The organism is Bacillus sp. JZ105, from assembly GCF_053903125.1.
Map to the genome: position 1 here is coordinate 1,038,086 of NZ_CP096387.1, position 57,671 is coordinate 1,095,756.

Here is a 57,671-nt window from a genome sequence, read left to right on the forward strand (position 1 = left end):
TTTTTGGCGGCTTGTTCGGACATTTTCACTTGTGCAGCATTAATGAGGCGGTATTGTTTTTCTAGTTTTCCACCATTTTGAATGACAGCTTGTTTCTTAGAGCTGTTTGTGGTGGCAGAGGCTTTAAAACCAACAATATAGCTTTTTTCACTATCTGTTTTGGAGACTGTCTCGGCATTTGCCATGGAGCCTCCAAACCCCGCTGAAAACAGAAGAGGGACAGCCAATAAAACACTTGTCATCACATTTTTCTTTTTCACGCACATTCCACATCCCTTTTTTCTTATTTCAGAATAATCATCCGTAGTCTATAAGAATGATCCGTTTGATTATTCTGTATATTCAGTTTAAGGGAAGTAGGCAAATAAGAGTAGACCCGAATTTTTGTGAAAGTCCTAGCGAAAATTGGGGAATTAAGTCACTTGGAACTGGTGGCAAAATATGTTTATTCTATCATTTCAGCGATGATCTATTAAAAAGGGAGCGTGCTTTTTTTCTCATGATCCATTTCCGGTTAAATATTCGATACCCGAAAAGCCATAAAATAGGTAGAATCGTCTAGCATCTATTTCGAATTTCGATATAAAAAAATATTATTTTATCATTGTTTTTGTCATAAAAAAGAACCTGTTAAGATAACAGGCTCTTTAAGAAGGGGCGGATTGAGTTAAATGGCTGACCACGTTGTAATCAAGGACCTTCCATTTATCATTTGACCATTCCACATAATTTAAGCAAGCATTGACAAGTCTCGTGTTCTGTAGACTCATATGTTCATCAGCCAAAGTGGTGAGTAAAGCATGGATAGCAGCGCCGTGAGCCACGATTAGGACATGTTGATCTGGATAGGCGGCTCTGACTTTCTCAATACCTTCTAGCATTCGGTTTTGAATCGTTTCAAGTGGTTCCATATTTGGATATTGTTTATCTGGAAACAGCTTCTGACGCTCCTCAAACGACATGCCTTCAGCGTCACCGTAATCTCGTTCAATGAAATCTTCCATGATGACAAGCGGGGCATGGACATGATTTAAAATCAAGTGTGCCGTTTCTTTTGCCCTTGTTAGTGGACTGGAAATGACAACATCCCAATGGACATCCTTTAAGTAAAGTCCAGTTTGTTCAGCCTGCCATTTACCTGTGTCATTTAAAGGGATGTCTGTTCGTCCTTGAATTCGTTTCGCCGCATTCCAATCTGTTTCCCCGTGTCTGACTAGGCAAATTGTTGTCAATCAAATCCCGCCTTTTCTATCTTTTCTTCTATTATACTAAAGCAGAAGAAAAAAGGCTGTATTAGCGATTTGTCAAGCTTGTTAAGGATTCGACGGAGCTAGCAACTTGAGACACCGTTTGTTTGACTTCCTTCAATTCGTTAAGGAAGGTCTGAAGGTCATTTTCAATTTTTCCGTTTTGGTTTTTGCTTAAGTTCATGCTGCTGACGATATCATCAAAGAGTGAATTGATTTGTGTCATTTTTTCTTTACTGTCTGTCACAAGTAAATTCACGTCTGCAATATGCTGAGAGACAATGGCGATTTGTGAATTGGTATTGTTGACAAGTTCAGATACAGTTGAAACCGTTTTCTTGGTGTCCTCTGATAATTTGCGTACTTCGTTTGCAACGACAGCAAAACCTTTTCCGTGTTCACCTGCTCGTGCAGATTCGATTGAGGCATTTAAAGATAACAAGTTCGTCTGCTCTGCAATACCTGTGACAATCCCAAAGATTTGTTCAATTTGTTTGGCGATTTCTTCAAGGCGCTTAATTTCTGTTTCAATCTTTGTCATGCTACCATCAATTTGGTTCATTTGTGTTTGCTGAATTTCTAATTCTTTTTTACCGCCGATAGATTTTTCTTCGACCTGTGCTGAAATTTGTGTTCCAGCTTGTGACATGTCCGCCATCTCATCCGACTTTGAGACAAGCTTGTCGACTGCACTTGTTGTGTTTGAAAAGAGCGAAGCAAGCGAATTTGAAGTCTCTGTGATTTTTGTATGAAGCTCCTGCTGCTGCTCTTCTGCTTCATCACGAATTTTAGAATATTCATTTTGGAATGTATCTAGGACAAGCTGCTGCTCTAAATTTAAAATTTTCGTCGTCGCTTTGACCGCTGTCTGATATTCTTTGAAATCTTGGATATGGTTAGCGAATAAATCCATAATGGATAGCAGAAGGTCTTGGAATGCTGCCATGTACCATTTAGGCTGGAGTCCAATCCGTAAATGAACTTGCGCGATTTTAATGCGTTTTGCCACATAGGCTTCGTCAATCACACCTGCAAACATTTCGCTAATATGAATGCGGAGTGTTTTTTTCAAACGATCGACAGAACTATTGTCTTGAATGATATGCATCAAGGAAGACTCGACTTCTAAATTTTTATAAAACTTATCAACAATATGCGCAATATCATCCTGAACAATTGGATTGAGCTGCTTTAATATCAATAGGTCATGCTGCGTCAGGTCGATCATTTTAATTTGTTTGGCGATGTCCGTATTGGTCGAGAAGTTGATTCGTTTTATCCCATCATCCTGCTGTGTGAAAAAAGCAGTGTTTTTTCTTTTCGGTTCTTTTTTAAATAACAATGTGTTTGTCCCCCCATAATCATCAAAAATATCAGACTTTATGTTTTTTATCGGATAATATTGGATTTTTTAAAGGGGGGACGAGTGAAATTTTACTGTTCTTTATATGACCTTTTTAGTGGTTTTTTAGCAGGGCCTTCTACTACTTCTCCAGTAATGGAAAAACGTGAACCGTGACACGGGCAATCCCAAGTGCGGTCACTATTATTCCAAGCCACTTCACAGCCTAGGTGAGTACACGTTGTATCGACAAGAAAGACATTCCCATCCTCTGATTTATAGGCGCCGCACTTTTTATGTTCATAGGAGATAATGCCGCCTTCGCCTGGTTTTAAATCATCGATTGTTTGATCAGTTCGTTTGAATTTACCACTGATCAGCTTGGCAGCGACATTGGCATTTTCTTTAACGAAATCTTTAACGAAAGAGTCAGTAACAGGTCTTGATGGCGAAAAGATTGATTCGAAAGGATTCGATTTTCCTTCAATTAAATCCCCGATAAGAGTGGCTGCGACATGGCTTGTGGTCATGCCCCATTTTCTAAAGCCGGTTGCTACAAAGATATTCTGGTGGTGTTTGGTCAGGCGGCCAATGTAAGGGATTTGATCCATTGTGACCATATCGTGTGTCGACCAGCGATACAGCACTTCTTCTATTCCAAGGGTGGCATCTCCAAACGTTTCTAGTCCTTCATAGTGAGCGGATTCATCTCCGCCTTGTCCTGTTTTATGGCCTTCTCCTCCGATGAGGACTACTTCTTCACCGTGCCATTCTGCCGTTCTTAAAGAGTGAGCAGGCTGGTCAATTCCTAGGTACATTCCGTCTGGGAGGGGTTTGGTTGTTCTAGCTGCTACGACATAGGATTGCTCTGGATGAATTCGGGTGAAATAAAGTCCTTTTCCATCATAAAAAGGAAAGTGTGAGCATGAAATGACATAGCGCCCTGTCAGATGATGACCGCTTTTTGTGACGACAGCAGGCCGGTTCCCTTCTTTTACATCAACAGCGGTTGTTTGTTCAAAGATACGTACACCTCGCTCTAGGAGCTTCTCGATTAGCGCATTGAGATAATGAAGGGGATGAAACTGTGCCTGATTGGTCATCGCAAGGGCTGCTTTAATGTCAGCATCAAAAGGAAGCTTTGTTTTCCATTCCCGGTCAATACCAAGCTGTTTGTAGGCATCTAATTCCTTCTTTAACTTTTTTACACCGCTTTCTTCCTTTGTATAAAGGTAAGCATCTTTTATCTCTAGCTGACAATCAATGTCGTGCTCTTTGATACGAGCTTGAATGAGGTCTTTTGCTTTCTCATTTGCTTCTACATACAAACGTGCTTTTGGCATCCCAATTTGTTGAATCAGCTCATAATAGTACACATCATGCTGTGAGGTGATTTTAGCCGTCGTGTGTCCGGTCGTGCCTTGCAGCAATTGTTCGGCATCAATGATGATCACATCTAGTCCCCGCTCTGTCATTTCAAACGCCGCAGCGATACCGGTAATACCGCCGCCGACAATGATCACATCTGCTGTGAGATCTTCACTGACAGCAGGAAAAGAATGTTTCTGACTGCCGGCCAGCCATAACGATTTTGCCTGTTCCATTCCTTTATGTTCTTGTTCCATGTTGTCGCCTCCACTTGATTGGTTGTGTATAATTTTTCCACAATGCTGAAAATCATACATCTGAAAGGAAACAGGGGCGTCATACATAAAAAAACAGCCAGCACATAAAAATAAACAAGATAAAAGGAAGGAGTGGACTAACGTGTCAACAAAGCAGCCGAAGAAAACATTGCCGCCTCAACATCAAAATGAACGTCCGGGTCTTGAATATAAAATGAACCCTAGACCTGTCTTTGATCGTGAGGTGCAGGATAAAAAGTTAGCAGGAAAAACAGCCATTGTGACAGGTGGAGACAGCGGGATTGGAAGAGCAGTTTCTGTTTTATTTGCGAAAGAAGGTGCCAATGTTGCCATTGTTTACTTAAGTGAACATCGTGATGCCGAGGAGACGAAGGACTATATTGAGAAAGCGGGAGGCCGTGTCATCTTAATAGCAGGTGATTTAGGGGATGAGGCTTTTTCGAATGAGGTCGTCAAAAAAACAAAAGATGCCTTCGGTTCCATTGATATTTTGGTGAATAACGCCGGGGAACAGCATCCGCAAAAAAGCATTGAGCAAATTACCTCGCATCAGCTTCTTCGGACGTTTCAAACGAATATTTTTGCCATGTTTTATTTAACAAAGGCTGTTCTTCCTCATTTAAAAAAAGGAAGCAGTATCATTAATACAGCCTCTGTCACCGCCTATAAAGGGCATGAAACATTGATCGATTATTCATCCACAAAAGGGGCGGTCGTAACCTTTACGAGATCATTATCCTTATCGCTCATTAAACAAGGGATTAGAGTGAATGGAGTAGCTCCCGGTCCTATTTGGACACCGCTGATTCCCTCAACCTTTACGGAAAAAGAAGTCTCTGAATTTGGCGGAGATGTCCCAATGGAACGTCCTGGTGAGCCAGTAGAGCTTGCGCCAAGTTATTTATTTTTAGCGAGCGAAGACTCATCTTATATGAATGGACAAATGCTGCATGTGAATGGCGGGACCATTTTAAATGGATAAACAAAAAACTTGCGGTAAAGAGACGAGTTGCTGTCTCTCTGCCGCAAGTAAAATCATCATGATTGATGTAAGCAGTGTTCTGCATATTGAGCTGACAAGTCATTGAATCGCTTTTCATCACGCTGATCCAGTGCCTTATCAATCTCTTCTCTTAGGAAGGTTAAGCGCTGTTTATAAAGCGCCTCATCTAAAACCATTTGAATATAGATGTCTAAAATGGTGACGCCGTTTTCTTCGGTTTTTTGGGTGTTGCGGGACTTCATGAGCTCAGCATACGTTTTTTTCTCTTTCATAAAGAATCCCCCCGATGCCTTTTTTATAGTATATGGATTGGCGGAGAAAAAATCAACAAGAATTTATAATTTTTAGACAATTTATTTTTGAGCAGAATCGACACCTCTTGTCCAATCGACAGGATGTGATATATCTTTAAAAATGGCTTTTCGATAGATCGAATGGACTAAAAAATATGATAAAAAGATGATTTTTAATAAATTTTGAAAAAATCCTGTCGTTTCTTATATGTTGGTGATAGATTAATAGTATCTTAAATAACCAAATATTAACACAGGAGGAAATGAAGTGTCAGGAATTAGTGAAACACCTTTAGATTCATACGTCATTAATCAAACAACAATGGCGGTCCTTCCAGTTGAAGAAGGAAAAAGAGTATATTCAAAAGTCATAGAAAGAGAGACAAGCTTTTACGTTGAATTAAAGCCCCTACAAATTATTGAACGCAGCTGCAGATTCTTCGGCTCAAGCTATGCAGGCAGAAAGGCGGGAACATACGAAGTAACAGGAATTTCTCACAAACCTCCAATTGTGATTGACTCATCCAATCATCTGTATTTCTTCCCAACTTATTCATCCAACCGTCCTCAGTGCGGCTGGATCTCCCACAAATACATTCATACCTTCCAAGAATCATCCCTCGGAGACACGGTGGTCACCTTTACAAATGAGCAAACCGTCAAACTTGATGTCTCATATAAATCATTTGAGAGTCAGGTGCACCGGACAGCATATCTCCGAACGAAATTTCAAGATCGTCTTGATGGTGGTCTTCCGAAGAAACAAGAATTTATGCTGTATCCAAAGGAACAGCAGCTCAATCTCGTATACGATTTTATATTAAGGGAGCTTCGTAACAAATATTAGTCAAAAGCCAGCGGCAGAGCAGCCGCTGGACATCTTATCAAGCATGAATGCAATGTAAAAAGACGCTGCTGCATCATAAAGATGAATTCATTGAAACCAAATACGTATGTCTCGTCGTCTATTGGTTGTATTGGGAAATGACAGGGAAATGTGGATCCTTTGACGTATTTTCATCCATTTACTCATAAATCACAGAAGTGACACGAGCTTGTCTGTTACAATAAAAGAAATCTTATGTGGTAAAGGATGCTTATATTTGACCGATATGAACGAATGGGATGAAGAAATGGAGGCTCTGTATGAAAAAACAATCACATTTGGTGCTGCTATTTATCCTAACTTTGACTTTACTAGCAGCCTGTCAGCAAGCAGGTCAGCCGCCTTCAAAGCAAGACACAAAAGAAGCTGCTTATGAACAATGGGTGCAGTCTTATATGGATGAGTTAAATAAAGCATATGAAAATATGACAGATCAGTTTATCTCAGATGGACATGGAAAGATCCAAACAAATAAAAAATTGACAGAAGCGACGAAAGCATTTGATCGTGTGATTCAAAAAGGGCTGGATCATCAAGAAGTTCCAGCCGCTTATCAAAAGGCCGATCAACAATTAAAGACAGGACTTGCTTCCTTTGAAAAAGGGATCAGTAAGGTGGAAAAGCTCTTGAAGCATCCCGATCAAGAAAAGCTGTTTATTTCCGCTACCCATCATTTTCAGGATGGCTTGCAGCAAACAGCCGCATTTATTGAAGAAGTAGGTCAAATTCAGCAATCATCCTAAAAAAGCTTGGAAGTAAACCTTCCAGGCTTTTTTAGATGTGAAGGATTTTCTTTAAACGGCGAATGCCTTCTTGAATCATGCTTTCGTCCGTACAGGCGAATCCTAGCAGTAATCCCTTTCGATTGCTTTCAACACAATAAGGACTTAATGGATAAATGCCAACGCCAGCTGCCTTTGCTGCCTCAATGTTTCCTTTTTCATCAAAGTCATGCGCTCCTTCTAAAAAGACATGAAGGCCCGTATCGGTTCCATAGATACGGAAGTGTTTGTCAAAGTGATGTGTCAAAAGAGCATCCATCATAGCTGCCTGTCTTTTTTTATACAGCTGTCTCATTCGTCTGACATACCGCGTGAATTCTCCTTCTTTGAAAAAAGAAGCGAGTGTGATTTGTTCCATAATGGGCAGCTGCCTTTGAATGAGTGATTGCAGTGCGGCAATTTCTTTCATGACTGCTTTGGAACCGATAATGGCAGCAAGGCGGATGCCAGGTGCCAGCACTTTTGAGAAGCTTAAGATGTAAATCACATGCTCGGGTGCTTCTGAAAATAGAGAAGGGAGCGGCCCGCCATGGTAACGATAATCTCCATCAAAATCGTCTTCTAATATATAAGACTGATGGCTGACAGCAAACGTCAGCAGCTGCTGCCTTCTGTTTACACTCATACATACACCAGTTGGACGCTGATGGGAGGGCGTCACAGCAATCAGTTTTGTTCGCTGGGGCAATGTATTCACCACCATTCCTTCTTCATCAACTGGTGCGGGGTGAATGTTCATTTCGCGATGCATAAACGACAGCCTTGCCCCAGGGAAACCTGGATCTTCAACAGCCACTGTATCACCTTTTTTAAGCAATACCTGTGAAATCAAATCAATGGCTTGCTGCGTGCCACCTGTTAACACCATTTGATCTTCTTCTACATCAATCCCGCGTTCAACAGATAAATATTGGCGTATTTCTGAACGCACCTCCCATAATCCATGCGGTGAAGAATAGCCCCAATCTTTCATATTTAGTCGCTGTAATGCTTTCATGAGCGAGCGCTTCCATATGTTTTGAAAGTGTGCATCGATGGCTGGCTCCTGATGACGAAAATCAATATCAAGCTTCTCATGAAATTGATTGGCTGACAGCCAATCATCCATTTGTTTTTCGGCCTCTTCAAAGTGAGGTCTTGTCGGAGGTGAGAAAGGCGGTTCACTTTGATGGGGAGGGGAAGCTGTATAGTGATCGCTTGAAATGACCTTGGTACCGCCTCTTCTAGATGTGCTCACGTAACCTCTTGCCAGCAGCTCATCATAGGCAAGCTGTACGGTTGATCTTGAAACATTAAGCTCCTGTGCTAACACTCTTGTCGGTGTTAACTGATCGTCAGGAAGCAGTTTTTGTGTATGAATTTTTTGAATGATCTCCGTCACGATTTGCTGCCAGAGCGGAGTAGCGCTTGAACGGTCTAAATGAATATACATCGTGCACCTTCTCTCGTTTTCACATCATAAGTTGATGATGACACGGAATTATGGACTGGTCAATAGTGTTATTTTTGGATGTAGGAAGTAATCCAAATGGTGTGTACACTGTTCTCATATGCAATGACATAGAGGAGAGAGTCAAATGATCCCAGCATCCAAAGAAGAAACGGCACACCTATCCATCATCCCGTTTATTTTCGTTTTACTTGGTCTTTTTATGATTACGATTGCTGTGAATCTGCAAGTGCCCCTTTATACGGCGTATGCAGAACAAGCAGGGTACGGAAAAGCGGCAACAGCACTTGTATTTGCCGCGTATGTCTTCGGACTTATTCCAGTTTTGCTTTTTCTTGGCGGCATTTCTGACCGGGCTGGACGCAAACCGATTTTATTGGCTGCGCTTAGCTTTTCGTTATGTGCCACCTTGTTGATGATTGTGCACCCTTCCATACAAATGCTTTTTGCTTCAAGGCTCTTGCAAGGTATCAGTCTTGGTCTTAGTGTTGGAACATGCACCGCCTATTTGATTGCTTTATATCCAGAGAAATCAGGCTGGATTCCAACTTTTATTGCATTATGCAGTTCGGTTGGATTTGGGGGAGGTGCTCTCTTTACGGCACTTCTTTCTTTTCAGGGTGTGTCCCTCACGCCGCTTAGCTATTGGATTGTGCTGGCCTTTTTGATTTTAACCATTGTGGGTGTCTTTTTTTTCGTGCCGCCTGTCCAAGGAGATTCAGGTAAACCGATGATGAACATGCCAAGATTTCCAAAAGGAACAATGCCGGCGAATGCAGCCATTGCTATCGCATGGTCGGTGTGCGGCCTTGTCATTTCGATTTTGCCAGCACAGCTTAAACTAAATGGTTATGAATTGTGGGTAGGGCCGGCGCTCTTTTTGATTAATATGGCAGGTGTCCTGATGCAGCCCTTTGTGCGCAAGATGAATAGCAGCACAGCGCTCCTTTTGGGGTTGATCTCTCTTCCATGCGGATATGGCCTCTTGCTATACGGTGCAAGCAGCGGGTCTATTTCCCTTGTGCTTGCCGGAACGATGCTGGCGGGTACTGCCTGCTATGGATTTACTTATTTAGGTGGACTTCAGCTCATTGTTGAACGAGGGAAAAAGGAGGCGGCTAGAGCCGTTGCAGGATATTACTTGTTTGCCTATTTAGGACTTGGTATTCCGAGTGTCTTTGTTGGCCTCTTCGCTGATATTTATGGTACTCAGATCGTGTTAACCCTGTTTTTCTTGATCGTTTTGGCTGCCTGCCTCATTCTCTTAATTTCAGGTGCCGGGCAGAAACAAAAGTAAGATGTCCATCTTTCTCTTTCTCTTCCAATTCGTTTAAAATATAGAGAGGAGAGGGGAAGATGAACATGAGAAAAGTGCAGCTTGACGGTGCAGCATGCAGGTCACAAGAAGAGCTTCATGACCAGTTAAAAACAGTTTTACACCTTCCTGACTATTACGGGAAGAACCTTGATGCCCTTTGGGACTGTTTGACAGGCGGGGTGATTCTTCCAGTAGAACTGACATGGGTGAATTTTCAAATGAGCCAAGACGCTCTTGGTGATTATGCTGAGAACTTGCGTCAGTTATTTCAAGAAGCAGAAGAGGAATTGAAGGGACAATTTCAATTGAATATTCAATCATGATGAAAAGCAGCCGCTGCCGCAGGCTGTCTTTTTTTGAGTTTTCGTCTTTTTCATACCGCTATTGAATATTTCACTAGATGTGATAATATAGAAACTGTCGCTTAATTGATAATGATAATCATTTGAGGCGGATAGAGCTTGATAGAAAGTGAGAAACCTGTATGAAGTTGTATCAATTAAGTTTGTTATTTGTATGTTTGGCATGTATATCTCTGTTTGTCGGTGTACAGGACCTGTCCATTTTACAGCTGTTTCATTTAACAGATGAACAAGTGCACACGTTAGTTTCAAGCCGTCTCCCGCGTCTCGTGAGTATTGTGCTTGCTGGTATGAGCCTTAGTTTATGCGGCTTTATTATGCAAAGCATGACGCGGAATAAATTTGTTTCACCAACCACTGCAGGAACGATGGATTGGGCGAAGCTTGGTATTTTAGTAGCAATGCTTGTTTTTACACAAGCGAATCCGCTTATGAAAATGGGGATTGCGTTTCTATTTACTTTGGCTGGGAATCTTCTTTTCTTAAAAATCCTGCGGCATATTAAGGTGAACGATACGATCTATGTACCATTAGTCGGCTTAATGTTTGGGGGGATTGTCAGTTCAATATCTACGTTTATAGCCTATAAATATGATTTGATCCAAAACGTATCCGCATGGCTTCAAGGGGATTTTTCTCTTATTGTTCAAGGGCGTTATGAACTGCTCTATGTGAGCGTTCCACTATTGATCATTGCGTATTTATATGCTGACCGCTTTACAGTGGCAGGCATGGGCGAGAGCTTTGCCGTTAACTTAGGTTTAACGTATAAACGTGTGATGGCGGTTGGTTTGGTGATCGTTTCAATGATTACGTCTGTCACCATTTTAACTGTCGGAATGCTGCCATTCCTTGGATTAATCATTCCGAATATTGTATCGATCTACCGCGGTGATCACTTGAAAAAAAGTCTCCCGCATACAGCTTTATTAGGAGCTATTTTTGTTCTGATTTGTGATGTGCTCGGAAGGGTGATCATTTATCCATATGAAATATCAGTTGGACTCATGGTAGGCATCATCGGAAGTGCGATCTTCCTGTATATGTTATTAAGGAGGAAACGCTATGCATAAGAAACGTATATTATGCCTGATTGCAGCCATTGCAGCCGTGTTGATCGTAATTTTTATTAACTTTCAAATGGGGTACTGGCCGTACACAGTCCCAAGTCGTTTAAAGAAAGTCCTTGCAATGACATTAACGGGAGGCGCGATTGCCTTTTCATCTGTTGTCTTCCAAACTTTGACCAACAATCGAATCTTAACGCCGAGTATATTGGGTTTAGACGCACTGTACTTGTTTTTACAAACAGCGATTATTTATGTGTTTGGGTCGACTCATTTAATGATCGTCAATAAGAATCTTAATTTTTTTCTTTGCGTTGGGCTGATGATCCTATTTTCTGTGCTGCTGTATACAGTCATGTTCAAACGCAAAAATAAACACATTTTCTTGCTTCTGCTTGTTGGAATTGTGTTTGGGACATTGTTCAAAAGTCTTTCTTCGTTTATGGAAATGCTGATCGATCCGAATGAATATCAGGTCGTACAGGATAAATCCTTTGCAAGCTTTAATCACATGAATACGGACATCTTACTGATTGCTTCTGTTTTATTTGCGGCGCTGTGTGTGTACATTTGGACATTCCGCTCCAAATTAGATGTCATGTCTCTTGGTAAGGAACATGCGGTGAATCTAGGCATTGACTACGACAGTATCACAAAAAAGATGCTGATCGTGATAGCTGTCCTTGTGTCTATCGCAACGGCACTTGTCGGACCGATTACGTTCCTCGGCTTACTCGTCGTAAACGTCGCACGAGAGCTTTTTCGGACATACCGGCATACATACTTGCTATTAGGCTCTTTTTTTATCAGCGTGATTGCCCTTGTAGGCGGGGAATTTCTTGTAGAAAAGGTATTTACTTTTCAAACGCCGCTTAGTGTGTTGATTGATTTAGTCGGCGGACTGTATTTTATTTATTTACTGTTAAAGGAGAGTCGTTCATGGTCTTGATGAAGGGCGTCAGTAAGACGTATAACGGAAAAACAGTGCTTCACGACACAACGATCAGTGTGAAAAAAGGACAGCTGACCTCTCTCATTGGTCCGAATGGTGCAGGGAAAAGCACGCTTTTATCCATCATGAGCCGGCTGATTCAGCCAGACTCAGGTGCAGCTTATTTAGAAGACAAGCCATATAGCGCATACCCTCCGCAGGAACTTGCGAAGAAGATGAGTATTTTAAAGCAGGCCAATCATATGAATGTGCGGCTGACCGTTCGGGAGCTTGTCAGCTTTGGCCGTTTCCCTTACTCGCAGGGTCATCTGACAAAAGAGGATGAGAAGATGATCGATGTGTCTCTCCAATACATGAAGCTTGCCGATATCCAGCATCAATATGTAGATGAATTGAGCGGTGGACAAAGACAAAGATCCTTTATTGCAATGGTGCTGGCGCAGGATACAGATTATATTTTCTTAGATGAGCCTTTAAACAATTTGGATATGAATCATTCTGTCGAGATGATGAAGCTCTTTCAGCAGCTCGTCAAAGACCTTGGGAAAACAATTGTTGTGGTTCTTCATGATATTAACTTTGCCTCTGTGTATTCCGATCATATCGTCGCCTTAAAAGATGGACAGATCATTAAAGAAGGTGGAGTGGACGAAGTGATTCAAACAGATGCACTTGAACAAATTTATGACATGCGCATACCGATTGAAGTTATTCGCGGTGAGCGCATTTGCTTATATTTTTCTTAAAAAAATGAAGAGGTGATCACGTATGAAAAAATGGATATGGATGATGACTGTATTAACAGCGATCGTGGTACTCGCTGCCTGCGGAAATCAAGGAAAAACAGAAGGAATTAAAGAAGAAACTGTGACGGTCAAAGACATGCTGAATAAAGATGGCGTAAAGATCAAGAAAAACCCGAAAAAAGTGGTCGTGTTTGATATGGGAAGCCTTGATACGTTAGACAAACTAGGTGTGAATGTAACAGCTTTACCGAAACAAGTGGTGCCTAAATATTTATCTAAATATGAAGGAGACAAATATGAAAATGTCGGCGGATTAAAAGAGCCGAACTTTGAAAAAATTGCAGAAATCAAGCCGGATTTAATCATTATCCAGCACCGTCAAGCAGATGCATTCGATGAATTTTCTGAAATTGCCCCTACGATTTATATGGATGTAGACAATGCCAATTATATGGAATCATTTAAAAAGAATGCCAAAACTTTAGGCAAGATTTTTGATAAAGAAGACAAAGTCAAAGAAGAACTTGCAACCATTGATCAAAAAGTGGATGCTTTAAAGAAAGAAGCAAAAGAGTTAAAGAAAAATGGGCTGGTGATCATGGCGAACGACAGCAAAATGACAGCGTTCGGACCTAAGTCAAGATACGGTCTCATCCACGATGTGTTTGGTATCACACCGGCAGATCAAAAGCTTGAGCCATCTGATAAACACGGTCAAAGCATTTCGTATGAATATATGGTCAAAACGAATCCAGACTATCTATTTGTCGTTGATCGAGGCGCAGCGATCGGAGAAGAAACGTCTGCGAAACAGCTTGTTGAGAATGATTATGTGAAATCAGTCAAAGCGGTCAAAAACAACCATGTGGTGTATTTGAATTCTGACATGTGGTATCTATCCGGCGGCGGGCTTGAATCATTATCTGCCATGATTGGTGAAGTAAAACAAGGTATTAGCCAAAAATAATGAACAAAAGCTGCTCATCTTGAGCGGCTTTTTTTATTGTGGATTCATAAAAATATGTTGCATGCAGGAAACTTTCATCAAAATATGTTATAGTGGAACCTACATTGATAGACTAAGATAGAGTGAGGGTTCGGAAAGGATGAAGGAAAAAAGATCAAAAAGAAGACTAAGGCCTTGGGTAAAAGCCGTGCTGTTTATCATGGCATTTGTCATGGTGATGGCAGTGTCCGTGACTGGATACGCATACTATAAAATTTCAAAAGCGTCGAATAAGGCGCAAGTATCATTAGAAAGAGGAGACACCTCGCAAAAGCGTGTGAAAGCTTTTGATCCAGGAAAGGACAGCTTTTCGGTGCTGCTGCTTGGCATTGACAGCCGTCCAGGTGAAACGGTAGACGAAGCAAGAAGTGATGCGGTCTTACTGGCGGCGGTGAATCGAACAGACAAAACCATTAAGCTTCTCAGTATACCTCGTGATGCTTATGTGGATATACCGGGGAGAGGATATGATAAAATTGCTCACGCCCATGCGTTTGGGAGTGCAGATTTGTCAGTCAAAACGGTCGAAAACTTGTTGAACATTCCTGTAGACTATGTGATTTCAGGGAACTTTAAGGCGTTTCAAGACATTGTGGATGAGCTAAATGGAATTGATGTAACGATTAAAGATGAAGGTATCGCAAAACAAATGGAAAAGGATTCAAAAGGGAAAGTTCATGTGCAGACAGGAACACATACGTTAAATGGTGAAGAAGCTTTAGCCTTTGTGAGAACGAGAAAGGCTGATAGTGATCTCATGCGCGGAAAACGCCAAATGGAGGCACTTCAAGCCATCTTCGAAAAATCTAAATCGATTTCTTCGATCCCATCATATGACAACATCATTGATACGCTTGGTGATAACGTCTCAACCAACCTTTCCATGAAGCAGTTCATCGGTCTTTTTCCATTACTGAGCTCATTGAAATCAGTAGATACAATTCAGCTAAAGGGCCATGATTATCAGCCTGGGAATGTGTATTACTTTGAGTTAGATGGACCGGGATTAGAAGAAGTCAGAACAGAGCTGAGAAAACAGCTTGAATTATCATAAATAAGAAGGAGCCTGCCGCCGCGGCAGGCTTTTTTCTTTGCATGGGTACCACGCCGCATTTTAGCAAGAAGTTAATTTGCTTGATGCAGAAAATATGCAGTCAGCAGTTCCTCTACCCGGTGACGTATACGCGGATTAAAATATTTATGCTTTTCTTCATAGCCATTTATGATAAATAGATACGTTGTAAATCCTTCATCGTGTTCAATTTGCTGTACTTTCATATGTTCTTTACGTAAATGCTGCTTTAGTTCGTAAAGTGCTTTCTGTGCTTCCTTTAACACAGAGGTCACAAGCTGAATGTATGGTTCGTTTAGTTTAAAGGTTTGATGTTGTTTTAAGTGTGTCAGATCACGATTGAGGATGGAGATGACCATTGGAAGAAAGATGGCCTGTTCCATCATCTGAAGCTGTATTCTTGATAGTCTCGTCATGTCCATGCCTGCTTTCTTTATGAATAGAACAAGTGTTCTTATTTATTATATCGAATGAGTTAAACAATCTCAAGGGGGGGCGAGTGGATTCATTTGTATATTTTTATGTTTTCCATGTAAAATGAAATGTAGACAAACCTTGAAGGAGTCAAACAAGTTGACATCATTTCTTTCTCTATTTACTCAAGAAAATATCACATCATTTTTTGAAAGCTACAAGGCCTTTGGACCAATTGTCGCTATATTGCTTCCTTTGATCGAAGCATTTCTTCCGTTTTTACCACTCGTGGCGTTTGCGGTGGCAAATGCAAATGCATTCGGCCTTTGGGAAGGCTTTTTATTAACCTGGATCGGTGCAAGTGCAGGTTCTATTCTTGTCTTTTTACTGATCAGAAAATTTGGACAGATGAGAATGCTGAACTTTATCAGCAGACACCCCTCCATTAAGAAATTAATGCTTTGGGTAGAGAAACGGGGATTTGGTCCGTTATTTATTTTACTCTGCTTTCCTTTTACACCTTCTGCGGCTGTCAATGTTGTCGCAGGCTTATCAAGAATTAGCATGTGGCAATTTTCATTAGCTGCTTTAGCTGGTAAGTGTGTCATGCTCTTTATCATTAGTTTTATTGGTTATGATCTTTCTGCTTTAGTAAAGAATCCGTTAAGAAGTGTTTTTGCGGTTCTAGTTATCGTTTTATTATGGTATGTTGGAAAGAGAGTAGAAAATAGGTTGAATATTCGAATGAGCAAACGTGAGGACAAAGGAGGCTCTTAATGAAAAAGAAGCCATTGCTATGGTTGATGATTATTACATGCATCGTCTTATTGTTCCAAGTAAAGAATTTCATGTTTGTGAAGTATAAAGTAGAAGGGGTTAGTATGGACCCGACATTTACAGATGGAACAGAATTATTAATCAACAAGTTCTCGCCAAAACTCACGAAAATTAGCCGGTTTGATTATGTGTTATTTCACGGACCCAAAAATCAAATTTTGATCAAAAGGGTCATTGGGCTCCCGGGAGAGTCGATCAAGTACGTAGATGATCAGTTATTTGTAGATGGGGAAAAATGGAAAGAACCCTATTTAAAAGAGCAGAAAAAACATAAAATGGGGAATGTCCTGACAGGAGATTTTCAGCTGAAAGCCATCACAGGACAAGATAAAATCAAAAAAAACCATTACTTCGTAATCGGAGATAACCGAATACATAGCTTTGACAGCCGGCATTTTGGAACGATTTCAAAGGATCAAGTAGTTGGTGTCAAAAGAAATCAGGATGAATAAAAAAGAGGCGCTCTGCACATGCAAAGCGTCTCTTTTTTATTTTGCGGCTTTATATTCAGGATGTCTTTTAGCCCAGACATGATGTAAGAATCGAAAAAACGGTGGCAGCATCGCAATAACAAGAATGATTCTAACAACTTGTACAGCTACTACAAAGGTTGAGTCCTCATGGAGTGTGACTGCTGTTGTTGCCATTTCTGCAATACCGCCAGGCGAAAAGGCAAGAATGGCTGTAATGACAGAAATGCCTGTGACCTCTGCAATGGCAATTGAACTGAGAACCGTTGCAGCAATCAGTCCAGCTGAGCTGACGACGGCTACAATTAACGTGTTTTTAAGCCCGACAAACATCTGTTTATTCATTTTTGAACCGATGGTTGCACCGAGAAATACCTGTGATGCGATATTCGCTTGTGCTGGCCAATAAGGAATCAAATCATGACCTATGAGCGCACCTGCACCTACTTGAAGAGCTGCAACTCCTAACATGCTGCCAATCAGCCAAGGGGCAGGGAAATGAAGACGAACCGCGAGGCGTGACATAAGCCAGGCACCTAAAATAAGTGCAGCAGTCCACGAGATATTTGACAAGGTGAAAACGCCAGATGAAAAGGCGCTCCCTTGCACGCCTGCAGCTGCATCCGCTGGATTTTTTGTATTTAAATAGAACACCGTAAATGGGATGGTGAGTACCACCATTAATACACGTGTTGTTTGTACGAGACTGACAACGGCTGTATTTGCTCCAACCTCTTGGGCAATCCCTGGCATAGCAGATAAACCGCCTGGGGCTGTTCCGACAAAGCTGGTCAGCATATCTGTTTTACTCAGCTTCCATAAGGCAAAGCCAGAGAGCATCGCCAGTAGAATAGAAAAAACAAGCATGAAACTCACAGGGAGCCAATGTTCAGCGAAAATATGAAGAACTTTCATGTTCATTTTCTGTCCGAGTTCGATTCCGAGAATAAATTGACCAAGGAGTAGCCATCTGCTGTGAATACGCAAGGTGTTGTTTCCTTTACGCTGAAACAGGGTGGGACGTCGCATGGCAATAAATGCAGCTGTGATTAATGTACCGACCATCCAGCCAATAGACATTCCTGTTAAAGACAAAAGAAATCCACCTAAACCGCTTATCGCGATCAAAATGAGATCGGTTCGAAGGCTGTTTCCTTGTTTCATCACATGTAAACCTTCTTCCTATAAATTTGTTCAGTAAGTGAAATGTTGTTATCTTCACTATAATACAAAAGTCTCTATAAATAAAATACGAATTTTTTTACCTTTTTCATAAGATGATCTTATCAAGAGCAAGATAAAAGGGAAGATATAATTTTTACCAAAAACAAAAACAATATACAACGATTTTCCCCTATTTTAGTTATCAGTTGACTATCATTTTCAATTGCACTACAATGCTTAGTGTGTGAGGTGATGACATGAAAATTCCTTCTTTTAAATATAATGAAAAGGGATTGAATCGTTTTTTCGGTCCTTTAGAGGGAAGAATTATGGAAATCCTTTATCAAGGTGAGGATATGCCGATTAAAGAAGTGCAGCAGAAGCTGTCAGATGAAAAGCCGATTAATTTCAACACAGTGATGACTGTGCTGAACCGCTTAACCGAAAAGGGAATTGTCGAGAAGAAAACAAAAGGGCGTTCATCTATTTATAATCCCATTTTAACAAAAGAAGAATTTCTAAATGAGCAGACAAAATGGATTACGCAAGGGCTGATGGACGATTTTGGTCCACTGGCAGTGAATCATATGGTGGATGCAATTGAAAGTGCTGACCCTGAATTACTCAAAGTGCTTGAAGCAAGGCTGGCATCCAAAAAAGAGGAGCAGCAAAATGAATAAAATGAAATCGAGCCTGCTATTTTTAAGCGGTATATTGATTGGTTTAACAATTTTTTATCAGATGGGGTATTACGTGCTTTCAAGCTTTTTTGGCTGGAACCAAGCATATAATCTCATTCATGTATGCCAGTCTGTTCTCGAATTCTATGGATTCACTCCTTTGAAATATTTTCTAGATGCTTTAGTCCTCTACACATTGGGATTTGCGATTTTCTATATGACGAAGCAAATCAAAACGTACATTCAATTCAAGCAAAATCTGATGCTTGCAGTCGATTACCAGTCGACAGAATCTTTATCTGAAAAATATGCAAACGACATCATTGTGTTTCATTGTCATGAACCGCTTGCTTTTGCCATGGGGATGCTTCATCCAAAGGTCTACTTATCAACATCTCTCACGGACATGCTGGATGAAGAGGAGATTGACGCTGTTGTTCATCATGAGTTGCACCACAAATACAGCTGCGATCCTTTAAAGGCTTTCACATTCTCAATGCTTACAAAAGTGATTTGGTACATTCCAGTGTTAAAGCATATGAGACAAAGCTATTCCGTTTTTCGTGAAGTGATTGCAGATGACTATGCAATTCGGCAGACAGGAACTGAGCTTGGAGTAGGGCAAGCTCTTTTGAAACTCATTAAAAAGAGAACGCAGCTTCAAAAACAAACGAAGTTTGCGGTATCCTTTGGAGATCGGGCATTGAATTTAAGAATACAGAAGATCTTAAATCCAACATACAATATTCCTTTCAATGTACCCATCATTCCCATTGTCACATCAACCATCCTCATGGTGGCTTTAGTAATTATGCTTAACCTAAATTACTAATTTTTTTACTTATTAACATTACATTATGTAGTGTAAAAACAGGAGGAAATCACTATATGAAAACGAATCAAGAAATAGGAACACTTTTCGTACGTGTTATTTTAGGCATTATCTTTTTTCTACACGGACTTCAGGCATATCAAGGAGGTCTGGGAGGAACAGCGGCATTCTTTGGACAACTTGGTATACCCGAATTTATGGCCTATATTGTGAAGACAATTGAGCTGGTCGGTGGTATCGCCTTGATTTTAGGTCTAGGAACACGTATTTTCGCAGCATTATTTGTACCCATTATGGCTGTGGCGATTATGACGGTTGGTTTTTCTAAAGGATTTGTTGGCGGTTATGAATTTGAACTATCGCTGCTTGTCATGGCGCTTTATTTAACACTTAGCGGCAGTAAGATGCTGTCCATTGACGGGATGCTAAAACATCAGCAGCAAAGCAATGAAGCAAAATTTCATTAAACGATCATGAAAAAAACTCTTTCTGCTATTTGTGGCAGAGGAGTTTTTTATTTATCAAATTGTCGTTTTCACGTTTGAAAAAGTGAAAGAGATGAGAGGTTTGCTGAGAATCGTCCTTTATTTTATAGATTGAATGAACAAAAAGACGATTTCATTTTTTGACGGAACATACGATCTCCTATTAAAATAGGACTATCTAAGACACATGGTGCGTTAAAAGATATAAAAACCATACAGCATGCTGCTGTTCATCTTGGGCGATACGTTTCATCAGCTCTTTTGTTCCTTGATCCCGGACATAATCTGATACCGTTAAGTAAAAATCGACCGTTTTTTGTTCATCTTTAAATGCGAAAAGAAGCCCTTCTCTAAATTGATCTGGACAAGGTTCTGTTACGCTTGGTTTGTGGTTTTTACCTGTTAGAGAATAATATAGCTTTGAAAATAGTTGATAGTGTCTGACTTCATCCTGGCGTATTTCTTGAATGATTTTTTTTGCCTCAGGAGTTTTTGCTCTTTGGGCAAGTTTTTCGTAGCATTGGATCGCAGAATATTCACCATTGATCGCTTTTTCAAGATCTGAGATGATTCTTGTGTTTTGGCGCATGTCATATGGCGAGTAGTCATAATAACCGTAATACATGATATTGCCAGCCTCCTTTGAGTTCATAATGATTTATGATATGAGAAGAGTAAGGAAAGGTGCCTATATCTTTTTTAGGAAGGAGAAAATAGCTATTTACTTTTATTTTCGCTAGAATATGAGTACATAAGAAAGGTGTTGTGGAGCGTGGAGATTCAGTTTTTAGCAGGCAGATCGGGGAGTGGAAAAACGACTGCAATCTTAGAGGATATCAAAGAACAGCTTCGGCTTGATCCGTTGGGTCCGCCAATCATTTTTTTAGTCCCGGATCAAATGACATTCTTAATGGAATACGAGCTTGCAAAAACGTCTGAAGCTGGCGGTATGATCAGGGCTAAAGTATTTAGTTTCACGCGTCTTGCTTGGTCTATTTTACAGCAGACTGGCGGAGCAAACCGGCAATTTGTGACAAGCACAGGAATTCAAATGCTTTTAAGAAAAGTGATTGAAGAGGAGAAAGAAAAGTTTAAGGTATTCAAAAAAGCGAGTGATAAGCCGGGGTTTGTCGAGCAAATCGAAAAGACGATGGCTGAGTTCAAGAGATACTGCATGCTGCCGGAGGATATTGAAAAAATTTCATTATCGAGCATGCATTCAGAGTATACAGAAGAAAGACGGGCAGCCGAGAAATTGCATGATCTGCATGTTCTTTATCAGCAGATGGAGCAGCATTTACAAGATGAATATGTGCACTCAGAAGACTATTTGACACTTCTCACGCAGCAAATTCCTTTATCTGAAGAAATAAAAGGAGCACACATTTATATAGATGGTTTTTATCAATTTACACCGCAGCAGCTTCTCGTCATTGAACAGCTTCTGCTGCATGCTGAGAAAATAACGGCTGCTTTCACAGTGGATCGTTCCTATCATGATAAGCAGCCAAATGAACTTGATTTATTTCGTATGACAGGTAAAACGTATTTCCAGCTCTATCAGCTTGCCAAAGAGTGCGGAGCGGCCATTTCTGAGCACATTTTGAAGAGAAATAACCGTCATCTTCATACGCCGGATCTTGCTTATTTAGAACGGCAATATGAGCAGAGACCGGTGCAGCCATATCAGGAAGTAACCCCTCATCTCACAGTGTCTAAAAGTGCGAGTAAACGAGCTGAAATTGAGGGAGTAGCGAGAGAAATTCTTCATTTAGTGAGAGAAGAAGGGCTCAGACTGCGAGATATTTCGATTGTAGCGCGGCATGTAGACGACTATAAAGATACGTTAAAAGAGGTTCTTCGAGATTACGATATTCCTTTTTTTATTGATGGAAATGAATCGATGCAGTATCATCCGCTCATTGAGTTAATTCGTTCGAGCTTGGATGTCATAAAAGGAAACTGGCGTTATGAGGCCGTGTTTCGCTGCGTGAAGACAGAGTTCTTATTTCCGCTCGAACTTGCCAAAAACAAAGCGAGAGAACAGGCAGATCAGCTTGAAAACTACTGTATTGCTTATGGTGTAAAAGGAGAACGCTGGACAAACGGTTCCCGGTTCCATTACAGGCGGTTCCAATCCTTAGATGAGGATTTTGGACAAACAGATCAAGAAATTGAAATGGAACAGATGCTGAATAATGTAAAGGAATGGATCACACCGCCGCTTTTCCAATTGCAAAAAAGGCTGAAAAAAGCGCAAAAAGTAAAAGAGATGGTAGAGGCAGTCTATGTCTTTTTAGAGGAAATACAAGTGCCCGATAAACTTGAAAAGGCTAGGCTGGAAGCTGAAGAAGCAGGTAGATTAGCTGAAGCCATGCAGCATGGACAAGTATGGGATGCTGTTATTCAATTAATGGATGAATTTGTTGAAATGCTCGGTGAGGAGGAGCTCTCATTTCCTTTATTCCAACAGATGATGGATACAGGATTGGCCTCTTTAAAATTCGCTTTAATTCCGCCTTCACTCGACCAAGTATTTATCGGAAGTATGGATTTATCGAGAATGTATCAAGTGAAGTGTATGTTTATCATTGGGGCCAATGATGGCGTTATTCCCGCACGCCCATCTGACGAAAGTGTATTGTCTGAGGATGACAGGGAATGGTTAAAACGAGCAGGAGCAGAGCTGGCAGAGACAGGAAAGGAACGGCTGCTAGATGAGCAATTTTTAATTTACCAGGCGCTGTCGAGTCCATCTCATCATTTGTATCTGTCTTATTCAGTGTCAGATGAAGAGGGGCGCTCTCTATTGCCTTCGACTCTTATCAAGTATTGTCAGGAGCTTATGCCGAATCATGAGCATGCTTTGTATGTGTTAGACCCGGAACAGCTGGATGAAAAGGAGCAATTAAAATTTGTAGCAAATGAGCATGTCTCGTTATCATATACCGTCTCGCAGCTGCAGCAATGGCTCAATCAATATCCCATCAGTGGTGTATGGTGGAGTGTCTATAATTATTTGATGACATCATCTCATCGGGATGTATCAAAAAACATCTTGTCGAGTTTGTTTTTCACAAATCGAGCGAAGCGCTTAAAACCAAACGTCACAAAAGAACTTTACGGTGATCACATTCAAGGCAGTGTTTCAAGAATGGAGAAATTCAATGCGTGTGCATTTTCTCACTTTGCTTCCCACGGGTTAAAACTAAAGGACCGGCAATTTTATAAATTGGAAGCACCCGATATCGGCCAGCTGTTTCACTCGGCCTTAAAGCATATTTCAGATACGCTTGTTGAACAAAAAAAGGATTGGAAAAACCTAACGAAGGATGACTGTGTCAACTATTCAAGACATGCAATCGACCAGCTTGCTCCGCGTCTTCAAAAGGAAATCCTATTAAGCTCTAACCGGCATGCTTATATTAAAGAAAAGCTCCAGAAAATCTTGATTCGAGTCTCTTCTATATTAAGTGAGCATGCAAGAGTGAGTGGATTTTCTCCCGTTGGGCTTGAGTTAGGCTTTGGCGGCCAAGGACCACTTCCGCCGTTTACTTTTCAATTGAAAAATGGCTGCACGATGGAGCTTGTCGGAAGAATTGACCGGGTGGATAAAGCAGAAGGTTCAAAAGGGCTGCTGTTGAGAATCGTAGACTACAAATCGAGTGAGAAAGGTCTTGATCTAGCAGAAGTATACTATGGGCTGGCCTTGCAAATGCTCACATACTTAGACCTGACCATTACGTATTCGAAGGAGTGGCTCGGTGTAGAAGCAACGCCAGCTGGCATTTTATATTTCCATATTCATGATCCGCTCATTCAAGCACCGATTCCGCTTGCAGAGGATGAAATTGAGCAGGAGATATTCAAGAAATTTAAAATGAAAGGTCTATTGCTTGAAGATGTAGAAGCGGTAAAGCTAATGGATCAAACGCTTGAATCAGGAAGATCACAAGTCATTCAAGCCGGCTTGAAAAAGGATGGGTCTTTCCGTTCTGACTCTGCTGTTTTAAGTGAAGATCATTTCCATATACTCACACAGCATGTTCGGCGCACGTTTGAAGAGGCAGGCGAAAGAATTACAAATGGCGAGGTAGCCATTAATCCATATAAATTGAAGGATCAAACACCATGCCGCTTTTGTTCATTTAAGTCTATTTGCCAATTTGATGAATCGATTGAAGATAATGAATTTAGAGTGCTTTCATCTGAAAAGGATGATGTTGTGATAGACCGGATCAAAAAAGAAGGGGATCAGTATGCAAATACCAAAACCGAATAACAGTACTTGGACGGATGACCAGTGGGAAGCCATCGTTTCAGAAGGACAAGATATCCTTGTTGCGGCGGCGGCAGGGTCAGGTAAAACAGCCGTTTTGGTTGAACGGCTGATTCGAAAAATGACCCGTCCTGAAGATCCAGTTGATGTGGATCGTCTGCTCGTTGTGACTTTCACAAATGCATCTGCGGCAGAGATGAAGCATCGGATCACAGAAGCACTTGAAAAGGAATTAGCCAAAAACCCCGGGTCCCTTCATATGAGAAGACAGCTGTCGCTTATGAATCGTGCCAATATTTCCACCCTGCACTCCTTTTGCTTGCAGGTTCTGCGCACCTTTTACTATGAGATTGACCTTGATCCAGGCTTTCGTTTGGCTGATCAAACAGAAGGAGAATTATTAGGAGATGAAGTGTTAGATGAACTGTTTGAGGATGAATATAAGGCTGGAAAGCCAGCGTTCTTTGAACTGGTTGATCGTTACACTTCTGACCGTCATGATTTAGATTTGCAATGGCTTGTGAAAAGAATTTATGAGTTTTCCAGATCTCACCCTTCACCTGAGCAATGGATGAGGGCATTCCTTTCTCTTTATGATGTAGATGCTCAAACAAAAGTAGAACAGTTACCGTTTTACCCATATATCAAAGAGGACCTTTCTCTCGTTTTTCGAAGCTGTCTGGAACTGCTCGAACGAGCTCTCGCCTTATCAAAAGAACCGGGCGGGCCGGCACCGAGAGCAGAAAATTTTATAGATGATTTAGAGCAGGTCAATGAATTAATCAGGCACCAAGATGATTTTGAGAAGCTTTACGAGCTTTTGCCAAACATCAATTTTAAAAGGCTCAAAACATGTAAAGGGGACGAATATGACCCTGTGCTGTTAGAAAAAGCCACAGATGCACGCAATCAAGCAAAAAAGCAATTAGAAAAGCTCAAAGATGAATACTTTATGCGCAGTCCCGCCCAGCATTTGAAAAGCTTGGCTGAAATGAAGCCGGTGGTCGAGACACTTGTGGAGCTTGTCATCCAATTTGGACAGCATTTCGAAAAAGCGAAGCAAGAAAAATCAATCGTGGACTTTTCGGATTTAGAGCATTATTGCTTACGCATTTTAGCAGAGCAGGACGCGGAAGGAAATTTGATCGAAACAAAAGCGGCCAAGTACTATCAACAGCAGTTTGAAGAAGTGCTCGTCGATGAATACCAAGATACAAACCTTGTGCAAGAAACGATTTTAAAGCTTGTCTCAAAAGGGGAACATGCTGCAGAGGGCAACCTGTTTATGGTTGGTGATGTAAAGCAGTCCATTTATCGTTTTAGACTGGCTGAGCCTATGCTCTTTTTAAACAAATATAAACAATTTACACCAGACGGCAAAGAAACAGGGAAGAGAATTGATTTAAATAAAAACTTCCGCAGCCGTTCAGATGTGTTAGACAGTACGAACTTTTTGTTCAAACAGCTGATGGGGGAAACAGTTGGAGAAATTGAATATGATGAACAAGCTGAATTAAAGCTTGGAGCGAGTTATCCAGAAAGCGAAGATACAACGACAGAAATGCTTCTTGTACATTTAGATCAACAGGAAGCAGAAACTGACCAAGAGCGAGAAGAGCTAGAGACCGTACAGCTTGAAGCGAGAGTCATTGCTAAAAAAATAAGACAATTGGTGGAGCAGCCATTTCAAGTGTACGATGCGAAACAGCAAATGCCCCGTAACTTACAGTATCGGGACATTGTGATTTTGCTTCGCTCCATGCCGTGGGCCCCGCAAATGATGGAGGAATTGAAGAAGCAGGGTATCCCTGTGTATGCGAATCTTTCGTCCGGTTATTTTGAAGCAACAGAGGTGTCTGTGATTCTTTCTCTGTTAAAAGTCATCGATAATCCATATCAAGATATCCCGCTTGCAGCTGTATTCAGATCACCAATTGTTCATTTAGACGAAAATGAAATGGCACTGATCCGCACTAGTGATAAAAAAGGCACTTATTATGATGCTGTGAAGGCATTTATGAGTGTGACTCATTCAGATCACCCAACATGCAAAAAACTAGAGCGGTTTTTCAGGTTGCTGCGTAAGTGGCGTGATTTCTCTATGAATCATTCAGTAGCAGAATTGATTTGGGAAGTATACCGCGATACGCAGTATCTAGATTACGTCGGCGGGATGCCTGGAGGCAAACAGAGACAGGCGAATCTCCGTGTTCTTTATGATCGAGCGAAGCAGTATGAAAAAGCTGCTTTTAGAGGGCTGTTCCGTTTTCTTCGCTTTATTGAAAGAATGCAGGAGCGTGGAGATGATCTTGGGGCGGCAAAAACGTTCAGTGAAACAGAGGACGTTGTTCGCATGATGACGATCCACAGCAGTAAAGGATTAGAATTTCCAATCGTCTTTACCGCAGGACTCGGCAGAAACTTTAATATGATGGACTTAAACCAGTCCTATTTACTTGATAAAGAGCTAGGCTTTGGAAGCAAATATATTCATCCAGAGCTGAGAATTAGTTATGCAACATTACCGCTTGTTGCGATGAAAAAAAAGATGAGGAAAGAGCTATTATCTGAAGAGCTGAGAGTTCTATATGTAGCGCTCACAAGGGCTAAGGAAAAATTATTTCTGGTCGGCTCTGTCAAAAATCAGGTGAAGGCATTAAACAAATGGCAAAATGCTGCAGCCGGAGAGGACTGGCTTCTCCCTGATTTTGAACGTTATCAATCGAAAACATACTTAGATTTTATTGGTCCTGCTCTCATCCGTCACCAAGCCATGTCATCTATTTTAGAAGAAACAGGTGATGTTGTTCTTTCGCACCCATCAGCATTCACAATCTCGTTTACGCAAGCTTCCGATCTTCTAAAAGAAGATATGTCACTTGAAAAGAAGCAGCAAGACGAGGTGGTACAAGCATTGATGGACGGCTTACCTGTTGAAGGTTATGGTGATGCTGATGAGAAAGTAGCAGAGAGACTTTCATGGAGATACCCGTATCTAGCGGCCTCACAAGTCGGCACAAAGCAGTCTGTTTCAGAGATAAAGAGAATGAAAGAAATACAGGATGAGTACAGTGTTCCTTCTTCTCTTCGAAAAGCTCGTGCCACGTTGTATGACCGGCCGGCTTTCATGAAGAAAAAAACACTCACTGCTGCAGAGCAAGGCACTGCAATGCATACAGTCATGCAGCATATTCCGCTTCCTTCTGACGAGCCCTATGATGAATCACGTATAGAGCAGCTGCTCGGTTCCTTACAGCAGCGAGACTTGCTAACAAATGAGCAAGTTCAGTCAATTGATCAAGAAGGAATTTCCGCTTTTTTCTCTACTTCTATTGGTCAAAAGCTGCTGAAAGCGGACTGGGTGAAACGAGAAGTGTCATTTAGTATGGTGTTACCTGTTAAAGAGGTATACAGCCATATTGATGCAGAGGGGGAGCCTGTCCTTGTTCAAGGGATGATTGACTGTTTATTTGAAACGGACGGAAAACTATATTTATTAGATTATAAAACAGATAGAGTGCAAGGCAGATATACAGGCGGTCTTGAAGCAGCTGTGCCTATTTTGAAAAAGCGCTATGAAACTCAAATAGCGTTATATGCACAAGCAGTAGAACGTTTAACAAACAGAACATTAGAGGGGAAAATTCTTTATTTCTTTGATGGGAATTTAGAAATTTCATTATAAATGTATCGGAATGAGAGGTGAATCACATGAGGATTCTGCATACGGCAGATTGGCATCTAGGAAAAACCCTTGAAGGCCGGAGCCGGCTTGATGAGCAAGCACAGTTTTTAGATGAGCTGTATCAAATCGTAAAAGACGAACACATTGATGTCATTGTCATGGCTGGAGACGCCTTTGATACAGTGAATCCGCCTGCTAGAGCAGAACAGCTTTTTTATGAAAGTCTATCCGCCTTATCTGATAAAGGAAAACGTCAGGTCGTGGTCATCTCAGGCAACCATGATAATCCGGATCGACTATCTGCCGCATCTCCTTTAACAAATGATCAGGGGATTCATTTAATTGGATATCCGACAAATGACATCATCCGCGTCGATGTTCCTTCTTCGAGTGAACGTTTATCCATTGCAGCACTCGCTTATCCGTCTGAAGCGAGACTAAATGAGGTACTGGCTGAAACATTTGAAGAGAAATTGCTTCGTGATCATTACAATTTAAAAATACAGCAAGCGTTTCAACATTTAAGCACTCAATTTCAAGCCGATACGGTCAATATCGCAACGAGCCATATTTATGTGGCAGGAGGAAGTCAAACCGATTCAGAAAGACCGATTGAAGTAGGCGGTGCATATACCGTTGCGGCTGAAAGTCTGCCAGAAGCAGCCTGCTATGTGGCGCTTGGCCATTTGCACCGCCCGCAAACCATCAAACGTGCCAAAACGATTGCCCGCTATTCCGGGTCCCCTCTTGCTTACAGCTTTTCTGAATCAGGATATGCCAAATCAGTCACGATTGTAGAGGCAAAACCTAATGAAAAAGCAAGCTGGAAAGAAGTGTTGTTATCAAGCGGAAAACCACTTGTGAAATGGAAGGCAACTGAAGGATTGAGCCAAGTACACGAGTGGCTGGATGAAAAACGGGATCTTCAGGCATGGATTGATTTAGAGATTCATTTAACAGATCAGCTCTCCATAGAAGAGATTCATCAGCTCCGAAAGCAGCATAGCGGGTTTGTCCATATTAGACCGAAATTTAAAGAACTTCAGCAAATGGAAGAACAAAAGCAAGCCGAAAAGCTCTCAATCGAAGAGCGGTTCGTGAAATTTTATGAGCGCCAGACAGGCGGCGGTCTTCCTGATGAAAAAACAGTCAAGCTGTTTTTGGAGCTCGCCAATGAAATGCAAGAGGAGGAAGCGACTTGAAGCCGATTACGCTAACCATTAAAGGACTTCATAGCTTCAGAGAAGAACAAACAATTGACTTTAGCTCATTATGTGATGCAGGTGTGTTTGGCATTTTTGGACCGACAGGAAGCGGAAAGTCGTCCATATTAGACGCCATGACCCTGGCACTCTATGGCAAAGTGGAACGTGCGTTAAATAATACACATGGTATTTTGAACCAAGCAGAAGAGAAGCTGTCAGTTTCCTTTACGTTCGCTTTACAAAAGGAACACCACATTTCTTATAAAGTCGAACGTGCTTTCAAGCGGGCAGATGAAATGAAAGTCAGAACGACACTATGCCGTCTGATTGAAATTGGTGATACGCAGACAGTTCTTGCAGATAAAGCCAGTGAGGTCAATCGTAAAATAGAAAAATTACTCGGGTTAACCATTGATGATTTTACGCGAGCGGTTGTCTTGCCCCAAGGAAAGTTTGCAGAATTCCTTTCTCTAAAAGGAGCTGATAGACGACAAATGCTTCAGCGTTTGTTTAACTTGGAAAAGTATGGGGATCAGCTCGTCAAACGTTTGCGCGCAAAGGCGCAGAATCAGTATGGACAAAAAAATGAACTGCTTGCTGAGCTGAATGGTTTAGGAGAAGCTGGCCCAGAGGCGCTCGCAAAGGCAAAGGAAGCAGCTGAGCAGGCGAAGGCTATTTTTCATGAGAAAAAACAAGCGCGGGATGAAGCGTTCACTGCTTTTACAAAGGCGCAAACAATTTGGCAATATCAAAAGGAACGAGAAGCTTATGAGACGGAACTAAACCATCTGAATCAACTGGCTCCATCAATGGAAGAGAAAAAGGCCAAGCTTCATATTGCTGAGCAGGCAGAGGCATTAAAACCCTATGCGGATGCATTAACAAAGGCTGAAAATCAGCTTTCTCAAGCATTAAAAGAGAAGCAGGAAGCAGAAAATCAGCTTCTGCATCAACGAACGATCTATGATCAAATGACGCAGAACTATGAGCAAGCAAGGCAAAAGAAAATAGAAACTGAGCCAGAACTTCTCCAAAAGAAAGAGCAGCTGATTCAGCTAAAGGAAGTTGAACGGAAAAAAGAGGCGGCTCTTCAGGAAAAGACGGCAATTGAACAACGAAAAAACGATACAGCGCAGCAATTATTACAAAAGAAAGAAGAAGCAGACAATCTCCAATCTTTGTTAGAACGTGCACTGGCAAAACAAACACAGCTGAAGCGTGAGCTGGAGCAATTACAAGTCTCTGTAAAAGAACGGAAAAGTGTACAGGATGCTTTGCGTTTAAGCGAAAATGTTCAAAGAATACACCAAAGCATACACAAGGAAGAACAAAAGATGGAGGAGCTTAAAAAGCGATCAACACAGACCGCAGCAGCATATGAAAAGCTTCAAAAACAGCAAAAAGACCATCATGAAAAAATAGACCAATCGTTTCAAGCGATTGAACAGCTCTATTTCTATGTATGTGAATTCGAACGGGCTTTTACAGAATGGAGTAAAAGAGAACAAAGTCAGAAGCTCGAAAAATTAAAACAGCGTGATGCTGTTAGGGCGGCAGAATTAAGAAAAGAATTAGCGGCAGAGCTCGTAGATGGTGAGCCATGTCCTGTTTGTGGATCGATTCATCATGACCCAAAGGCACTGGAAAACACTGACCATGAAGAAACAGTGGCACAAATCGATGAAGTGATTCAACGGATGGACACAGAGCTCAAGCAGGCAGAGGAATATACAAGAGACATGTATGCCGCCAAGCAGTTATTGGAAACGCACGCCAATCAATTAGTAAAGCAGTTTGCCTTTTTATCTCAGAAAGCTCCAGGTGCGGAAGTTGCAGCAGCAGTAGAGGCAGTGCAAAAGCCGGAGTCCTTGCAGAATCTCATGCAAGAATGGAAAGGCTTGAAACAAGATATTCAAGAAGTTGAACGTAAACGAGCTCGTTTAATGGATGAAACATATGATCAAGCAGCAGAGATAAGCAAGACGAAAGATCAAATGACATTTGAACAGCAGCGTATCGAAGAATTAGAGGGGCTGGTCAAGGAGCTTCAATCTGAGCTTTCAGAGCAAACGTCTCAATTTGAACAGGCCTTCCCGCACTTTACATTGCACCAAGTACAAGAGATGCAAAAGCAGATCGATGAAAAGGACCAGCAAGCGGAAGGCTATAAAGAGCGTATCGAGAAAAGTGTTTCATTTTTGGAAGAGAAGCAGCAGGCAAAAGAACAGCTGCAAACAGCCATATATGATGTAGAGAAGGAACTTGATAAACTAGCGCATCAGCTAGAAAGTCAGAAGCAGCTCATTCATCAATATGAAACAGATTTAGGGCGATATCCATTGAAAGCTGTCTCTATTTCTGATGAACTGATCGAGGTTGAACACACGCTTGCTCGTCTCAATGAAATGGAACAGCAATCGTACAAGCAATTACAGCACGCGCAGGAGCTCTTTAGTGAAGCACAAAGTCATTTTTCAAGCTGTGAGCGTCAGCTTCAAGAGGCTGAAAGGAGAAAACAAGAAGCAAATGAAGCATGGACTAAAGAATCGGAGTCTTCTCCTTTTGATAAGCCTCAAGAGATTGAATCTGCTTTCATGAATCAACCAGTACGTCAATCAGTCAAACAAGAAATTGACGAATTTGAGGATAAAAGAAAGCAATGTGCCGCAAACTTAAAGCGAATTTCTGAACTGCTGAAAGATGAGTCACTAGATGAAAAGCAATGGACTGACATTCAACTGAGAAAAGAAGCGGCAGAAAAGGCATTGGAAGAAGCAACAGTGATGAGAGGCTCTGCATATGAACATCTGCGTGTAATGGAAGAAAATCACCAGCGATTTGCAAGTATTCATGAACGCTTGGCGGAGCTGCAGCAAGAAATTGATCGGCTCGATAAGCTGCAAACCGTGTTTAAAGGAAATACATTTGTTGAGTTCTTAGCAGAAGAACAGCTGGAAAGTGTCAGTCGTGATGCATCTGCCCGTCTTGGTATTTTGACAAGACAAAGGTATGCGATTGAGGTTGATTCAGAAGGTGGTTTTGTCATGCGTGATGATGCGAATGGGGGTGTCAGACGTCCAGTGTCCAGCTTGTCCGGCGGGGAAACCTTCCTGACGTCGCTTGCGCTTGCACTAGCTCTTTCAGCGCAGATTCAGCTGAGAGGTGAGTTCCCGCTGCAATTCTTTTTCCTTGATGAAGGCTTTGGTACCCTTGATCAAGACTTGCTTGATACAGTGATTACCGCATTAGAGAAATTACAGTCTCAAAACTTAGCTGTTGGAGTCATCAGCCATGTGGAAGAATTGAAAATGCGGCTGCCGAAAAAACTGATTGTCCATCCAGCAGATCCAAGCGGGAAAGGGACAACAGTCTCAATGGAATTAATGTAAATATTGAGGTGATGACACGGTGGCAAAGCAAACAATTGGATTATGTGAGTTGTGCGGAAGACAAGATGTCCTGCTCACAGAACATCACTTAACGCCAAGAGAAGAAGGCGGGGCTTTTTTACCGACTGCCTTCCTATGCATCCCTTGTCATAAACAAGTACATGCCCTCTTTACAAACCAGGAGCTTGCCGCACGTTTGAACACAATTGATGCGCTGAGGCAGGATGAAAATCTTGCTTCGTACATCAAATGGATTCGGAAACAGCCGGCAAGCAAGCTGGTCAAAATAAAAAAATCGAGACAGCGCAGAAAGAAATAAGCATAAAAAAGCGCTCCTCAATTGAAATGGGCGTAGAGGAGCTGCTTTATGCATTGCCTACCATATTCTGATCATTTAAGTCAGGATCCACATAGTTGGTGGCGCTAATGCCATTATTTAATATCAAGAAATCTCCGGTATTCCCCGCTCCAGAGCCTAAAGCAGATTTTGACGAACTTTTAGGCGACAGGTAGAATGAGTCACCGACGTTTACGACGCCTCCAGAAATAGAGTTAATGTAAATGGGTCCGACAATTGCTGGCATAATCGACATCCTTTATTCGAAGTCATATCACCATCATATGCGCAGGTAGGTCCATTTGTGAGTTTTGCGGACTTTCATCATTGCTAAACAGCTCTCTAATATGCTTCACTCGCGCAACGCCATTCATAGTGCAAGTAGAGCCGATTTGATAGACAGAGGACGATGATACCCCTTCTACATGGATTGAAGACACTTTAATCACAGGTTTTTCATGGTAAAATGCTGTTCTCACTGATCGTTCTGGCAGCATCAATGGAATGGGCTCATAATACACTTCAAATTCTTTCGCATCTAAATTTTCTGCTTCATTGCCATAAAACAAACTAATGGTTCGTTGAACAGCTAATACTTTGACTTTCGGGCATAGCTCCTGAGTATCACCGATTTGAACCACACTCGAAATCCCGACAGAATTCACCTTTGAGAACTTCACTTGAGATGTGCGCTTGATCATTATCGGGGCGCCAGAGGAACAAACGGGCCAATAATCAGTGATTCTGGCGGTGTATCGAAAATCGAGGATAATTGTACATGGTCTGTGTCCCCGATGATAAATAGGGAAGAAGACGATACCCCGACTACTTTAATGCTTCCAGTCTCGATGTTGCGGTTGACAACTGTGAAATTCATCCGTTTTCCTCTCCTTTCGTTTCACTTGGAACATGGGCTAAAAAGTGCTCAATCGCCCGCTTTACATCATGCTTCACATACTCAGCAATTTGCTCTGAACGCTGCAGCGGTGTCATATCTTCCCGCTGTGGCAGCTGTCCCGCATAGTATTTGATCCTGCTGTCAATTTGCTTGCGAATGTCCTCAATGATATGGTGTTTGTTGCTTTCATCAAGGGACCCTTCATATCGCTGTTCTAGCTCTTCAAGAAGGTCCGGTGCTTCTTCATTTAAGAATGCATCGACAAGCTGTCGTGTTTGATTGAAAAATTGACCAGCCATTTCTTGCTGCATCATTCCAATTCCCGGGGTTGTTGTTTGGCCCACTTCAAAGTTTTGAACACTGTTTGGATCAGATGGATTGAGGCCGATATTCAGCGTTCCTTCCAGCCGTTCGATTTTCAGTTGATCAAATTGATAATCAATCCGTTCAATATTCGTTGTCGGTTTATCTTTGATCATTTGTATTTCCTGCTGAAGCTCGTTAAGCCTTTTTTCAAGCATCATGATTTGTTGCGAGTGTTTTTGAATGATGCCATATACTTGTGAAGCGTTGCTCTGATAATCATACATTTACATACACCTCCGGGGATTGTAGATGAACTTAAGATGTTGGTGACTGAAGCGGTACAAAAGGTGCTGTGCTTGCGCCTTGAGATTCTTCAATTCCTTGTGTACCTGCTGCGGCAGGTGCTGCTTCTACGTAGCTTCCCGTGTTATACAGGTTGGAAAGGGCCTTGATGGATCCAGCACTCCCAATTTGCAGAACAGAGGAGTTACTCACAGACTCTACACGTAAATAATTAATTTGTATCGCTTGATTAATATAGAAGTTCAACGGATCCTCACTCCTTACAAGTTACCAACAAGCGGTTGATCAATGACATCACTGTCGTACGTATTTGTTACACTTTTGTAGTTGCTGATTTGTAATTGATCACCTGTATTAAAACTGCCTGCGCCAGCAAACGTTTTAACCTGACTATTTGGAGAAATGGTGATGCAGTCTCCAACATGAACGACTCCGCTCGTTCCGACGGCATTTACTTTAAAGGCTCCCACAATGGCCGGCATAGCGGTGCACATCCTTTATAAAATTAGGGCACTTGTTTTGGGCGTTTCACCATAGCTTATGATGGGTCTTTTAATGTGTGATTGTCTTTTTGAAAGCTTTTGATGAGAGGAATTAGATGTATGGCTTACCCTTTTTTTGAGCAATCTTTAGAGGTGGATTTGATGATGCCTTTATTTAAGAGTGTGTCAAGCTCTTGACTGCACCTGATTGTTTCTTCGGCATTCATCCCGAATTTTTTTGCAGTCTCAATTAAATGTAATCTTTTTTGTTCAATTTCATAATTGATCATAACGGACGCCAACTCTCACATTTTTTATCAAATAGAAGGATATGGTTAGTATACCCTATTTTTCTATAAAAAAAGCTGTTTCGTCAATATGAGTAATAAAGTGACAAAATTCGAAAGTGTTCTTACGTACCAAATATCTCTTTTTTGATCTCAGTCTGTAAATAACGTCGTCTTTTGTTGATATACTGCCGGATTAAGTCTCGTTCAGACTGCAAGATGTCTTTTCGCTCTTTCGTATATGGATCATCTCCAATTCGATCCTCAATCGATTCATGCCATTTCTCAATGATTGGGCAGAGCCGGTCTTCTACAAAATGTGTATCGAGTACATGCTGGAAAAGTGTGTAATAGGCTCTTTTAAACGAAGGGATATCTAGTAATCTAGCAGTTAATGTATTAAAGCCGTTTACTGGGATATAATCAAACGGCATTTCTTCTCCATGAATGTCACGGCCCCATGTTGCATCATAATCCCAAGGAAGTACTTGAAACCTCCCTTGTTCATTTACATAAAGAGCGTAGTTATGAACAAAACCATCAAAGTTTTGTGTGCATACCACACCGATGAGCCATCGGAAATATTGTGTCACATCTAGGTATTGTTCAATTTTTTCTGCAAAAGTGTCATCTTTCGCAGTGTTGAGAAAGTAAATAAATTCGCTCAGCTGCTGATCATGTTGAGAAGTCCCTGTTTTTTTCTCGTATCCGAGAAGAAGGTGCTTTTTTGGTTTTTTATCAAAAGAACTTAAAAGGGAGAAGTTCGCGTCATCATCAACTGCATAATAAATGCCGCCTCCTGAAAGCTGCCGTTTTTGAAGAAAGAACTCATCGACGGATTCGATTTTCAAATAAATCCCTTCTTTTCTTCCATTTATGGTGAGAAACACATGAGAAGCGGCTGGGCTATGCACCCCGATCTGCTCAAAGAAATAAAAGGACAGCCTGTTTCGGATAAACGAAGGATCATTGTACTCTGCATTTAAATGAAAGATGGATTCGCCTTGTCTTTGTTTTGGCTTTCGATATTCGATTTGATAGGACTTTTTCTTAAGCTTTCTAATGTGTGATCCGCGGTATGAAGCATAAATATGTGATTTGGTTTGGCCGGTTTTTAGAATAGCTTCAACAGGTTCATCGTTCCAAATGTCTTTCTTTAATTCAATCAAATCCTTTGGATGAATCCACATATCAAGTTGTTTTAAAGGTTCTGTGTTCATACGTTCATCAGCCTCCTATATACTCTTCTTTACGATATGAAAGTGAAGGAATGTCCTGTACCGGCTGGTAGGTATTCATGGAGTTTTAAAGGAAAGAGGCATTCGTCACGAACACTTGTCTACCGAGTCTCGTAACATAAAGCAGAGAAGATAAACAGCTTTGTCTGTTTGTTTTGTCGAAGCATAGACTGGGAGGGGAATTGTTCGTGAGTACATTTGATCATTCACACATTGAACATGCAGTGGCTTCACTTCGAAGTGAGGGACGTGATCATCACTTAGATCGTGAACCAGAATCGAGACGTTCGCACAAGTCAGCTCGTTCTCGTCATTCAAGTCGCGGTCATTGGTTCTTTGGCGGTGGTGGACACCGTAAATCACGCCGCAGTAAAAAAAGCTGCAGAAGCTATCGCTCTAAGAAAAGCTATCGTTCAAAGAAAAGCATGAAGAGCAAAAAGTCATGTAGAAGCAAAAAATCTTACAGAAGCAAAAAGAGCGAACCGAAAAAGTCATGCCGCAGCAAACACAGATCCCATCATAAGAAAAGCTGCCGCAAATCACACCGCAGCAAATGCCGATCTCATCATAAGAAGAGCTGCCGCAAGTCACATCGCAGCAAATACAGATCCCACAATAAGAAGAGCCGCAAGTCGCGCCGCAGCCATCGATCTAAACGTTCTCATCACCATAAACGCAGCCGCTCTTGCCGAAGATGTGGAAAGAAAACGCATCGATCCCAAAATAGAGGAAATGTTGAGCGTAAATGGGATCAAGGGAATATGTGGGAATACCGCCGTTTCCGCTAGGCATTCAATCATCATTTTTGAAACCCTTTTTAAAAGAGAGTATGATAAAAAAGGGTTTTTTTTATTTCATAGAGAAATAAAATGAGACATCATAACTTAGCGAAATGAAGATTGTGAGGGGAAGACATGAAGTTTTTTACAGGTGAGATACATAACAGCATGTTTATTGGGGTAGTCATTGATGATGAATGGGTGATGGACGTCAAAAAGGCAGAAGCCAAATTATTTGAGCTTGAGACACTGCCAAACTCTTTATCTGAGTGTATTAAAATGGGGGACAAGTTTGTTGAACATGTCGGGCAGCTTCTTGATTGGGCTGAGAAAAAAGAAGAAGACCGCGGTTCTTATGTATATCCGCTTTCGGACGTGAAACTCCATGCCCCGATTCCAAAGCCGTCTAAAAACATCATGTGTGTCGGAAAGAATTATCAAGATCATGTGATGGAGATGGGAAGTGCGGCGGATATTCCTAAAGACGTGATGATTTTTACAAAGGCACCTACTTCTGTCATTGGACACGAAGCGGACATTCTTCTTCATGAAGATGTAACAAGTGAATTGGACTATGAAGGAGAGCTTGCCATCGTGATGGGCAAATCAGGGAAAAACATTGCTCCTGAAGAGGTCCAAGATTATATATTCGGTTACACCATTTTAAATGATGTGACGGCAAGAGATTTGCAGAAAAAACATAAACAGTTTTTCATTGGCAAAAGCTTAGATACAACCTGCCCGATAGGACCTTATATCGTTCATAAGTCAATGATCGAGGATCATGGTGCGCTCCATGTGGAAACAAAGGTAAACGGAGAAGTTCGTCAGTCTGCCAGTACGGAATTAATGATCTTCACAGTTGAGGACATTGTCTCCACTCTTTCAAAAGGGATGACATTAGAAGCGGGTGACATCATTGCAACAGGTACACCTTCTGGGGTAGGGAAGGGCTTTGAACCGCCTAAGTTTTTAGCTTCTGGAGATCGAATTGACATCACGATTGAACCGATTGGAACGCTGACAAATCACGTCAAATAAAGCGCGTGATGACACAGGATTGTCGCTTTGTGTTCGACTTATTTCGTGGTACGATGAGAAGGTACTTGTTCTGATAAAGGGGGAAATCACAAATGGGAACACATTTACATATCACAGCATGGGTGCTGGGGATTATTTTATTCTTCGTAGCCTTTGCTCTAGCAGGTAAAAATGACAAAGGCGCTAAAATTGTGCATATGATCGTTCGCTTATTCTACTTGATCATTATTGCAACAGGCGTAGAGCTGTATGTTCGCACAGGAATGAAAATTCCAGGTTACGGGGGCGAGTATATTGGAAAAATGATTCTCGGTATCCTCGTGATCGGTTTCATGGAAATGGTCCTAGTGCGCAAGAAAAAAGGAAAATCGGTGACTGGTGTGTTGATTGGTTTTATCGTATTTGCGATTGTGACCATTCTTCTCGGTTTACGTCTGCCGATCGGTTTCCATATCTTTTAATATAAAAAGGACATTGCTTATACGAAGCAGTGTCCTTTTTATATGGCATCAAATTGTGAAACGATCCGTTGTCCGTCCGAAGTGGTCCATTCAAAACGAATGTGACTGGCGGCTGGCTCATGGTGACATTGAAGTGCAAGTGATTGCGTATCTGTCGAAAACTGAAAGAAAGAAACGCGCTGCAAAGAATGAAAGGAAGAGAAAACACAATCATAGACGGAAAAACCAAGCTGCTCTATCTGGTCAAGGATGTGATCAAAAACGTTGTCCGGTACGAACATGAGAAGATCAAGCCAGCCTTTGGCAAGAGACGCCGTATATTGAATGTTTTCTCCTCCCTGTACTTCTATTAGCTGCCCGTTTTCATGAAGAATCATAGAACCGAGCAATTCCCCTTTTGTCCATTGGTCATTTTCCTTCAAACAGATCATTGTGCTTTGAAGACTTTCTGGCAGCATGATCTCTCCTTCATCATCTTCAATTAGGCAATGCCCGTTTTCAATGAGCAAATACCCATTACACCATCTTCTGCTGCAGCGTTCAAGCTGCCTCATTCGATTCTCCATTTGCAAAAGCTCCTTTCCTCTTTCTTTTCTTACCAAATCAAGCTTGTCCTATACGCCGGGAAAAAAGGACAAATCAACTATCAAGGAGACGATGCATAAACTAAGAAAGGCTGAATGAGAACACTTGAGGAAAAACGGATGGGAGCTGATGATGATGTGTGGAATTACAGGCTGGGCAGACTTTAAAAAGCAGCTCATCCAACAGGATCATGTAATCAATCAAATGACAGATACATTATCTAAAAGAGGGCCAGATGATACAAATACATGGAAAAGTGAGCACGTTCTTTTCGGGCATAAAAGGTTAGCGGTGGTAGATGTAGAAGGCGGAAAGCAGCCGATGACATATACACATCAAAACCATGCTTATACGATTGTATACAATGGAGAGCTTTATAACACAGAGGATATCAGAAAAGAATTGTTAAAAAGGGGGCACCGCTTTCTTGGGCATTCTGATACAGAAGTTCTTCTTCATGCCTATACAGAATGGAAGGAAGAGTGTGTCTCCCATTTTAATGGCATTTTTGCATTTGTGATCTGGGATAGTGAGCGTGAATTGTTATTTGCAGGGAGAGACCGGCTCGGCGTCAAGCCATTTTTCTATACAGAACGTCATCATTCCTTCTTATTTGGTTCAGAGATTAAAGCACTTCTTGCTCACCCTGATATCAAAGCAAAAGTCGATCATGAAGGGCTGTCGGAGATCTTTGGCTTAGGACCGTCAAGAACACCAGGTCAAGGCGTGTTTAAAGGGATAAAAGAGCTGAGACCTGCACATGCCTTGACCTTTTCAAAAGACGGTCTGCGCGTGTGGAGATACTGGAATGTCAAAAGCAAGAAGCATACCGATTCACTTAATGACACCGCACAGCACATTAAGCATCTCTTTACAGATGCTGTGACAAGACAGCTCGTCTCTGATGTGCCTGTATGTACATTTTTATCTGGGGGCGTCGATTCTAGTGCCATTACTGCCATTGCCGCTAAGCATTTTGAGAAAATAGGGAAAGCACCACTTCATACGTATTCCATTGACTACGAAGGAAACGATCAATTCTTTGAAGCGAATCAATTCCAGCCGAATGCTGACGGTCCTTGGATTGATCGAATGACCAAAGCGTTTCAAACGAATCATCACAGCTGTATCATTGGGCAAAGAGAGCTCGCTTCCTTTCTGAAGGAAGCCGTTGAGGTTCGAGACTTACCGGGTATGGCAGATATTGATTCTTCCTTGCTTTGGTTTTGCCGAGAAATTAAAAAGGACTTCGTTGTTGGCTTGTCAGGTGAATGTGCGGATGAAATCTTTGGCGGCTATCCTTGGTTCCATATGGAAAATGAAACAAATGGTTTTCCGTGGATGAGATCGACTGAAGCTAGAACGCAGCTCCTGCAAGACTCGTGGCAAAAAAAGCTGTCACTTAAGGAATACGCGCAAAGCAAATATGAAGAAACGGTGGCAGAAACGCCTCTTTTAGATGGAGAAACCGGCGTCAATAAAGCCCGGAGAGAACTTTTTTACTTAAATATGATCTGGTTTATGACAACACTGCTTGATCGAAAAGATCGCATGAGTATGGGGGCTAGTCTTGAGGTACGGGTGCCATTTGCAGATCATCGCCTTGTCGAATATGTGTGGAATATTCCTTGGGAAATGAAAATGCATGGAAATCGTGAAAAAGGGGTTTTACGAAAAGCATTAGAGGGAATTTTACCGAATGAAGTGCTTTATCGAAAGAAGAGTCCTTACCCGAAAACACATCATCCAGCTTATACTCAGGCTGTGAAAGAGATGCTCACAGACTGTCTCGCGCAAAAAGACTCTGTACTTCACGAATTTTTAGATCCACATCAATTAAAGCAGCTGATTGAAACGGAAGGAGCTTCCTTTCATGTGCCATGGTATGGCCAGCTCATGAAAGGCCCGCAGTTGATTGCCCATCTAGCACAGATTCATCATTGGTTTGAAACGTATCGAATTGATATAGAAGCGTAATAAAGAGTCGGCTTTCTTGCACTTGTTGAAAGGAAGCCGGCTTTTTTGATACATAACATGAGACTTTTTGAGCACATCAAAAGTTGATGTAATCTTTTTAATTTGTATAATTAACTTAAAGTGAATTAATTTGGAGGAAAAAGGATAATGAAAATCATTGTGATTGGAGCGGGACCAGGGGGCCTTGCAGCAGCTATGATGCTTCAAAGCAAAGGACATGACGTTCATGTATACGAAAAGCAGCCCTTTGTCGGCGGGCGTAACGCTAAGTTTCAACTTGGTGATTTCACGTTTGATACAGGTCCTACCTTTCTCAGCATGATTCATATTGCAGAGGAGCTGTTCACCTTTGCTGGTAAAAATCTTTATGACTATATTGATGTGATTGAATTAAAAGAGATGTATAGGTTAATATTTCAAGACAATCAGCTGGATATGATCCGGGATCGCGATGAAATGTACAAACGATTAGAAGCCTTTGCACCTGGTGAGGGCGAAGGGTATCTAAGATTTATGAAGGATACAAAGCGCAAAATGAATCGATTGACACCAATTTTACAAAGTAAAATGGACCGCTTTCATCATTACCTTCGCCTGAAGGTGATCAAAGCACTTCCACAGCTTTCATTAAATAAAAGTTTGTATGATGTGCTGTCAGACTATTTTTCGAATGAATCAGTGAAATATGCTTTTACATTTCAATCAAAGTACTTAGGAATGTCTCCATGGGAATGCCCTGGTGCGTTCTCGATCCTTTCGTTTATGGAACATGACACAGGTGTATTTCATCCGAAGGGCGGTGTCAATCAGCTGTCAGAAGCGATGGCAAAGGCGGCGCTTGAAGCTGGAGCAGAGATTCATCTGTCAGCGGGCGTTGAAAAGCTGCTCACGGAGGGAAGGAAAGTAAAAGGCATTCGTTTAGAATCTGGGGAAGAAATACAAGCAGATGAGGTTGTCGTCAATGGAGACTTTGCACATGTGATGACTAAGCTTGTCGAGCCAGGACTCTTAAAGAAATACAGCGAGAAAAAATTAAAAAAGAAAAAATTCTCATGCTCTACCTTTATGCTTTATTTAGGACTGGATACCATGTATGATGAGCCGCATCATACCATCGTTTTTTCCGATGATTATGCTAGATTTGTTAAAGGCATTACGAAAACATATGAGCTGCCAGATGATCCGTCTATTTATATTCAAAATGCAAGTGTAACCGATGACTCACTTGCTCCAAAAGGAAAATCAGCTCTTTATGTGCTGGCTCCAGTTGCCAATAACCAAAGCGGTATTGATTGGGAAGCGCATCAAGATGAATTTAGAGAGCTTGTGCTGGATACATTGGAGCGGAAAACAGGCTTTCAGAATGTGAGACAGCATATAGAAGTCGAGCGGATGATCACACCGAAGCAATGGGAGGAAGACCTTAACGTATATGAAGGAGCTACATTTAACCTCGGCCACCAGCTGACGCAGATGATGGTCTTAAGGCCGCACAATGAATTTGATGAATTAAAGCACTGCTGGCTTGTTGGAGGAGGAACACATCCAGGAAGCGGACTCCCAACCATTTTAGAATCAGCACGTATCACGACAAATGCCATTCTTAAAAAAGAGAAACATTCACACAAAACAATGCCGCATCAAGAAAAGGGGAGCGCCTCATGAAAAAACATATATTGATTGCAGGTGGCGGTATTGGCGGAATGATCTCAGCGCTTTATTTAAAAAAAGCGGGACATGATGTCACCCTTGTCGAAAAAAATGAACGGCTTGGCGGGAGACTTGCTTTTGTACGTGAGAAAGGATATAAAGTAGATGAAGGTCCGACCATTGTCCTGCTTCCTGACATGTTAAAAGGCATTTTACATGAGGTAGGAATTGACGAATCATTTCTTGATCTTGTGGAGCTTGACCCGTTGTATACAATTCACTATCAAGACGGAACCTCCTATACGAAATACTCTGATGCACTTCGTCAACTAGATGAAATTAGACGTGTATTTCCAAAAGAAGATCAAGGGTTCCAGAGGTTTATGGAAGAAATGACAGACCGGTTTCAAGAAGGGCAGCAAGCCTTTCTTGAAAAATCATTTCACGAAAAACGTACATTTTTTACAAAAGCGAATATGAAGATTTTAATGAAATTAAAGGCGTATCGAACCGTACAAAGCGCTCTGAAAAAATATTTCTCAGAAGAACGCCTGCGAGATGCATACGCACTTCAAACCCTCTATGTTGGGGGAAACCCGTATGAAGCATCGGCTATTTATTCGCTTGTGTCCTATAGTGAGCACGCACATGGAATTTACTATTTAAAAGGCGGCTATGCAAGTTTAGTAGATATATTGGAAGAGCAGCTCATCAACATGGGTGTGCATGTAAGAAAAAATGAAGAAGTCACGCAATTGGTGTTTGAGGGAAAACGGGCAGTCAAAGCAAAAGTTAATGATGAACATGTAGCTGCTGATGCATTTGTGATCAATGGAGATTATCCAGCTGCGTTAAAACAGCTTGGCTTAGAAGAACAAGATCGCCGGAAATACGTGCCGTCCTCTGGTTGTGTGATGGTGTATCTCGGGTTAAACAAGATGTATCATGAAGCACCTGTTCATCAATTTTTTATGGGAGAACACTTTGACCAGCATATGAAAGAAGTCTTTCAAACGAAAACGATACCTCAAGACCCGTCGTTTTATACATTTAATCCATCGATCATTGATCCATCTCTTGCCCCAGAGGGCAGCAGTGTTCTATACATGCTCGTTCCCGTTCCTTCAGGTGATCATATCAACTGGGAAGAGGAGACAGATTTCGCAGAGAACATGGTGGATCGCCTTGAGAAAAGAGGCTTTCCGAGATTGCGAGAGTCGATTGTCTGGAAAAAGGTCAGAACACCAAATGATTCCTTGCGAGAAGGATTGTTTGAAGGCGGCAGCTTTGGACTTGCCCCTAATTTGTTTCAATCAGGTGTCTTCCGCCCGCAAGTGAAGGTCAGTGAGACAGATAATCTTTATGCGGCAGGTGCTTCCACCCATCCGGGCGGCGGGGTGCCGATCGTGATGCAAAGTGCGAAGCTCATGGCTTCTGTACTACTAAAAGATTTGAATGATAGAAAGGAAGTGAAGCTAAGTGGTGGATGTACAAACAGCATTAAAAGTGTGTGAGGAAACCATTCAAACCCATTCCAAAACGTTTTACCGGGCCTTTTCCATGCTGCCTAAAAAGAAAAGACAGGCCGTCTGGGCCGTATATTCCTTTTGCCGTAGAGCAGATGACATTGTAGATGAGTCCTCTTCGCCAAAAGAGGACCTTGCCTCCTTTCGCGAGACGTTTGATCGATTTTTACAAGGTGAGGTAGACCGGAATGATCCGATATGGGTGGCGCTAGAGCATACATTTCAAGAGTTCCGGATGGATGAAGCCCCGTTCCGTGATCTGCTCCAAGGACAGGAGATGGATTTAGCGCAGCAGCGATACGAAACGTTAGATGAACTGCTCATCTATTCCTATCAAGTTGCTAGTACCGTTGGACTCATGCTCCTTCCCATTATTGCACCGCGTAAAAAAGAGCAGCTAAAAGAAGCAGCCATTTCGTTAGGGATTGCTATGCAGCTCACCAACATCCTTCGAGATATCGGCGAAGATCAGGCTGAAAGAGACCGCATTTATTTGCCAAAGCAGGTGATGGATCAATTCGGGTACACAGAGCAAGAATTGCAGGAAGGGATTGTGAATCAAGCTTTTCAGCATGTCTGGGAGTACATTGCCTTTGAGGCAGAGGCATACTACGAGGAGTTTTTTGACCATCTTCATGAATTCCCGCTGTATTCACGAATACCGGTGAAAGCAGCCGCCCACTTTTATAAAGCCATTTTAGATAAAACAAGAGAAAACGAATACCGCGTCTTTACAGAGCGAGCATTTATTTCAAAACAGGAAAAAGCACTTATTTTAGAAGATATTACGTAAAAAAGGACTGCACCCGCAGTCCTTTTTTATGTGGAAGAAAAGCGATACTCCGTCCATACTCTGGAACGCCAGCGCCTATACATGAAAATGCCTCTGACCCATTCATCCACGATAAAAGAAATCCAAACCCCAATGAGACCCATTTCAAACTGAATGCCTAACAAGTAAGCGATCGGAAGCCCGATTCCCCACATTGATATCATCGCCATATACACTGGAAACTTCGCGTCACCAGCCGCCCGCAATGAATTAATAATGACCATATTAAAAGAGCGCCCCGGCTCTAAAATGATCGTCAATAGGAGAAGTGTGGCGGCGATTTGAATGATTTCATGATTGCTAGTGAAAAAGGTAAGCAAATGCGTCGATGATAAAGATAAAGCAGTAGAAGAAAGAAGAGAGATCCCAATGGCCCAGTATAAGCTTTTCATACATCTGCGGTAGGCAGCATCAAATTCTTTCGCTCCAATATGGCGCCCGATTAAAATCTGTGTCCCTTGGCTAATCGCTGCACCAAACAACATAATGAACATCATCAAATTTTGAGTGTAGACCTTTGCGGCTAAAGCCTGCGTCCCCATAAATGTAATAAACAGTGTAATGATCATTTGGGAGCCGTTATAAGAAAGCTGTTCTCCAGCAGAAGGAATGCCAATTTTCAGCAGCTTTTTTAAATGCGTCCGCTGAATGTGAAACATACTCTTCAGCGAAAAGCGCAATCCAATGCGGCGGCGGACAATGAGGATCATTGCCATCAATCCGATCAACCGAGCCAGCGAGGTTGAAAAGGCAACACCCATGACACCTAATACCGGAAAGCCAAATGGCCCAAAAATGACCAAATAATTGCCGGCAACGTTGAGTAAATTCATTCCAATGGTGACATACATCGTGTCTCTTGTATATCCGTAGCTTTTTAAAATTGCACTATATGTCATAATGAGTGCTTGAATAAAAGAAAGCAGGCCGACAATTTGTAAAAAGACCGACGCATCCGGCATGAGTTCACTTGATAAGCCCATCATGTGCAGGATTGGAACAGCTAACACAAACATAAGGAGACTAATGACAAAGCTGATCAAGAAGTTGGTTCCTAGTGAGACATAGGCGACTTGAGTCGCTTCCTGCTTGCGGTCAGCTCCTAAAAGCTGCGCAATCACAATGGTCGTTCCTGTTGTAATGAAGCTGAACATGACAATTAATAAATTCAGGAGCTGGTTGCTTACACCTACTGCGGCCACACTGTTATCGGAGTATTGGCTGAGCATGAGTGTATCAGCGCTCCCCATGAGCATATATAAAGAGATTTCGATAAAAATAGGCCAAGTTAATGCAAATAATGAAGGGTGTGTTTTCTCATCTTTTGCTTGAACCTTTTCATATGACAGGGTTTGAGATTTCATCACATAGCCCCCTTTCGTATAAATCCGATTTATAGTGTACCGTGCATCGACTATAATAAGAAGAGACGAAACCGAAACTTATTGGAGAAATCCGACTTCATAAGGGGATGAATATGGATCGATTTATTACATTTACTGTACCGCCGTTTCCTATTTATATTGCTTCAGGTAAAGGGGTATTTCATCAAGGAGAAAGACATATCTCAAGAACCTTCACTGTATTTGATCTGCTCTATGTCACAAAAGGTGAACTATGGATGACAGAGGGCGAGGAGGCTTTTCATGTAAAAGAAGGTGAATATACGATTCTCTCACCGGGCCTGTCTCATGGTGGACATCTGCCATGTGAAGAGGAAACCCACTATGAGTGGCTGCATTTCTCAATTGACCGATTTGAGCTGACGAACCGGCCGAGAGAACACTGGACTGATATGAAACAAAACCAAGCCACCTTCGAAAAGCCGGCAACCTATGAATTTAGTCTGCCTCGTTTAGGAAAAGTGAAGGGACGAAGTGTGTTAGAAAAACACCTTTCAGCGATGAGAGCACTAAATCATGATGCATCTGAACTTCCGCTGAAAAAACAGCTCCTATTTGAGGAACTGCTCATTCACCTGCAAAAGGAAGCGTTCCATATTCCAAGTGCAAAGGAGACTGTTGCATCAGAAGTGGTTCATTATCTTGAGCAACATTTTATGGAGAAATTACACATGGAGCGTCTTGCAGAGAAACTGCACTATCATCCTGACTACATGACAAGATGTATGCAGACGGTATATGGATTGACGCCAAACCAGTACAGCCATCGTCTCAAAATCGAAAAAGCCAAAAGCATGCTGGCCTCAACGAATGAAAAAATCGCTGCTATTGCAGATCATGTAGGGATTGACGACCCTACTTATTTTTCTAAGCTGTTTCGGCAAAATGAAGGCATGACGCCGATCGAGTACCGTTATTTAGCAAAAAGAACGACAAAGTAAAGGAACGTGAACAGATGAAAAGTGAAAAGGAAGAGCTTGTGAACATATGTCCATTAACCGAAACGGACTTAGAGACGGTGTGGCAGTTAAAATTTAAAGCACCAGACCAGTCCTATCGAAAATGGAATGCCCCTTATTTTTATGAACACGAAATCCCGCTTGCTGCATTTAAGAAACGTTACTTACAGGAAGAATCCATTCCCCAAAAGCTATATGGGATTGAAATAGATGGTGAAATCAAAGGCACCGTATCATATTATTGGGAGAATGAACGTACGAGGTGGCTTGAATGCGGCATTATCATTTATGACTCACGTTTTTGGAGCGGAGGTATTGGGACAAAGGCATTAAATCTATGGATTGATGTGTTATTTTCACAAATTGATATTCCGCGAATTGGTTTAACCACTTGGTCAGGGAATGAACGGATGATGCGGTGCGCAGAGAAATGCGGGTTTACCCTTGAGGGGAGACTGAGAAAGGTCCGTTATTATCAAGGGGTTTATTATGATTCAATGCGCTACGGAATATTGAGAGAAGAATGGAGAAGCCTTCCGCGGAACAATGATAAAATATTTTAGGACAAAAGTATCGTATGTTTGAATAAACTGAAAAAAATCGGTTATTCAACCGAATAATAGAAAAAGTGTTTTTTACATAAGGGGGAATTTAAATATGAGATTAACGGGTCTATTCGTTTCACTTGCTGTTGCCATCTATTTATGGTTTGATGCGCCAAAGCATAACAAAGACAAATGGCTGTGGGCCATTTTAGGCGTGCTATTTAGCACCATCGTACTCGGTATTTATTTGATCAAGACAGAGAGGAAGGGGCTGGGCTGGACGATCTTAATTTTAACCATCTTGTTTGATCTCATGCTGCTCATCTCTATTTTGATCGGTGTTATTCTTTTTTATCAGGTGCCTTCATGAAGAAGGGCTTTTTTCTTTTACCTTTTGAGCCGGTACACCAGCAATGACGATCTGCTCTTCATGAAAGGAACGATTCACCACGGCATTTGCTCCGATTGAAATATGATTTGCAATATAAATGTCTCCAAACAGCTTAGCACCAGGGCCAATCCATACGTGATCTCCAATGGTTGGGACATCCTTTTCGGAATGGTTTTGGCCAATATTCACCCCTTGATGAATATCACAAAATGCCCCAATTTTTGCGTGCTTATTCACAATTAAGAGACCACTATGATTGATTCTAAGGCCGGGGCCAAAGACGCCAATCGGAATATCAAAACCAAGCTGCATGCCTTTCTTTTTATGTAAATAGCGATAAAACCATTTGCGCAGTAGAGCGCCGCTATTAGAATAGTATTCATATTTTCGTAAATACCTTTGATATTTCCATATATCGTCTCCAAACCACTTTGGTCTTCTGCGCGTAATCGCTAATGCTTTCTTATCCTGCGTTAAGTAATGGTGAAGATCGTGCTTTGTAAAAATCATCAAATTCCCCTCCATTCCTTTATGTTTCAGAGAAATTATACCATCCAAACCATTTATATCAAGAAAAAATGGTGTGATTCTTCAATTTTCTACCTTCATTTCATCCAAATTTCTGCATAGAATGAGCGCTTTGAGTTGAGTAGAACAAAAGAACCAGGAAGAATGATTTGTAATTTTTTTCAATATTAAATCGTCTCATGCGTTCCATCTCCTTATGGCAGTAAGGTTTGTAAAAATTAATCGAAAATACTCATTAAAAAGAGAATATTGCATTCATATGCTTTTTGAATCATCTTTTTGAATACAATTGACTTTCCTATCTCACATCCTCTAGGCTAGTAAATGAAAATGATAATCTTTATCAATTGGAGGAGTGTTTTATTATGTCCATCAAAACCGTTTCTAAAAATCAGCAATTTTTAGAGCAGCAAAGTCAAAGAGAATCTAATGCAAGGTCTTACCCGAGACGGTTCCCATTAGCCATGCAAAAAGCCGAGGGTATGATCGTGACAGATGCAGATGGCAGAGAGTTTTACGACTGTCTGGCAGGCGCAGGAACACTTGCACTTGGTCACAATCATCCGGTTGTTATAGAAGCTATTGAACGTATGCTTCATGAAAAAAGACCATTGCATACGTTGGACATAACCTCAGAAATTAAAGAAGAGTTTGTGAATGAAATTTTTTCTCACCTGCCAGAAGAGTTTGCAAAGAGAGCAAAAATTCAATTTTGTGGACCAACTGGCGGTGATGCCATAGAAGCTGCGATTAAATTAGTCAAGACAGCGACAGGTAATCGTTCCATTCTTTCTTTCCACGGTGCTTATCACGGTGCGACACATGGCACGATGTCATTAAGCGGAAATTTGTCTCCAAAGGAAAGAGTGCAAGGGTTAATTCCAGATGTGCATTTCATGCCTTATCCATATGAATATCGCTGCCCATTTGGCATTGGCGGGAAAGATTCACACCGCATTTCCAGCTCTTATATTGAGCGTGTATTAAATGATCCTGAAAGTGGTATTCTTCCGCCAGCAGGTATGATCTTTGAAGCAGTTCAAGGTGAGGGAGGCTCAATTCCAGCATCTATTGAATGGATAAAAGAAATGAGAAGAATCACAAAAGAAAAAGGCATTCCGCTCATTATCGATGAGGTTCAATCAGGCATTGGCCGAACAGGTAAGATGTTTGCCTTTGAACATGCAGGAATTGTGCCAGACGTTATTGTATTATCTAAAGCCATTGGTGGAAGCCTGCCGCTTTCAGTTGTGATTTATGATCAAGATTTGGATCAATGGAATCCAGGTGCACACATTGGCACATTTAGAGGAAATCAAATGGCGATGGCTGCAGGAACTGCTACGCTTAAATTCATAAAAGAAACCAATCTGCTTGATCATGTAGACCAGTTAGGGAATCGCATGCAGGCTTATTTAAAAGACATTCAAAAAAATGTACCTGCTATCGGTGATGTTCGTGGAAGAGGATTAATGATTGGTGCTGAAATTGTCAATCCAAATGAAAAGCAGGATGTGGATGGAAGTTATCCAGCAAATCCTGAGCTAGCCAGTCTCATTCAAAAGAATTGCTTCGATAAAGGCTTAATTGTAGAGACAGGAGGCCGTTTCGGCAGCGTCATTCGATTCTTACCGCCATTGATCATGACAGAAGAACAGCTTGAACAAGTCATCGCTATTTTTAAAGAGGCCGTTTACGATGCAATCAACTAAAGCTTCTGTGGATTCATTATTTATCAATCAAAGCCAGCTTGGAAGAGAGTCCTTCCAAGCGGCTCTTCATACATCTATCGACAGCTTACTGGATCAGTGGCAAAAAGACGAAGGACCATACAGCGGAATATTGCCTGGGAAATTAGCGGCTAGTGTCGAATCCTTATTTCAGTTTCAACCGTCTGGCGAATCAATAGAATCTGTCTTTCAAGATATAAAGCAGCACCTTTTACCGCATCTCGTTGATGTATCGCATCCTAAATGCTTGGCACATTTGCATTGTCCGCCGCTTATCCCTGCACTTGCCGCAGAGGTGATGGTAAGCTCCTTTAACCAATCAATGGATTCCTTCGATCAAAGCGGTATTGCATCTTTGGTGGAGGAGGAAATTTTAAAGTGGCTGTGTGCGAAGTTTTCTTATGGAAATCTAGCAGATGGGACATTTACGAGCGGTGGCACCCAATCTAACTATATGGGACTGCTTCTTGCAAGAGATGCATTTTGTGAAAACACATGGCAATGGAATGTTCAACAGAAAGGCTTGCCGAGTGAGGCTCACCGCATGAGAATTCTTTGCTCTAAAAATGCTCACTTCACTGTGAAAAAATCTGCATCCCAGCTAGGCTTAGGGGAGCAGGCAGTTGTTCTAGTAGAGACAGATGAACATCACCGCATGGACCTCAACGATTTGAAGAAGAAACTTGTTGAGTTAAAGGAACAAGATCTCCTGCCTTTTGCGGTAGTAGCGACTTGCGGGACAACTGATTTTGGCAGTATTGACCCAGTTCGAGATGTATATGACATCGTCAAGCCATTCGGTTTATGGATTCACGCAGATGCTGCCTACGGAGGTGCGCTTATATTAAGCGAAACCTACAGACGTAAATTAGACGGTATTGAGCTTGCTGATTCCATCACGATTGACTTTCATAAACAATTTTATCAGCCGATCTCCTGCGGAGCATTTTTGCTGAAGGATAAAAGACATTTTGGCTTGATTCATTATCATGCAGATTATCTCAATCCAAAGGAAGATGAACTGGATGGAATACTACATCTTGTCCATAAATCTGTCCAAACGACGCGCCGGTTCGACGCACTGAAATTGCTTCTTTCTCTTCGTCTGATTGGGGAGAAAGGGTTTGGTGACATCATTGACCATACCATTGATTTTGCAAAGGATGTGGCTGCGCTTATTGAGAGCAATGATCACCTTGAAGTGATCAATCCTGATCCAGAAATCAATGCAGTTGTGTTTCGATTTAAGGGGGCGGATGACATCAATAAAATCATCCATCGAACGTTATTCAAATCAGGAACTGCTGTCATTGCGAAAACAGTGGTGGATGGTCAAACATGCTTAAAATTCACTTTGTTAAATCCGAGAACGACAATCACACATATTGAGGAAATCCTTTCTGACATCGTTGATATCGGGATCGTTCATATTCAATCCGGGAGGGTACTACGTTGAGTCAATATAAACAAATGGCTGAAAATGCAACTATGCAAAGCTTTTTAAACTGTTTTTTACGTGAAACAGGAATCGATCGATCTGCAAAAAAAGAGACGAAAGCAGATGGTTCGCTTGTATTCGTGGCAAAACTAGCAAAGCAAGACCTTGAGCTTGTGATTCCGGTCCGTTATTTTTCATCTGTAGGCCGCCATCTCTTTGATTTTCCGATTCGCTTTCGTCCGAGTGGCAGCGAAAAAGAGGGAACGATCGTCGATTACACGACACTTGTTGCTTTATGTTCAAAGGAGCTTCTCATTGCATATGGCCGCACAGATGCAGAGGATGAATTCATGCTTCGTATCATTTTAAGCTGCCGAAATATTGAACGATTTTTACGGGAGAGAGAAAGTGATCAAGCTGCTTTATCTCAAGCTGATTTTGAGTACATCGAGGCTGAGCAGTCACTTCTCCTTGGACATTTAACACATCCTACCCCAAAAAGCAGACAAGGGATGACAGAAGAGGAGGAAGCCGTCTATTCTCCTGAGCTGAAAGGAGCTTTCCAACTTCATTACTTTAAAGCGCACCATTCGATTGTGCTTCAGGATTCGTCTATTTCACAACCCGCGGCAAGCCTCATGTTAGAAGAGCTTTCGCGTCAGGTGCCAGAAGAAACAGAGAGACTGAATAGGTTAACAGAAAACGGAGAATATGTGCTCATTCCGATTCATCCGCTGCAAGTCAAAGTGGTCATGGAGAAGGCATTCGTGAAGCGTTATATAGAGGAGGGGAAACTGACTTATTTAGGACCGCTCGGGTCTGAATACACAGCGACTTCATCCTTTAGAACGGTCTATCAAAAGGATTCTGCTTACATGCTCAAATTCTCTGTTCCTGTGAAAATTACGAACTCGTTACGCATCAATAAACAAAAGGAACTGGATCGAGGAGTAGAGATGTCCCGCATCTTAAAAACAGAATTAGGCGTTTCTTTATATGAAAAATTCTCTGGATTCCGGGTCATTGAAGATCCTGCATATCTCTCTATTCGCGGAGATGAAACGGAATCTGGCTTTGAAGTGGTCATTCGTCAAAATCCATTCTTGCATCGTGAAAAAGGCGCAAGCTTAATTGCTGGGCTGTGTCAGGATCATGCGTACGGAGGAAAATCGAGATTAGCAGGAATTATTCATAAACTTGCAGACGCAGAAGGCCGGTCAACAGAAGCGGTCAGCCAAGATTGGTTTAAACAATATTTGACTATTTCGTTAAAGCCGATGCTCTGGCTGTTTGAAACGTATGGTCTTGCACTCGAGGCCCATCAGCAAAATGCTGTTGTGCAAATGAAGGATGGTTATCCAGAGACCTTCTATTACCGTGACAACCAAGGCTACTATTATAGTGAATCGAAAAAGGATAAGCTCGCGAATCTAGTTCAAAACTTGAGCGTCAGAAGTGAAACCATCTGTGCGGATGATGTAGCCGTTGAGAGACTTCGTTATTATTTCTTCTTTAATCATTTATTTGGTCTCATTAATGGCTTTGGCACAGAAGGATTAGCAAAGGAAGAAGACTTGCTGGCACTCGTGAGAGATACATTGCTCGCTCATGAGGAGACGTACGGAGCATCTGATCTGACTAACAGCCTTCTCCGCTCAAAAGAACTTCCTTCAAAAGCGAATTTGCTGACACGATTTGAAGATATGGATGAGCTGACAGGATCTCTGGAAACACAATCTCGTTACACGGCTGTCTTGAATCCGCTCTTTTTACATAAGGAGGCGCTGATTGGATGAGGCATCGTATTAGGTTTATTCGCGCTGAATATGAAAGAGACGTTCAGCTTGTCCATAAGTGGATGCAAGAAGAGTACGTTCACCCATTTTGGCATTTGAATATTCCGTTTCCTGCTTTTGAAAAGCATTTTTATCAGGCAATACATGATCCGCATCAAACCCTTTATTTAGGCACGATTGATGGGACGCCAATGAGTTATTTTGAGGCTTACAACGTGAAAGGGGATATCATTGAATTCTACTATGAGCCTTCTCCGCATGATCAAGGCATCCACCTGTTAATAGGGGAACCGGATTATGTGGGAAAAGGATTTGCTGCGCCGCTCCTTCAGGCAATGACAGCATTTCAATTTGAGCAGAACAAACGAACAGAAAAAATCGTTGCTGAGCCGGATATTCGCAATGAAAAAATGATTCATGTATTTGAAAAATGCGGCTTCGAACGTGTAAAACCAGTCACTTTACCTGATAAAACAGGTCTTTTGATGTTTTGTGATCGAGAACGATTCGAAAGGAAGTATAACCATGACGCGGTTCAACAAGCAAAATAATATAGTGGATGTAATTGGGATCGGCATTGGCCCGTTTAACCTGGGGCTTGCCGCATTATCTGAAGAGGTAAATGAAATCGACGCTTTGTTTTTTGAAAGAAGTGAAGCCTTTCACTGGCACCCAGGGATGCTCATTGAAGGGACGACACTCCAAGTCCCATTTTTAGCGGACCTTGTCAGCATGGCAGATGTGAAAAGCAAATATAGCTTCCTCAACTATTTGCAGGAACAAAACCGTTTGTATTCATTTTACTTTCTAGAGGACTTCCATATCCCGCGCAAGGAATACAGTCATTATTGCCGCTGGGTCGCTGACCAGTTAGACTCTTGCCGATTTGGCATGAATGTCGAATCTGTCTCACTGATCGAAAAGGCAGGAGAAAAGCGGTATGAAGTGCATGTCCGTCATGTAAAGAACCAAACTGTAGAGGTGTTTGAAAGCAAACATCTCGTCTTAGGAATTGGCACGCAGCCGGCGATACCCGCATCGCTCCAGCCAGCTTTAGGAGAGAAGGTTTTTCACTCAGCTGACTATTTAAAACGAAAAAAAGAAGGCTGTTTCAAAGGGAAATCTGTAACAGTTATCGGCTCTGGTCAAAGTGCGGCAGAAGTGTTTTATGACATTTTATCAGATGATGAGGCAAAGGATATTCACTGGTTTACACGATCAAAAGGATTTTTCCCAATGGAATATTCAAACCTTGGACTTGAGTATTTCTCCCCTGACTATATTGATTTCTTTTATGAGCTTCCGCAAGCCAAAAAGGATGCGTTATTAAAACAGCAAGACTTGCTGTATAAAGGTATCAGTTCGGCGATGATTTGTGATATTTATCATTTGCTTTATGAACGTTCTGCCTGCGGAAACCAGCTGAACACAGTGCTTCAAGCCATGACAGAGGTCAACTTGATTGAGGAAACAGCGGGCGGGTTATCACTTTCATGCACGCAATGGGTCAAGGAAGAATCCTTTACACATGAGACGGATATTGTCGTATTGGCGACTGGCTATCAATCCGTTCTGCCGCCATTTATCAACCCTATTTCTCATCACATTCAATGGGATGATCAAGGGAGATTCCAAGTTGAACGTGAATATCGTTTGAAAACAAATACGATGGGTGAAAATGATATTTTTGTACAAAATGCAGAGCTTCATACTCATGGGGTCGGCGCACCAGATTTAGGGCTGGGGGCTTATCGAAACAGTGTGATCATCAATGAACTTGCTCGTCAAAATGTGTATCCACTTTATCAAAAGCACGTCTTCCAGACATTCGGTACACACAAGAACGCACACACATTTGAAGAAATGAAAGGATAAGGAGGATGAAGCGATGAGTGTACAAGATGAATTGAAAAAAGCGGTGAATCCTGCTGCTTGGAAAAAGGCAAACCAGCGAATGGTGGCTAAAATGCTGTCTGAATATATGTATGAGGATATGCTTCATCCTGTTGAGCTGGATTGTAAGGATGGCATCGCGCAGTATGAATTAATCATTCACGAACATAAGAAATATCGTTATCTGGCAAAACCTCGGTTGTTTGATAGTTTTGATACAATCGCTGAATCAATTGAGTACTGTCAAGATGGAAAATGGTCAAAGGATGTCAGTGCCATTGTGTTTTTACTAGACATTCAGCCGATCATTCCAATGTCTTCTGACACAACAGGCCATCTTATCAAAGAGCTTCACCATACTTTGTTAGCCGATGTCCATTTGCTGTCGAAAAAAGCACTTCGTGCGGATGAACTGACAGATACGGATTATGCATGGATTGAAGGAGAAATGACAGGCCATCCTTGGATTGTGTATAACAAAGGACGTATAGGATTCAGCTACGATGATTACTTAGCCTATGCACCAGAACGGCAGGAATGTGTGCAGCTGTCTTGGATTGCTGTACATAAAGAGCTTGCGACATTCCATGCAGTCGATCATGAAAACTATGAGCAGGTGATCGCCAAAGAATTAGATGAAGTCACGATTCGTCAATTTCAGCGTGTGTTAAAGGATGAAGGATTGAATGCAGCTGACTATTATATGATGCCTGTCCATCAGTGGCAGTGGACGCATATGATTATTCAGCATTTCCCTGAAGATTTGGCCTTGCGCCGGATTGTGTATTTGGGAGAGGGACTGGATCAATATATCCCGCAGCAGTCGATCAGAACCTTTACAAATATCTCAAACAAAGGCAAGCATCATATTAAACTGCCAATGAGTATTTTAAATACACTTGTGTACCGTGGACTCCCATCAGAACGTACGGTCATTGCCCCGCGCATTACAGCGCATATTAAAGGGATTGCCGATCAAGACTCATTTTTATCTGATGTGTGCCGCGTCATTTTACCAGGTGAGAATGCAAGTATCAATGTCGATCATCCATACTACAGCAAACTGCCTGGTGCGCCGTATCAATATCTTGAGATGCTCGGTGTCATTTTTAGAGAAAGCATTTATACGTACTTAGAAGAAGGGGAGAGCCCTGTTACACTTGCGGCACTCACTTATGAGGATCATGAAGGTGAGCCGTATATTAAGCAGCTGATTGAAAAATCAGGTCTCTCAGCAAAAGAATGGATGGCGAAGTTCTTCCATGTCGTGATGCCGCCGCTGCTGCACTTTATGTATCAATACGGCACAGTCTTTTCACCGCATGGGCAAAATACGATTCTTGTGTTGAAAAATCATCAGCCGCATCGTTTGGCAATCAAAGATTTCGTTGATGATGTGAATATAAGTGACCAGCCGCTGCCTGAATTAGCTTCATTAGAAGAAGATTTAAAAGCAGTGCTACGCAGTGAGCCGCCAGAAGGTCTAGTACAATTTATCTTTACAGGATTATTTATTTGCAATCTGCGTTATGTATCCAACGTATTAGACAATCACAATCTGTTAGATGAAACGACTCTTTGGCGCTTGCTTGCGGAAGAAATTCAGCAGTATCAAAAGCAATTTCCGCAGCTAAAAGACCGTTTTGAATTATTTGATCTATTCCAGCCGAAGCT

The 57,671-nt window shown here is 41.7% G+C and carries 56 protein-coding genes and 1 pseudogene (2 of these 57 running past the window's edge); 36 read left to right on the forward strand and 21 right to left on the reverse strand.

Annotation, left to right across the window (positions count from 1 at the left end; all coding sequences use genetic code 11):
- From M1D81_RS05165 to M1D81_RS05185, 5 genes and pseudogenes are all read right to left on the reverse strand, one after another.
- Positions 1-260, reverse strand: partial view of a serine alkaline protease SapB gene (locus tag M1D81_RS05165; RefSeq protein WP_044335827.1) — the 5' end (the start) only. The gene continues 886 nt to the left of window position 1, outside the view; the window shows 260 of its 1,146 coding nt (coding positions 1-260); its start codon is at positions 258-260; its stop codon lies beyond the left edge, outside the window.
- A gap of 387 nt (positions 261-647) precedes the next feature.
- The gene (locus tag M1D81_RS05170) at positions 648-1,232 is read right to left on the reverse strand and encodes a histidine phosphatase family protein (protein ID WP_456265429.1); all 585 of its coding nucleotides are present in this window, start codon (positions 1,230-1,232) and stop codon (positions 648-650) included.
- Positions 1,233-1,293: 61 nt separating this feature from the next.
- Positions 1,294-1,905, reverse strand: coding sequence for a methyl-accepting chemotaxis protein (locus tag M1D81_RS05175; protein WP_456270899.1), 612 nt, complete (start codon positions 1,903-1,905; stop codon positions 1,294-1,296).
- A gap of 144 nt (positions 1,906-2,049) precedes the next feature.
- Positions 2,050-2,589, reverse strand: a pseudogene (locus M1D81_RS05180) (protoglobin family protein); the annotation flags it as partial.
- A gap of 92 nt (positions 2,590-2,681) precedes the next feature.
- Complete coding sequence (locus M1D81_RS05185) at positions 2,682-4,214, reverse strand: FAD-dependent oxidoreductase (RefSeq protein WP_456265428.1); 1,533 nt, start codon at positions 4,212-4,214, stop codon at positions 2,682-2,684.
- Positions 4,215-4,356: 142 nt separating this feature from the next.
- On the opposite strand from M1D81_RS05185, the gene M1D81_RS05190 reads away from it, so the two are divergent.
- Complete coding sequence (locus M1D81_RS05190) at positions 4,357-5,217, forward strand: SDR family oxidoreductase (RefSeq protein ID WP_024425480.1); 861 nt, start codon at positions 4,357-4,359, stop codon at positions 5,215-5,217.
- A gap of 56 nt (positions 5,218-5,273) precedes the next feature.
- On the opposite strand, the gene M1D81_RS05195 is transcribed toward M1D81_RS05190, so the two are convergent.
- On the reverse strand, positions 5,274-5,510 hold the full coding sequence (locus M1D81_RS05195) for an IDEAL domain-containing protein (RefSeq protein WP_008348804.1): 237 nt from the start codon (positions 5,508-5,510) through the stop codon (positions 5,274-5,276).
- A gap of 289 nt (positions 5,511-5,799) precedes the next feature.
- Between M1D81_RS05195 and M1D81_RS05200 the strand changes: the two genes are divergently transcribed.
- Positions 5,800-6,378 carry a competence protein ComK gene (locus M1D81_RS05200; protein ID WP_034282183.1) on the forward strand — a complete coding sequence of 193 codons (579 nt, stop codon included), beginning with the start codon at positions 5,800-5,802 and terminating at the stop codon, positions 6,376-6,378.
- Positions 6,379-6,677: 299 nt separating this feature from the next.
- Positions 6,678-7,160, forward strand: coding sequence for a hypothetical protein (locus M1D81_RS05205; protein ID WP_024425482.1), 483 nt, complete (start codon positions 6,678-6,680; stop codon positions 7,158-7,160).
- A gap of 31 nt (positions 7,161-7,191) precedes the next feature.
- On the opposite strand, the gene pdxR is transcribed toward M1D81_RS05205, so the two are convergent.
- Positions 7,192-8,631 (reverse strand): MocR-like pyridoxine biosynthesis transcription factor PdxR, encoded by a 1,440-nt coding sequence (gene pdxR, locus M1D81_RS05210; RefSeq protein WP_456265427.1) that lies wholly within the window; start codon positions 8,629-8,631, stop codon positions 7,192-7,194.
- A gap of 145 nt (positions 8,632-8,776) precedes the next feature.
- Here pdxR and M1D81_RS05215 point away from each other — a divergent pair, with 145 nt between their 5' ends.
- From M1D81_RS05215 to M1D81_RS05245, 7 genes are all read left to right on the forward strand, one after another.
- A complete protein-coding gene (locus M1D81_RS05215; RefSeq protein WP_456265426.1) occupies positions 8,777-9,946 on the forward strand; it encodes an MFS transporter in 1,170 nt (389 codons plus the stop codon).
- Between the two features lie 65 nt (positions 9,947-10,011).
- On the forward strand, positions 10,012-10,290 hold the full coding sequence (locus M1D81_RS05220; RefSeq protein ID WP_456267155.1) for a barstar family protein: 279 nt from the start codon (positions 10,012-10,014) through the stop codon (positions 10,288-10,290).
- A gap of 161 nt (positions 10,291-10,451) precedes the next feature.
- Positions 10,452-11,402, forward strand: a complete 951-nt coding sequence (locus M1D81_RS05225) for an ABC transporter permease (RefSeq protein WP_034621818.1) — start codon at positions 10,452-10,454, stop codon at positions 11,400-11,402.
- Complete coding sequence (locus M1D81_RS05230; protein WP_456265425.1) at positions 11,395-12,345, forward strand: iron chelate uptake ABC transporter family permease subunit; 951 nt, start codon at positions 11,395-11,397, stop codon at positions 12,343-12,345. Before M1D81_RS05225 ends, M1D81_RS05230 begins: the two co-directional genes overlap by 8 nt.
- A complete protein-coding gene (locus M1D81_RS05235) occupies positions 12,336-13,094 on the forward strand; it encodes an iron ABC transporter ATP-binding protein (RefSeq protein WP_456265424.1) in 759 nt (252 codons plus the stop codon). The genes M1D81_RS05230 and M1D81_RS05235 overlap by 10 nt, the downstream gene beginning before the upstream one ends.
- Before the next feature lie 22 nt (positions 13,095-13,116).
- Positions 13,117-14,061 carry a siderophore ABC transporter substrate-binding protein gene (locus M1D81_RS05240; protein ID WP_456265423.1) on the forward strand — a complete coding sequence of 315 codons (945 nt, stop codon included), beginning with the start codon at positions 13,117-13,119 and terminating at the stop codon, positions 14,059-14,061.
- Positions 14,062-14,200: 139 nt separating this feature from the next.
- Entirely contained in the window at positions 14,201-15,154 is a 954-nt protein-coding gene (locus M1D81_RS05245; RefSeq protein WP_024425490.1) for an LCP family protein, read from the forward strand.
- A gap of 71 nt (positions 15,155-15,225) precedes the next feature.
- On the opposite strand, the gene M1D81_RS05250 is transcribed toward M1D81_RS05245, so the two are convergent.
- Positions 15,226-15,588 carry a hypothetical protein gene (locus tag M1D81_RS05250; RefSeq protein WP_456265422.1) on the reverse strand — a complete coding sequence of 121 codons (363 nt, stop codon included), beginning with the start codon at positions 15,586-15,588 and terminating at the stop codon, positions 15,226-15,228.
- A 157-nt stretch (positions 15,589-15,745) separates the two neighbouring features.
- On the opposite strand from M1D81_RS05250, the gene M1D81_RS05255 reads away from it, so the two are divergent.
- Positions 15,746-16,363, forward strand: coding sequence for a TVP38/TMEM64 family protein (locus M1D81_RS05255; protein WP_456265421.1), 618 nt, complete (start codon positions 15,746-15,748; stop codon positions 16,361-16,363).
- Positions 16,363-16,875 carry a signal peptidase I gene (gene lepB, locus M1D81_RS05260; RefSeq protein WP_041117054.1) on the forward strand — a complete coding sequence of 171 codons (513 nt, stop codon included), beginning with the start codon at positions 16,363-16,365 and terminating at the stop codon, positions 16,873-16,875. Before M1D81_RS05255 ends, lepB begins: the two co-directional genes overlap by 1 nt.
- 36 nt (positions 16,876-16,911) lie before the next feature.
- Here lepB and M1D81_RS05265 read toward each other — a convergent pair whose 3' ends face one another.
- Positions 16,912-18,057, reverse strand: coding sequence for an AbrB family transcriptional regulator (locus tag M1D81_RS05265; RefSeq protein ID WP_024425494.1), 1,146 nt, complete (start codon positions 18,055-18,057; stop codon positions 16,912-16,914).
- 257 nt (positions 18,058-18,314) lie between these two features.
- Between M1D81_RS05265 and M1D81_RS05270 the strand changes: the two genes are divergently transcribed.
- From M1D81_RS05270 to M1D81_RS05280, 3 genes are read left to right on the forward strand one after another with little or no spacing between them, the layout of a single operon-like run.
- A complete protein-coding gene (locus M1D81_RS05270) occupies positions 18,315-18,737 on the forward strand; it encodes a BlaI/MecI/CopY family transcriptional regulator (protein WP_024425495.1) in 423 nt (140 codons plus the stop codon).
- Positions 18,730-19,569, forward strand: coding sequence for a M56 family metallopeptidase (locus M1D81_RS05275; RefSeq protein WP_456265420.1), 840 nt, complete (start codon positions 18,730-18,732; stop codon positions 19,567-19,569). Before M1D81_RS05270 ends, M1D81_RS05275 begins: the two co-directional genes overlap by 8 nt.
- 56 nt (positions 19,570-19,625) lie before the next feature.
- Complete coding sequence (locus tag M1D81_RS05280) at positions 19,626-20,036, forward strand: DoxX family protein (protein ID WP_456265419.1); 411 nt, start codon at positions 19,626-19,628, stop codon at positions 20,034-20,036.
- Positions 20,037-20,232: 196 nt separating this feature from the next.
- On the opposite strand, the gene M1D81_RS05285 is transcribed toward M1D81_RS05280, so the two are convergent.
- Positions 20,233-20,679: a ferritin-like domain-containing protein gene (locus M1D81_RS05285; RefSeq protein WP_048238419.1), complete on the reverse strand. Its 447-nt coding sequence runs from the start codon at positions 20,677-20,679 to the stop codon at positions 20,233-20,235.
- Positions 20,680-20,826: 147 nt separating this feature from the next.
- On the opposite strand from M1D81_RS05285, the gene addB reads away from it, so the two are divergent.
- From addB to M1D81_RS05310, 5 genes are read left to right on the forward strand one after another with little or no spacing between them, the layout of a single operon-like run.
- Complete coding sequence (gene addB, locus M1D81_RS05290) at positions 20,827-24,336, forward strand: helicase-exonuclease AddAB subunit AddB (protein ID WP_456265418.1); 3,510 nt, start codon at positions 20,827-20,829, stop codon at positions 24,334-24,336.
- Positions 24,314-28,018 (forward strand): helicase-exonuclease AddAB subunit AddA, encoded by a 3,705-nt coding sequence (gene addA / locus M1D81_RS05295; RefSeq protein WP_456270892.1) that lies wholly within the window; start codon positions 24,314-24,316, stop codon positions 28,016-28,018. The genes addB and addA overlap by 23 nt, the downstream gene beginning before the upstream one ends.
- Before the next feature lie 26 nt (positions 28,019-28,044).
- Entirely contained in the window at positions 28,045-29,220 is a 1,176-nt protein-coding gene (gene sbcD, locus M1D81_RS05300; protein WP_070325681.1) for an exonuclease subunit SbcD, read from the forward strand.
- Complete coding sequence (locus M1D81_RS05305; RefSeq protein WP_456265417.1) at positions 29,217-32,612, forward strand: AAA family ATPase; 3,396 nt, start codon at positions 29,217-29,219, stop codon at positions 32,610-32,612. The genes sbcD and M1D81_RS05305 overlap by 4 nt, the downstream gene beginning before the upstream one ends.
- 19 nt (positions 32,613-32,631) lie before the next feature.
- Complete coding sequence (locus tag M1D81_RS05310) at positions 32,632-32,931, forward strand: HNH endonuclease (RefSeq protein WP_456265416.1); 300 nt, start codon at positions 32,632-32,634, stop codon at positions 32,929-32,931.
- Positions 32,932-32,977: 46 nt separating this feature from the next.
- Here the strand turns inward: M1D81_RS05310 and M1D81_RS05315 are convergent, their stop codons facing one another.
- From M1D81_RS05315 to M1D81_RS05350, 8 genes are all read right to left on the reverse strand, one after another.
- Complete coding sequence (locus M1D81_RS05315; RefSeq protein ID WP_003211468.1) at positions 32,978-33,196, reverse strand: spore germination protein; 219 nt, start codon at positions 33,194-33,196, stop codon at positions 32,978-32,980.
- Positions 33,197-33,218: 22 nt separating this feature from the next.
- Positions 33,219-33,650: a spore germination protein GerPE gene (locus tag M1D81_RS05320; protein ID WP_456265415.1), complete on the reverse strand. Its 432-nt coding sequence runs from the start codon at positions 33,648-33,650 to the stop codon at positions 33,219-33,221.
- Entirely contained in the window at positions 33,650-33,826 is a 177-nt protein-coding gene (locus M1D81_RS05325; protein WP_003210893.1) for a germination protein GerPD, read from the reverse strand. The genes M1D81_RS05320 and M1D81_RS05325 overlap by 1 nt, the downstream gene beginning before the upstream one ends.
- Positions 33,823-34,437, reverse strand: a complete 615-nt coding sequence (locus tag M1D81_RS05330) for a spore germination protein GerPC (RefSeq protein WP_456265414.1) — start codon at positions 34,435-34,437, stop codon at positions 33,823-33,825. Before M1D81_RS05330 ends, M1D81_RS05325 begins: the two co-directional genes overlap by 4 nt.
- A 31-nt stretch (positions 34,438-34,468) precedes the next feature.
- A complete protein-coding gene (locus M1D81_RS05335; RefSeq protein WP_008355157.1) occupies positions 34,469-34,702 on the reverse strand; it encodes a spore germination protein GerPB in 234 nt (77 codons plus the stop codon).
- A 14-nt stretch (positions 34,703-34,716) separates the two neighbouring features.
- Positions 34,717-34,938 (reverse strand): spore germination protein, encoded by a 222-nt coding sequence (locus M1D81_RS05340; protein WP_024425506.1) that lies wholly within the window; start codon positions 34,936-34,938, stop codon positions 34,717-34,719.
- A gap of 125 nt (positions 34,939-35,063) precedes the next feature.
- Positions 35,064-35,228: an aspartyl-phosphate phosphatase Spo0E family protein gene (locus tag M1D81_RS05345; RefSeq protein ID WP_456265413.1), complete on the reverse strand. Its 165-nt coding sequence runs from the start codon at positions 35,226-35,228 to the stop codon at positions 35,064-35,066.
- A gap of 122 nt (positions 35,229-35,350) precedes the next feature.
- Entirely contained in the window at positions 35,351-36,445 is a 1,095-nt protein-coding gene (locus tag M1D81_RS05350; protein WP_456265412.1) for a CotH kinase family protein, read from the reverse strand.
- Between the two features lie 206 nt (positions 36,446-36,651).
- Here M1D81_RS05350 and cotG point away from each other — a divergent pair, with 206 nt between their 5' ends.
- The 3 genes from cotG (at position 36,652) to M1D81_RS05365 (ending at position 38,744) form a co-directional block, all read left to right on the forward strand.
- Positions 36,652-37,251: a spore coat protein CotG gene (cotG, locus tag M1D81_RS05355; protein WP_456265411.1), complete on the forward strand. Its 600-nt coding sequence runs from the start codon at positions 36,652-36,654 to the stop codon at positions 37,249-37,251.
- 126 nt (positions 37,252-37,377) lie between these two features.
- Positions 37,378-38,283: a fumarylacetoacetate hydrolase family protein gene (locus tag M1D81_RS05360; RefSeq protein WP_456265410.1), complete on the forward strand. Its 906-nt coding sequence runs from the start codon at positions 37,378-37,380 to the stop codon at positions 38,281-38,283.
- Positions 38,284-38,375: 92 nt separating this feature from the next.
- Entirely contained in the window at positions 38,376-38,744 is a 369-nt protein-coding gene (locus tag M1D81_RS05365; RefSeq protein WP_024426524.1) for a YisL family protein, read from the forward strand.
- A 38-nt stretch (positions 38,745-38,782) separates the two neighbouring features.
- On the opposite strand, the gene M1D81_RS05370 is transcribed toward M1D81_RS05365, so the two are convergent.
- Positions 38,783-39,310 carry a DUF2777 family protein gene (locus tag M1D81_RS05370; RefSeq protein WP_456265409.1) on the reverse strand — a complete coding sequence of 176 codons (528 nt, stop codon included), beginning with the start codon at positions 39,308-39,310 and terminating at the stop codon, positions 38,783-38,785.
- A gap of 154 nt (positions 39,311-39,464) precedes the next feature.
- Between M1D81_RS05370 and asnB the strand changes: the two genes are divergently transcribed.
- From asnB to M1D81_RS05390, 4 genes are all read left to right on the forward strand, one after another.
- Positions 39,465-41,306, forward strand: coding sequence for an asparagine synthase (glutamine-hydrolyzing) (gene asnB / locus M1D81_RS05375; protein ID WP_456265408.1), 1,842 nt, complete (start codon positions 39,465-39,467; stop codon positions 41,304-41,306).
- 147 nt (positions 41,307-41,453) lie between these two features.
- Positions 41,454-42,971, forward strand: a complete 1,518-nt coding sequence (locus M1D81_RS05380; protein WP_456265407.1) for a phytoene desaturase family protein — start codon at positions 41,454-41,456, stop codon at positions 42,969-42,971.
- Positions 42,968-44,470: a phytoene desaturase family protein gene (locus M1D81_RS05385; RefSeq protein WP_456265406.1), complete on the forward strand. Its 1,503-nt coding sequence runs from the start codon at positions 42,968-42,970 to the stop codon at positions 44,468-44,470. Before M1D81_RS05380 ends, M1D81_RS05385 begins: the two co-directional genes overlap by 4 nt.
- Positions 44,436-45,275 carry a phytoene/squalene synthase family protein gene (locus tag M1D81_RS05390; RefSeq protein ID WP_456265405.1) on the forward strand — a complete coding sequence of 280 codons (840 nt, stop codon included), beginning with the start codon at positions 44,436-44,438 and terminating at the stop codon, positions 45,273-45,275. Before M1D81_RS05385 ends, M1D81_RS05390 begins: the two co-directional genes overlap by 35 nt.
- Positions 45,276-45,301: 26 nt before the next feature.
- On the opposite strand, the gene M1D81_RS05395 is transcribed toward M1D81_RS05390, so the two are convergent.
- Positions 45,302-46,678, reverse strand: coding sequence for an MATE family efflux transporter (locus M1D81_RS05395; protein ID WP_456265404.1), 1,377 nt, complete (start codon positions 46,676-46,678; stop codon positions 45,302-45,304).
- 113 nt (positions 46,679-46,791) lie between these two features.
- Here M1D81_RS05395 and M1D81_RS05400 point away from each other — a divergent pair, with 113 nt between their 5' ends.
- The 3 genes from M1D81_RS05400 to M1D81_RS05410 all read left to right on the forward strand — a co-directional run bounded on the left by M1D81_RS05400 (position 46,792) and on the right by M1D81_RS05410 (position 48,591).
- Entirely contained in the window at positions 46,792-47,658 is an 867-nt protein-coding gene (locus M1D81_RS05400; RefSeq protein WP_456265403.1) for an AraC family transcriptional regulator, read from the forward strand.
- A 14-nt stretch (positions 47,659-47,672) separates the two neighbouring features.
- Positions 47,673-48,239, forward strand: a complete 567-nt coding sequence (locus M1D81_RS05405; protein WP_456265402.1) for a GNAT family N-acetyltransferase — start codon at positions 47,673-47,675, stop codon at positions 48,237-48,239.
- 94 nt (positions 48,240-48,333) lie between these two features.
- Positions 48,334-48,591: a hypothetical protein gene (locus M1D81_RS05410; protein WP_456265401.1), complete on the forward strand. Its 258-nt coding sequence runs from the start codon at positions 48,334-48,336 to the stop codon at positions 48,589-48,591.
- Here M1D81_RS05410 and M1D81_RS05415 read toward each other — a convergent pair.
- Entirely contained in the window at positions 48,586-49,122 is a 537-nt protein-coding gene (locus M1D81_RS05415; RefSeq protein ID WP_456265400.1) for a serine O-acetyltransferase, read from the reverse strand. The genes M1D81_RS05410 and M1D81_RS05415 overlap by 6 nt on opposite strands.
- A gap of 383 nt (positions 49,123-49,505) precedes the next feature.
- Here M1D81_RS05415 and M1D81_RS05420 point away from each other — a divergent pair, with 383 nt between their 5' ends.
- The 6 genes in view from M1D81_RS05420 to M1D81_RS05445 are tightly spaced (at most 13 nt apart) and all read left to right on the forward strand, a layout consistent with a single transcriptional unit that may run on beyond the window.
- The gene (locus M1D81_RS05420) at positions 49,506-50,852 is read left to right on the forward strand and encodes an aspartate aminotransferase family protein (protein ID WP_024425084.1); all 1,347 of its coding nucleotides are present in this window, start codon (positions 49,506-49,508) and stop codon (positions 50,850-50,852) included.
- Positions 50,839-52,326 (forward strand): pyridoxal phosphate-dependent decarboxylase family protein, encoded by a 1,488-nt coding sequence (locus M1D81_RS05425; RefSeq protein ID WP_456265399.1) that lies wholly within the window; start codon positions 50,839-50,841, stop codon positions 52,324-52,326. Before M1D81_RS05420 ends, M1D81_RS05425 begins: the two co-directional genes overlap by 14 nt.
- On the forward strand, positions 52,323-54,104 hold the full coding sequence (locus M1D81_RS05430) for an IucA/IucC family protein (RefSeq protein ID WP_456265398.1): 1,782 nt from the start codon (positions 52,323-52,325) through the stop codon (positions 54,102-54,104). Before M1D81_RS05425 ends, M1D81_RS05430 begins: the two co-directional genes overlap by 4 nt.
- The gene (locus M1D81_RS05435; RefSeq protein WP_456265397.1) at positions 54,101-54,655 is read left to right on the forward strand and encodes a GNAT family N-acetyltransferase; all 555 of its coding nucleotides are present in this window, start codon (positions 54,101-54,103) and stop codon (positions 54,653-54,655) included. The genes M1D81_RS05430 and M1D81_RS05435 overlap by 4 nt, the downstream gene beginning before the upstream one ends.
- The gene (locus M1D81_RS05440; protein WP_456265396.1) at positions 54,630-55,979 is read left to right on the forward strand and encodes a lysine N(6)-hydroxylase/L-ornithine N(5)-oxygenase family protein; all 1,350 of its coding nucleotides are present in this window, start codon (positions 54,630-54,632) and stop codon (positions 55,977-55,979) included. Before M1D81_RS05435 ends, M1D81_RS05440 begins: the two co-directional genes overlap by 26 nt.
- Before the next feature lie 13 nt (positions 55,980-55,992).
- A protein-coding gene (locus M1D81_RS05445; RefSeq protein ID WP_456265395.1) for an IucA/IucC family protein crosses the window boundary here: on the forward strand, positions 55,993-57,671 show its 5' portion. The gene runs 136 nt beyond the window's last position; the window shows 1,679 of its 1,815 coding nt (coding positions 1-1,679); its start codon is at positions 55,993-55,995; its stop codon lies off the right edge, out of view.

Excerpts from the sequence above, each read along its gene's own strand:
- M1D81_RS05235 (WP_456265424.1), top strand. The coding sequence starts at position 12,336 with ATGGTCTTGATGAAGGGCGTCAGTAAGACGTATAACGGAAAAACAGTG.
- M1D81_RS05380 (WP_456265407.1), top strand. The coding sequence starts at position 41,454 with ATGAAAATCATTGTGATTGGAGCGGGACCAGGGGGCCTTGCAGCAGCT.
- addA (WP_456270892.1), top strand. The coding sequence starts at position 24,314 with ATGCAAATACCAAAACCGAATAACAGTACTTGGACGGATGACCAGTGG.
- M1D81_RS05205 (WP_024425482.1), top strand. The coding sequence starts at position 6,678 with ATGAAAAAACAATCACATTTGGTGCTGCTATTTATCCTAACTTTGACT.
- M1D81_RS05340 (WP_024425506.1), bottom strand. The coding sequence starts at position 34,938 with ATGCCGGCCATTGTGGGAGCCTTTAAAGTAAATGCCGTCGGAACGAGC.
- M1D81_RS05410 (WP_456265401.1), top strand. The coding sequence starts at position 48,334 with ATGAGATTAACGGGTCTATTCGTTTCACTTGCTGTTGCCATCTATTTA.
- M1D81_RS05395 (WP_456265404.1), bottom strand. The coding sequence starts at position 46,678 with ATGAAATCTCAAACCCTGTCATATGAAAAGGTTCAAGCAAAAGATGAG.
- M1D81_RS05250 (WP_456265422.1), bottom strand. The coding sequence starts at position 15,588 with ATGACGAGACTATCAAGAATACAGCTTCAGATGATGGAACAGGCCATC.
- M1D81_RS05245 (WP_024425490.1), top strand. The coding sequence starts at position 14,201 with ATGAAGGAAAAAAGATCAAAAAGAAGACTAAGGCCTTGGGTAAAAGCC.
- M1D81_RS05175 (WP_456270899.1), bottom strand. The coding sequence starts at position 1,905 with ATGGCGGACATGTCACAAGCTGGAACACAAATTTCAGCACAGGTCGAA.
- M1D81_RS05330 (WP_456265414.1), bottom strand. The coding sequence starts at position 34,437 with ATGTATGATTATCAGAGCAACGCTTCACAAGTATATGGCATCATTCAA.
- M1D81_RS05400 (WP_456265403.1), top strand. The coding sequence starts at position 46,792 with ATGGATCGATTTATTACATTTACTGTACCGCCGTTTCCTATTTATATT.
- M1D81_RS05230 (WP_456265425.1), top strand. The coding sequence starts at position 11,395 with ATGCATAAGAAACGTATATTATGCCTGATTGCAGCCATTGCAGCCGTG.
- M1D81_RS05285 (WP_048238419.1), bottom strand. The coding sequence starts at position 20,679 with ATGTATTACGGTTATTATGACTACTCGCCATATGACATGCGCCAAAAC.
- M1D81_RS05320 (WP_456265415.1), bottom strand. The coding sequence starts at position 33,650 with ATGATCAAGCGCACATCTCAAGTGAAGTTCTCAAAGGTGAATTCTGTC.
- M1D81_RS05280 (WP_456265419.1), top strand. The coding sequence starts at position 19,626 with ATGAAAACGAATCAAGAAATAGGAACACTTTTCGTACGTGTTATTTTA.
- M1D81_RS05185 (WP_456265428.1), bottom strand. The coding sequence starts at position 4,214 with ATGGAACAAGAACATAAAGGAATGGAACAGGCAAAATCGTTATGGCTG.
- M1D81_RS05425 (WP_456265399.1), top strand. The coding sequence starts at position 50,839 with ATGCAATCAACTAAAGCTTCTGTGGATTCATTATTTATCAATCAAAGC.
- M1D81_RS05225 (WP_034621818.1), top strand. The coding sequence starts at position 10,452 with ATGAAGTTGTATCAATTAAGTTTGTTATTTGTATGTTTGGCATGTATA.
- sbcD (WP_070325681.1), top strand. The coding sequence starts at position 28,045 with ATGAGGATTCTGCATACGGCAGATTGGCATCTAGGAAAAACCCTTGAA.
- M1D81_RS05360 (WP_456265410.1), top strand. The coding sequence starts at position 37,378 with ATGAAGTTTTTTACAGGTGAGATACATAACAGCATGTTTATTGGGGTA.
- M1D81_RS05440 (WP_456265396.1), top strand. The coding sequence starts at position 54,630 with ATGACGCGGTTCAACAAGCAAAATAATATAGTGGATGTAATTGGGATC.
- asnB (WP_456265408.1), top strand. The coding sequence starts at position 39,465 with ATGTGTGGAATTACAGGCTGGGCAGACTTTAAAAAGCAGCTCATCCAA.
- M1D81_RS05265 (WP_024425494.1), bottom strand. The coding sequence starts at position 18,057 with ATGAAACAAGGAAACAGCCTTCGAACCGATCTCATTTTGATCGCGATA.
- M1D81_RS05405 (WP_456265402.1), top strand. The coding sequence starts at position 47,673 with ATGAAAAGTGAAAAGGAAGAGCTTGTGAACATATGTCCATTAACCGAA.
- M1D81_RS05220 (WP_456267155.1), top strand. The coding sequence starts at position 10,012 with ATGAGAAAAGTGCAGCTTGACGGTGCAGCATGCAGGTCACAAGAAGAG.
- M1D81_RS05420 (WP_024425084.1), top strand. The coding sequence starts at position 49,506 with ATGTCCATCAAAACCGTTTCTAAAAATCAGCAATTTTTAGAGCAGCAA.
- M1D81_RS05275 (WP_456265420.1), top strand. The coding sequence starts at position 18,730 with ATGAATAAAATGAAATCGAGCCTGCTATTTTTAAGCGGTATATTGATT.
- M1D81_RS05350 (WP_456265412.1), bottom strand. The coding sequence starts at position 36,445 with ATGAACACAGAACCTTTAAAACAACTTGATATGTGGATTCATCCAAAG.
- M1D81_RS05240 (WP_456265423.1), top strand. The coding sequence starts at position 13,117 with ATGAAAAAATGGATATGGATGATGACTGTATTAACAGCGATCGTGGTA.
- M1D81_RS05435 (WP_456265397.1), top strand. The coding sequence starts at position 54,101 with ATGAGGCATCGTATTAGGTTTATTCGCGCTGAATATGAAAGAGACGTT.
- M1D81_RS05370 (WP_456265409.1), bottom strand. The coding sequence starts at position 39,310 with ATGGAGAATCGAATGAGGCAGCTTGAACGCTGCAGCAGAAGATGGTGT.
- M1D81_RS05345 (WP_456265413.1), bottom strand. The coding sequence starts at position 35,228 with ATGATCAATTATGAAATTGAACAAAAAAGATTACATTTAATTGAGACT.
- M1D81_RS05415 (WP_456265400.1), bottom strand. The coding sequence starts at position 49,122 with ATGATTTTTACAAAGCACGATCTTCACCATTACTTAACGCAGGATAAG.
- M1D81_RS05270 (WP_024425495.1), top strand. The coding sequence starts at position 18,315 with ATGAAAATTCCTTCTTTTAAATATAATGAAAAGGGATTGAATCGTTTT.
- M1D81_RS05325 (WP_003210893.1), bottom strand. The coding sequence starts at position 33,826 with ATGAATTTCACAGTTGTCAACCGCAACATCGAGACTGGAAGCATTAAA.
- M1D81_RS05385 (WP_456265406.1), top strand. The coding sequence starts at position 42,968 with ATGAAAAAACATATATTGATTGCAGGTGGCGGTATTGGCGGAATGATC.
- M1D81_RS05215 (WP_456265426.1), top strand. The coding sequence starts at position 8,777 with ATGATCCCAGCATCCAAAGAAGAAACGGCACACCTATCCATCATCCCG.
- pdxR (WP_456265427.1), bottom strand. The coding sequence starts at position 8,631 with ATGTATATTCATTTAGACCGTTCAAGCGCTACTCCGCTCTGGCAGCAA.
- lepB (WP_041117054.1), top strand. The coding sequence starts at position 16,363 with ATGAAAAAGAAGCCATTGCTATGGTTGATGATTATTACATGCATCGTC.
- M1D81_RS05365 (WP_024426524.1), top strand. The coding sequence starts at position 38,376 with ATGGGAACACATTTACATATCACAGCATGGGTGCTGGGGATTATTTTA.
- M1D81_RS05315 (WP_003211468.1), bottom strand. The coding sequence starts at position 33,196 with ATGCCAGCAATTGTCGGACCCATTTACATTAACTCTATTTCTGGAGGC.
- M1D81_RS05195 (WP_008348804.1), bottom strand. The coding sequence starts at position 5,510 with ATGAAAGAGAAAAAAACGTATGCTGAGCTCATGAAGTCCCGCAACACC.